This window comes from Luteibacter sp. OK325, from assembly GCF_003050935.1.
Classification (GTDB): domain Bacteria; phylum Pseudomonadota; class Gammaproteobacteria; order Xanthomonadales; family Rhodanobacteraceae; genus Luteibacter.
Genome location: NZ_QAOX01000002.1, coordinates 1 through 57,671 on the forward strand (window position 1 = coordinate 1; position 57,671 = coordinate 57,671).

Sequence of the window (57,671 nt, forward strand, 5' to 3'; positions counted from 1 at the left end):
TGGGCCTGCATCCGCAACGACGAGAGCTTCGATACCTCGAAGCTCTTTAGCCCCGAACATCTCAAGAACGCTTGACCGCCAAGAGAGCATCTACAAGGGGCAGTCTTGGTTACATCCAGCCGCGGCGGTGGTAGATCCACAGGGCCAGGTACTCGCGCAGACAGCGGGCGGTGAGGGTCAGGGCGTCGCGGCGGGGGAGCCACGCGGGTGCGTCGACCAGCCGCGCATGCCCGTCATCCGCGGGGACCGGCGTCACGACGATGCCTTCGTGCCGGAAGCATCCGGCTGCCCGGCGCATGTGGATGGCCGAGGTGACAAGCAGCACGTCGGACAGGCCGTCCGCCTTGAGGATGGCGGCCGAATTGCGCGCGTTTTCGTGCGTGTTCATGCTGCGGCTTTCCACACGCAGGTGGTCGTCGGGGACTCCCGACAGGACAAAGCCGCGCGCGAGGTCGTCGGCCTGGTCGCTACCGGACACCAGCAGCAGGGGAGCGAAGCCGTCACGCCATAAGGTCAGCCCGCGGCCGGCGCGTGTCGTCGTGCGCGACCAGTCGGACACCGGCAACTTGCCGCCACCCAACACGACGATCGCGTCGGCATGTGGGGTGGATAAGCCGGCGACGGTCGCCAGTCCGTTGCGCAGGCGCAGTGCCAGCGCGGGGGTCGAAGCGACCCAGATCCAGGCCAGGGCGAGCGCGGCCACGAGCACCGCCGTGCGAGGGCGCCGCCAGAGCACCAGTGCCGTCGAGAGCAGGGCCAGAAGCAGTCCCTGGACGGCGGGATGGGTCAGTCGTCCAACCATGTCCGCTGCTTCCGGCAAGCCGTCCTCCTCGTTTCGCTGGCGCTGAAGCATGGCGCACTTCGCAACTTTAGGCGCGTCGGTCAAATGGCATAGGCGGGCTGTTGGAATGGACGTGGACCCCTATCGACACGACGATACCGACCGAGCGAAGTCACAGGGGTAGGTGTCACCATGAAGCGTTGGAATCGCGTCGCCACACTGTTCGCCACCGTCTTGTTGACGGCATGCGCGACAGGCGGAATTACCTCGGCGCCACCGAAGATGGATGCCGCCAACCCGGCGGTCGAGTCGTATCTGATCGGTGTCGACGACCAGTTGCAGGTCACGGTCTGGCATAACCCGGACCTCAGTGTCAGCGTACCGGTAAGACCGGACGGCAAGGTCACCGTACCGCTGGTGGGCGATGTCGCCGCCGGTGGACGCACCACCGACCAGGTGGGTGCCGAGATCCAGCAGAAGCTGGCCCAGTACATACGCGATCCCCAGGTTGCCGTGATCCTCACGGCGCTACGCAGTCACGAGTACCTCTCGCGCGTCCGTGTCACCGGCGCCGTGCGCAGTCCCATTTCCATTCCTTACCGGCAGGGCATGACGGTGCTCGACGCCGTACTCGCCGCAGGCGGCACGACCGAATTCGCCGCGCCCGACCGCACCGAGCTCTATCGGCGCAGCGAGGGTGGCGCCACCCAGGCCTACGCCGTGCAACTGCAGAAAATCCTGCAGCAGGGCGACCTGAGCAACAACTACCCGGTACAGCCCGGCGATGTGATTACGGTGCCGCAGCGCTCTTTCTGACAGGGGTATGTGATGAGCGGGGAACTTGTTCCTTTCACGGGCTTCCTGCCCGCACTGATCGGTGAAGCGCGCAGGCGGCGCATCGCGATGGGGGTGATCTTCGCGGTGATCGCGCTGCTCGCCCTCGGTGTCGGCCTGGTGTGGCCGAAGAAGTACGAGGCGTCGACCACGATCCTCGCCGAGGAAAGCAGCATCATCACGCCGCTGATGGAAGGCGCGGCTTCGGCCACGGGCAACAAGAACCGTGCCGGGATTGCCCGCGACGTGATCTTCAGCCGTCGCGTGCTCGACGAGGTACTGCGCAGCGGTGGCTGGCTCGCCAACAGCCCGTCGGCGCTGGAACGCGACAAGATCATCGACGGCATCAAGGGCCGTACCAAGATCATCAACAATCGCGAAAATCTCATCACCATCACGTACTTCGACTCGGATCCGAAACGGGCCTTCGAAGTCACCCGTGCGTTCGGCCAGCTGTTCATCAGTGAGAGCCTGGCATCCAAGCAGCGCGAAAGCCGTGAAGCGTACGAGTTCATCAACAGCCAGGTCGAGGCCTATCGCGGCAAGCTGACCGATGCCGAAGGCAAGCTCAAGTCGTATCGCGACGCGAATGCCGATGCGCGCCCGGGCAACGACGTGGACACCAACTCGCGGATCAGCCAGTTGCGCACGCAGATCGAAAACAATCGCATGGACTACATGCAGAAGCAGTCGCAGGCCGCCTCGATCGCCTCGCAGATCAACGGCGAATCCGAGGTCAACGCGGTGCAGACGGTCGGCGGCATCTACACGACCCAGCTGGGCGACCTGCAGGGCCAGCTCGACAAGCTGTTGCTCAACTACACCGAGGATTATCCGGACGTGATCCGTCTGCGCCATCAGATCGAGGATGTACGCCGGCAGGCCCAGACCGCCGACGCGCAGCGCGCAGCGGGCGGTCCGATGCCGATCGATCATTCGACAACGATGAACCCGGTCTACCAGCAGATGCGCGTGCAGCTCTCCGCCGTGCGTGGCGACGCCGCCGCCAGTGCGGCCCGGGTCAGCGCGAGCGAAGGCATGCTGCAGTCCGAACTCGAGCGGAGCAAGCGCATCGCCAGTTCCGAGAACGTCATCGCCGAGCTCACCCGCGACTACAACGTGAACCGCGACGTTTACCAGGACCTCCTGAAACGCCGCGAGAACGCGCGCGTGTCGATGAACCTCGATGCCGAGCAGCGCGGCCTGACTTTCCTCGTGCAGAACCCGGCCGTGATGCCGCTGGTGCCCTCGGGCCTGCGTTTCATGCACTTCGGCCTGGCCGGTCTCGCGTTGTCCCTGGCAATTCCCTTCAGCCTCCTGTTCGCGGTGGCACGCTTCGATCCACGCGTTCGCTCCGTCGGCCAGCTGGAACGCGCCACGGGCTTCCCGGTGCTCGCTTCCATTCCGTTCTACCCCACGCCGCGTGACCGCCGGCGCGATCACCTGCACAACATGATGCTCGGCCTGATCGTCGCTGGCGTAGGCGCGGTGTATCTGCTGCTGTTCTGGATGAGGATGAAGGGTTGACCATGAGCAAACTGGCCGCGGATAACATTGATTTCGACGACGCCCATCACGGCGACAGCCACGCGACGCCGAGCCACTCGATCGCGCGGATGCGCGAAGAAGCCGGCGCGCTGGCGCCCATCGATTGCGAGCGCAAGCGCCTTATCCATCGCGAAGAGTCGGTGCGCCAGCAATCGGACGCTTTTCGCGGCATCCGGACGCGGCTGCTCGAGATGGCCGGCGAAAGCAATTTCATCACCCTGGTCGTGGCCGTCAGCCCACGTTCGGGCGGCAGCTTCGTTACCCGCAACCTGGCGGCGGCCTTCGCCTTCGACGAGGCCAAGACCAGCCTGCTGGTCGACTGCAACCTGCGCTACCCGAACCAGCACAAAGCGCTCGGCATCGAACCGCAGACCGGCGGCCTGATCGATTTCCTCGAACATCCCTCGCGCGGTATCGCCTCGATCATGTACCACACGGGGGTGCCGCGCCTGCGCCTCATCCCGGCGGGCAAGTCGCGCGAAAACAGCGGCGAATACTTCTCCTCGTTTCGCATGCGCGCGGTGCTCGACTCGCTGCGCTGCCGCTATCCGGATCGCTATCTCTTTCTCGACGGACCGCCGGTAAAGGGCTCGCCGGACGCGCGCATCCTCGCGGACCTGGCCGACTTCGTCGTCATCGTGGCCGGCTACGGGCGTGACACGCCGGCGTCGATCAACCAGGCCGTCGCCAATTTCGATCCCGCCAAGCTCGCGGGCGTGGTTTTCAATCAGTCGCCGTAAGGACGACTCCCGCGTGGAACAACCGGCAGGCGTTCCGCGCATACAGGGGTTTAGGGAGGGAACATGCCGGCATCGACAAGGCTCGCCCGTGCCATCGTGATCGGGCTCGCGTCGGCACCCACCATGGCGTTTGCGGGTACCTTCGACTACACGCTTTATGCAGGGCTCGAACACAGCAACAACATCGCGTTGTCGTCCGACCAGCCGATCAGCGAGAACATCTTTACGCCCGGCGCCACCTTCCAGTTCACCCAGCTCGGTTCCACCTTTCAGGCCAATGTCGCCGGCACCTTCGAATACCGCAGGTACCTGGAAAACCATTTCGACCCGCAGACGCAGACCCAGCTTGCCGCACAGGCCAACTGGACCGCGATACCGGAGCGCCTGGATTTTTCCCTGGAAGACTATGCCGGTGTGCAGCCGGTCGACCAGCTCTCGGCCGATTCGCCTGACAACCAGCAGCAGACCAATGTGATCGTGGTCGGGCCGACGTTGCGCATGCGTTTCGGCGATGCGGCGCGCGGTCAGGTCGAGCTGCGCTACATCGACAGCTACGCGTCCAAGGTCGACGAGTTCGACTCGTCCCGCGGCCTTGCCGCGTTCCGTGTGTTCCGTGATCTCAACCCCACCGATACACTTTCGGGCAACGTCGAGTTCCAGCGGGTCAATTTCGACAAGCAGCCGTCGAGTGCGAACTACGACCGCAAGGAAGCGTACCTGCGCTACACGAGCAACCTGGCGCATTTCGACGCGGACATCCTGCTCGGTGGCACGCGGCTCAATTTCGACGAAGGCCGCAATGCGACCTCGCCGCTGGCGCGTATCCAGATCGGGTGGCAGCCGACGACGCAGAACTCGCTGAGCGTTGCCGGCACGTACCAGTACGCGGATGCGGCGCAGGACATCATCACCACGCCGGGACTGCTCGCGGCGAACGGCGCCACTGCCGACCGCGCCGAAGCGCTCGATCCCTTCGCCAATACGGGCGGCCTCGGTCGCGGTACCTCGACCGGCATCGGTGTCGGCAGCGCCGTGATCGGATCGGATGTCTACAAGGAAAAGCGCTTCGAAGCCAGTTGGGTGTGGCAACAGCCACGCCTGAGCGTCACGGTGTCACCGTCGTACAGCCAGCTTCGCTACCTCACCGACGACACGTTCGACCAGACCGCCAAGGGCGTGAGCGCCGGGGTGGGTTACCGCCTCAAGCCTACGCTGACGTTAACCGGCTTTGGTACCTACGAGCGCACCAAGTACGACTCCTTCGACCGCAAGGACAGCACCGTACGGCTGGGCCTCGACCTGGGCCAGCAGTGGAACCGCCACTGGAGCTGGCACGCCTCGGTGGCGCGCGAGCGCCGGACCAGCGACGCGGTCGGCCAGAGCTACCGCGAAACCGAGTTTTTCGTCGGCGTGGTCTACCGGAGATGACGATGCGCCTGGATGCTGAAATGCCGTTCTTCTTTGGCCCCGATGCCGGCTTGTTTGGCATGTATCACGCGCCATCCGTGCCGGCGCGCCGCGCCATGCTGATGTGCCCTCCCCTCGGACAGGACCTCATCCGCTGCCATCGGGTCTACCGCCAGCTGGCGCAATCGCTGGCCGAAGAAGGTATGGCCGTCCTGCGCTTCGATTACTACGGTACGGGCGATTCCGCAGGCGACAGCGCGGAAGTGGACTGGGACCGCTGCGTGAGCGATGCCGTCACGGCGGCAACCGAACTTCGCCAGCGTGCGGGTATCGATCGGGTCATCGCCTTTGGCGCACGGCTGGGCGGCAGTGTCGCGTTGACCGCCGCGGAGCGTGCACGCTTCATGGAAGTGATTGCCTGGGACCCGGTACTCGAGGGCGACCGCTACGTGGCCGGACTCGATGCCATGCAGGCAGCGCTGCGCGAGGACGCCGGCCGGTTCAACCGGCCACGCAGCCACAGCGACGTGGCCGACCAGTGGCTGGGCTTCGATATCGGCCAGAACCTGCGTCACCAGCTTTCCGCCTTGCTCGTCGCACCGGCCAACGTGCCGACGCTGGTGCTCGACTCCATGCCGGCATCGCCCACCGCTCGCTGGGAGCGGATCGTTTCGCATCGCGGCAAGGTGGCCGCGATCACGCCACCGACCCCGTGGGACGACCTCGAGCGGCTGGAGACGGCGATCCTCTCGCACCCGCTCATCCAGGCGGTGGCGGGTCGTTTGAAGGAGGTCGCGTAATGCGCGAGGAAGCTCATCGCTTCGGCCGGGCCCGGCATCTGGTCGGCATCAGCGGCCTGCCCGAAGGCCCGCGAGGTGAAACCGGGGTCATCGTGCTCAATGCCGGTCTCGTTCACCGAATCGGGCCGTTTCGTCTGCACGTGGAGCTGACCCGTCAGCTCAATGCCGCAGGTTACCCGACCCTGCGTTTCGATCTGTCGACCGTGGGTGACAGCGCCGCGAGCGGTGGCCAGCAGACGCGCGCACAGCAGGTCTGTGCCGATCTCGACGACGCCATGAAATTGCTCGGCGAACGCGCCGGCTGCGAGCGCTTCGTGCTTTTTGGCCTGTGCTCCGGTGCGCAGAACGCGCATGTGGTTGCGGCGACCGATCCACGCGTCTCCGGCGCCATCTTCCTCGACGGCTACGCGTTCCGCACCCTCGGCTACAAGCTTCGATACTACCTGCCACGACTGGCCGATCCCGCTCGCTGGGCACGTCGCCTGATGCGTCGCGCGGGTGGTGCACCGGCCACGCCCAAGACGACACCCCAGCCGGTCTTCGCCGTGGCGCCGGCACCGCGCGAGGAGGTCATCGCCGACTTCACCGGCATGGTCGGGCGTGGCATGAAACTGTACCTGGTCTATTCCGGGGGGATCAGCAATTACTTCAACCACGCGCGACAGTTTCGCGAGTGCTTCGGCAAGGTGATGAGCCACCCCGCCGTCACCACGCGTTACGCCGCCGAGACTGACCACACGTACATCCTCACCGGCGACCGTGCCCGACTGCTTGATGGCGTCGGTGGCTGGCTCTCGCGCAACTTCCCGCCGGCAAGCGCCGGGAGGCACCCATGAATACCGTCCTGGTCACCGGCGGCGCCGGTTATATCGGCAGCCACACGGTGCAGCAACTGATCGCACGCGGCGATCGCGTGGTGGTGATCGACAACCTCTCGACCGGTTTTCGCGAAGCCGTGGGTGGCGCGGCCTTCGTCGAAGGTAATGTCGGCGACTGTGAACTCGTGTCCAGGACCCTGGAGACGTACCAGGTGGACGCCGTACTGCATTTCGCCGCCCATACGGTGGTTCCGGAATCGATGAGCGATCCGCTCAAGTACTACGGCAACAACACCTGCAACACGCGCAACCTGCTTGCCTGCTGCGCGCAAGCGGGCGTGGACAAGTTCATCTTCTCCTCCACGGCGGCCGTCTACGGTACGACCGACGACGGCGTAGCCGACGAGAACACCCAGACACGCCCGATCAATCCGTATGGCACGTCCAAGCTCATGTCCGAGACGATGTTGCGCGACTGGTCGGCAACCGGTGCGGTGCGCCATGTCATCCTGCGTTACTTCAACGTGGCCGGTTGCGATCCGCTCGGCCGCATCGGACATTCGACGCCCGAGGCCACGCTGCTGATCAAGGTGGCTTGCGAGCACGCGGTCGGCAAGCGCCGCAGCGTGTCGATTTATGGCACGGATTACGACACGCCCGACGGCACCGGCGTGCGTGACTATATCCACGTCGAAGACCTTGCCGCTGCGCACTTGCGGGCGCTGGATCACCTGCGCGAGGGCGGTGCGTCGTTGACGCTCAACTGCGGCTACGGTCACGGCTACAGCGTGCGCGAAGTCGTCGACGCCGTCGCGCGCGTCGGTGGCCATGCCCTCAACGTGATCGAGCTGCCACGCCGGCCCGGCGATATTCCCAAGCTCATCGCCTGCAGCGACCGGCTGCGGCAGGAACTGGGCTGGACGCCCCGTTACGACGATCTCGACTTCATCGTGCGCACCGCGCTGACCTGGGAGTACCACCTGGCCGGCGCGAACCTGCCCACCGCGTCGGTGGCATGAGCGTCCGTTCGCACGTGTCTCTTCGTCAACGCAGGCGTGCCCTGCGTAAAGACGATGCCGCGCCTGTCGCCACCCCTGCCTTTCTGCGTCACGTCCTCTTCGTGATCGGCTGCGTGCTCGCCCTGGCCGCTTCGCTGGCCTCGGAGAAAGCGCGCTCCGCCGAACCTGGCGTCGTCGCCGCGCAGCGTATCGATGTTCGCCGTGTCGCGGGGCACGGCGACAACCTGCCGTTGTCGGTCGGCATTCCTTTGCCTCCGGGCGTCCTTAGCGATACCGAACACCTTCGCATTCTCGACGCACACGGCAAGGAAGTGCCTGCGGCAGTGACGCGCATGCTGACCTGGCATTACCGTGATGGCAGCCTACGCGCCGTGCGTGCCGAGTTCATGGCGGCGCAGGGGACGTATTACTTCGCGCTGGGCCAGCCCCGCACGACGGATCTGCCGGCCTGGCCGTATACACGCGGTCTGGTCAAGGACCGTCCCGCGGCGTTGGGCACATTGACCCCGGAGTGGCTGACCGCGTCGCTGATCGCCGGGCCGCAGTCCGTCGCCACGCGCGACGAGCCCTATGCCCGCTATGTCGATGCCCAGTTCAAGTGGGCGGCGGCGTTGCCGGCGAAGGACACGACCGCCTGGTTGTTCGACCGGCCGTCCACCCTGTTCAAGGCTTATATACGCACCGGCCGCGCCGATTACCTGGAGGCGGCCGAAGAGAGCTACCGCTGGTACATGGCGGGGATCAAGCGCGACGGTCCCGCCGTGAGCCCGGCGTGCGGCGGTGGCTGGATGCCGGATGACAAGCCATGCGACGTCAAGTACGTCTACATCGAACCGATCCTGCTCGCCGTGGCCCTGACCGGCGACGACTCCATGCACGATTCCGCCACGGTGGCGAAGATGGCCGACCTGTGGAACAGCGGCGGCTGGAACGGGCCGCCCGGACCGTACAAGCATCCGGATGACTATTTCACCGAACGCCTTTCCGGACTCGGGTTGATCGAGACGGTGGCAGCGTTCGAGCTCACCGGCGATGCTCGCTACCGCGAACGGATTGCCGCACGTGTCGGCTGGCTCAGCGACCAGCAGCACGCCAATCCCGATGGCCTGGGCGACGACGGCTCCTGGCGCAATAGCTGGAACGTCCACGAGAACGACCCGGGCGGCGACAACGACGTGCGCGGCGCCTCGCCTTGGATGAGCGAGAACATCGTCGATGGCCTGTGGCACGCGTGGCTGGTGACTGGTGATGCCCGTATCCCGCCGATGATCACGGCGTTCGGCGCTTACCTGGAGCGCTACGGCTGGATCGATCCCTCGTTGCTGGTGCACCCCCACGACTGGCGCAACGAATGCTCCGGTTCGGGCGGCCAGATTGCCTGGTACTGGTCTTCGTCGCGCGCAAAGACCGACGCCCTGATGAAGATCCAGGAGTCGGAAGGCTGGTACAGCGACGGTCATACCGTCGAGCTGGGGCTGCCGGTGGCTGCTGCCTATTACTTCGAGAAGGATCCGGTGAAGTCTGCGGCGTTGAAGAAACGCTTCGCGGCGCTGTCGTCGTCCTATAGCGAGTCCTGCGCGTCCATCTCCGATACGTTGCGCCGATTCAACTGGAACAATCGTGGCGCTGGCGTCGCGCAGTGGATGATCAAGCAGCCGGCGGGCTCCGGTCTCACCCATCCGTCGAACCTTCTCGGTAGCGCGCCATGAACCGTCGCGTCGCCGTCCTGCGCAGTATCGGTATCGTCACGGTGTCGACGTATATCGAGTACGCGCTCGGGCTGCTGATGAGTGTGTGGATTGCTCGTTCTCTGGGTCCGGCCGACTTTGGCCGTTATGCCTTCACGGTCTGGTTGTGCGGCTGGCTGATTGTCTGCTCGAATCACGCACTCACCACCTCGTCGACGAAGTTCATCGCCGAGGCCGACGGCATGGGCGATCCCGGACTCGCCTCCAGTCTCGCCGCGCGCTTTTCGCGCATCCAGACCTTCAGCTCGCTGGTCGTTATCGGTCTGTTCGCTTTGATCGCCGCCCTGACCAGTCCGGCCGAGTGGGGCACGTCCCTGCTGCCGATCATGGTCCTGGTCGTCATTGCCGTGGTTGCCAAATCGAACTACGCGGTGCTCGTGGCCATCGGCAAGGGCCAGGAGCGCTTCGAACCCGAGGCTATTGCCACGGTGGTCGGCGGCATCGTCGGCATGCTCTTCGTCCTCGGCGCCATGGTGATGCACGCCGACCTCATTACCTTCGTCGCGTTGTTCGCCGTCGCCTGCCTGCTGCTGAACCTCCTGAATCGTCTGTGCTATCGGCATTACTGCCGGTCGTTCGCCCCCGGGCCGATCCCACCGGCGACGAATGCACGGGTGAACCGGCACCTCAAGCTGACCGCGGTACTCGTGCTGATGGGTTCGTTCCGCGTGGGCACCATCGAGGTCTTCCTGCTCAATACGTTCTCGGGATCGGTGGCCGTGGGCTATTTCGCGATCGCCGGTACGTTGACGCGCGGTGCCGTCCAGTTGTTCTCGGTCGGCCTTACGTCGACCCTGTTGCCCTACATGGCGAAGACCTTCGGTGAGAGTGGGACGGCGCGCGCCGCGCGTTTTCTCTCCGAAGCCACGCGCTTCTATTGGGCGGTGGGTATCGCCATCGCGGGCCTCGGCCTGGTGACGACGCCGGAGATCGTCAGGCTGATGTATGGCAACCGCTATGTCGATGCGATCCCGGCCATCGAGGCCACCCTCGTACTGGGCGGGCTGTTGCTTATCGGCAACGGCATCGCAGCCTTCCAGACGGTCGTCGATCGTCAGGACGACCGTATCCGCATCGCCACGGTCGCCGTCGTCGCGAACGCTGTTTTCGGCATCGCGCTGATCCCGACGTTCGGCCTTGCCGGCGCGGTGATCACGTACGCAGCCACGCGCATCGTCGAGATGGCGCTGGCCATTCATTACCTGCGCAAGGCCACCAGCGGCGCGCTGCCGGTCGCGGCGATGTCCCGGCTGTTCATGGTCGGCCTCGTGGCGACCGCCGCGGCGTGGGGGGTCACGGTCGCCACGCCGTCCCGCCTGGGTTTCCTGGTGGGGGCCGCGGTGTTCATGGCTGTGTATGCGCCGCTAAGCGTCGTCGTCCGTTACTGGACCAACGACGACCTGCTGCTGATGGCCGGCATCAGTCGTCGCCTTGGGCCTCCCGGTCGTGTGTTCCTGCGCGCCCTCAACTTCGTCCAGCCGTCCGCGGCGAAGGCCAGCCCATGACTTACCTGAGCACCATCCTGCGTACCGTCGACGAAGTGCGCGCCATGAGCGAAGAGCTCGCCGCTGTCGCGGAGCTATCCGGGGCGGCAAGCGGCATCGTGCAGCATCCGGACTGGATCGCCTTCGAAGTGGAGAGCCGGCACGACGGCACCGTGCCGCATGTGATCGTGGTACGCGACAGTACCGGGCAGGTGGTCGGCTACGCGCCCTTGCTGGCGATCGTGCATACCGCGCGGCTCGATGTCGCCGGCCGTCGCGTTCGTCTGTATCGCGGCGCGGCCCTGCGGCTGCTCGGTGCGGGCATCGTGGCCGATGAAGCCAACCGCGATATCGTCGGCCTGGTGGTGGCTCGCCAGCTGATGGGTGACGACGACGTACGTGTCGTGCGCATCCAGGAGGCCGATCTGCCCAATCGCTTCGCCGAGGCGCTTTCGCGCGGTGGCGGCTTTCGCACCGTGGCGGCGCATCTGCTCGACCAGGTGCAATGGTCGATCGACCCGCAGACCTCATCGGATGCGTGGCTGGCCGGCTTCGACAAGAAGAAGCGCGGCGACCTCACCCAGCGGGTGGGTCGCGCCTATCGCAAGCTGGGCGGCGATGCCGCCTTGCATACCTTCGACCGCGCCGAGGACATGCCGACGTATTGCCGGCTGATGAACGAACTCTACGCACGTACCTGGCATCACGCCGATCTGCCCACCGACTGGGAAGCGCCGGAGCGCGTCGCGCTGTTCACCCGGCTCGCCGCGGCAGGGCAGTTGATCGGGCACGTGGTGGTCAGGGAAGGCCGGCCGCTGGCTTATGTGCATGGTTACCTGCTCGGCGGCACCTACCTGGTCGATGACCTGGGTTACGACGAGGACGTCGCCAAAGTAGGTATCGGCTCCGTCGCGACGTTCGAGGCCATTCGTGCCCTTATCGATCGTTTTCCGGGAGTGAGGATCAGTTTCGGCTACGGCGACAACCAGTACAAACGCGTGCTCGCCAGCCGTAGCGAGGCGTGTGGCTCGCTCTACGTGGTCCGTGCGACGCGCGCGACCGCAGGATTTCACGCTTACGCGCCGGTTCGCTGGCTGTATCAGGGTCTGCATCGTGTTCGTAACGATATGATCCGCAGAAAATCCGTAGGTCGGACGACCTAACGCGCGAGGCGTATATTCGGCAAGAACAGCGGGGCGCATGCTGCAGCTGCCGAAGCTGCACGAGTTGCCCATGAACGCCCATGTCGACTCCACCCGTACGGAGGCGATGGCACGGCTGCCGTTGTTACGCCAGTTCCAGGAAGCACGTTATACGAGGCGATTTTTCGCCCATCATGCGCTCACGCATCACCTGTACCGGGGTGTTTTTCCGTCCTTCGACGAGGCACGGGCAAGTATTCCGCCGTCGAGCGTGAGTGGTTACGACAACACCGAATCCGCCGACCTGTACCGCGAGCGGACCCGCCGGGTCTTTATCAACGACTACCCGATGATCTACTGGCTGGGACGCTGGTTCGCCAACGGCGCGCACCGTGTCTTCGACATAGGTGGCCATATCGGTATCGCCTATTACGCGTATCAGAAGTACCTCGATTATCCTTCGCACCTGAGCTGGACGGTGATGGATGTGCCGGCCGTGAATGCGGCGGGCGCCCGCTGGGCGAGCCAGAATGATATGGCCAGGCAGCTTCATTTTGCCGATGACGTCAGTGCGGCAGCGGGATCCGACGTGCTGTTCGCTGCCGGTTCGCTGCAGTACCTGAGCTATTCGCTCGAGGACGCGTTGCGTGCGATGGCGATCAAGCCGAGGTTCCTGCTGCTCAACTCCGTACCCATCCACATGCGCGAGTCGTATTTCACGGTACAGAACATCGGGACCGCCTGCTGTCCGTACCGGATCACCGCCGAGAGAGAGTTCCTCGGCGGACTGGCGAAGCTGGGATACGAGATGCAGGACCGTTGGGAGAATCCGCAACGGTCCTGCATCATTCCGTTTCATCCCGAGCGCTCGCTCGATCGCTATTTCGGATTTGCGTTTCGGTTAAACATGCCCACGACTGCGTAACCACCAGGGCAGGACCCACCACATCAGCGCAATCAGTGCTCCCAGTGCCGCCGCCGCGATGTTGCCTACGGTGTCGCCCATCACGGCGGACAGCACCAGCTGAGTGACGAGCACCAGGGCGATGGCCAGGGTCACCGCACCGGCCAGCATCTGTCGTCCTGCGACCACTTTGAACCGCTCGCGGTCACGCAGCGGGCGGATCAGCCGATGCTGGATCGCCGGTCCGCTGAGCATCACCAGGCTGATCAGCGAAAAGATGAAGGTCGCGAGGAAGATGTGCTGCTCGGAACCGACAAGTCGTGAGAATCCAGGTGCAAACGGTACCGCGATAAGGAAGCCAGAGAGCAGCTGCGAGGCGGGTAAGAGAACACGCAGCTCGCCCAGCAAATCCGTGAGGTCGCCGTCACCGGTCGCCTCGTTATCATCGAACGCTGAAGACATGTGCGTGCTCCTGTCAGGGGAGGGAATAGTCAGCTGGCTGGCGTGATGTTGCCGTCCTTGGCCTCGCCCTTCCTCGCCCGGCGCTGCTCCATCCAGTCATACAGCACGGGCAGCAAGACGAGGGTAAGCAAGGTGGAGGTAATGAGCCCTCCCACCACCACCGTAGCCAACGGTCGCTGAGTCTCTGCCCCGACGCCGGATGAGAGCAGCATAGGCAACAGTCCCAGGATTGCCACGCTGGCGGTCATCAAGACGGGGCGCAGCCGTAGTGCCGTGCCCCGGACCACGGCGTCACGCGCGCTGAGCCCGGCCTTCTGCTGCTCGTTAAGGAAGCTCACCAGGACAATGCCGTTCAACATCGCCACACCGAACACCGCAATAAAGCCGATGGCAGATGGCACGGAGAGGTACTGCCCGGTGATGAACAGACCCACGATGCCGCCGATCACCGCGAAAGGCACATTGGCGAGGATCAGGAAGGCGTAACGCACCGAATTGAACGCGGTATAGAGCAGGACGAAGATGAAGAAGATCGTTGCCGGGACGATGATCGACAGCCGCTTCAACGCACGCTGCTGGTTTTCAAAGGCTCCGCCCCACTCGGTGTAATAGCCAGTCGGTAGTTTGACTGCCTGGGCCAGCTTCGCGTTCGCTTCCTGGACGAAGCCATCGATATCACGGCCGCGCACGTCCATCTGGATCACGGCGTACCGTTGCAGCTGTTCGCGGCGGATGAACGAGTACCCTTCCGCCGTGCTGACCTTCGCTACCTGTGATAGCTGGATCAACGCGCCGGAAGGCGTGCTTACCGGGAGCCGCTCGATCGCCGGCAATGAGGACTTGCTCGCTTCGTTCAAACGCACGGCGATGTCGAAGCGTTTGACGCCATCGAGCAGGGTACCCACGGGTTCGCCGCCGATGCCGTTACGCACGACGGTAAGGATGTCGTCAGCGTTGAGGCCGTAACGAGCCAGGGCATCGCGGTCGATCTCGATGCGAATCTGCGGCTTACCGATATTCGCTTCCAGGCCAAGGTCGGCCACGCCAGGCACGGTGGCGAGAGTGTTCTTGATCCTGGCGCTCAGCCGGTCCAGTTCGGCAAGGTCATTGCCGTAGAGCTTCAATGCAAGCGTCGCGCGCACGCCGGAGATGAGCTCCTCGATGCGCATCTGAATGGGTTGCGTATAGCTGACCACGGCGGTCGGAAGGAGCGCCGTGAGTTCGGTCTGCATCGCTTCCTCGATGCTTTCCAACGTCTCTCCGTCGCGCCACTGCTCCTTCGGCTTGAGCGGGGTGTAGACCTCCATGTAGTTCACGTCGGCCGTCTCGCCCTTCTCTGCGCGGCCAATCATGGACAAGGTCGTCTCGACTTCGGGGAACTTCGCCTTGATCCGTTGCGCGACCTGGTTCGAGATATCGATCGATTCCTCGAGCGAGGCGGATGGAATCGAGGTGATTCGCCACATGATCGCGCCTTCCCGAAGGTTGGGCATGAACTCCTTACCGAGAAAAGGGAAGAGCGCCAGACTCCCGACCAGCGCGGCCGTGGCCATGCCAAGCACCGCCTTGCGGTGGGCCAGTGACCAGTCAAGCACGCGGGCGTAGCCGCGTTTCAGAGTCGCGACCAACCGGGTGTCCTTCTCTGTTTTCGGCTTGAGCACGAGTGCCGCCAGCACGGGAATCAGGGTCAGGGCGAGAATCAACGAGCCGGCCATGGCGAAGGTGATATTGAGGGCCATCGGTTTGAACATCTTGCCTTCCAGTCCCTGCAGGCTGAACAGCGGCAGGAAGACGACGATGATGATGCCGATCGCGAAGGCGATGGGGCTTGCCACTTCGCGGGCCGCCTCGAGCACGGCCGCGGTCTTGTCGACGTGCCCGCCATGCGCCTTGCGCTCGGCCATGATGCGGAAGGCATTCTCGACCATCACCACCGAGCCATCGACCATCATGCCGATGCCGATCGCCAGGCCCGCCAGCGACATGAGGTTGGCTGAGAGCCCGGCCTTCTCCATGCCTATGAATGCGATCAGCATGGCCAGTGGCAAGGTCACCACGACGATCAGCGCACTGCGCAGTTCGCCCAGGAAAAGGAACAGAACGATGGCGACGAGGATCGAGCCCTCGATCAGCGCCCGCACCGCCGTACCGACCGCCGCATTGACCAGGTCGGTGCGCTCGTACACGGGTTTGATCGTGGTGCCGGGAGGCAGCGCCTGCCTGACCGTGTCGAGCTTCGCTTTCACGGCATCGACCACGCTCTTGGCATTCTCGCCGATGCGGGCTAACGCCTGGCCCATCACCACTTCCTTGCCATCGCGAGTGACCGCGCCGGTACGCGGCGCGCCGGCCTCGATAACGGTGGCGACATCGCGAACGTAGATCGGCGTGCCGTCTTCGCTCTTCAGGACGATGTTGCCGATATCGTTGGCGTTCTTGACCAGGCCCAGGCCACGAACCAGGTACTGCTCACGGCCTACGTCGATGAAGTTGCCGCCGACCTGGGCGTTATTTGCCTCCAGCGCCTGCATCACTTCCTTGAAGCCGAGGTGGTGTGCGATCAACCGCATCGGGTCGACCCGCACCTGGTACTGCTTCTCCTGACCACCCCAGGAGGTGACATCGTCCACGCCCGGTGCCGTGCGCAGGATCAGCCGCACCGTCCAGTCCTGCAGCGTACGCAGGTCCATGTCCGACGGGGCGTTCTTCAGCTTTTCATCGGCGCGCTCGACCGTGTACCAGAACACCTGGCCGAGACCCGAGGTATTGGGGCCCATTTCTGGTTTGCCGTAACCTGCTGGCAAGCGATCGCCGACCTGCTGCAGGCGCTCGTTCACCAGCTGACGCGCGAAGTAGATGTCCATGTCATCGGCGAAGTACACCGAGACGTAGGACAGGCCGAAAAGGCTGACCGAGCGGATCTCCTCGACCTTCGGCAACCCGGCAAGTGCCGACTCCACGGGATTGGTAAGCAACTGCTCGACATCCTCGGCGGCAAGGCCGGAGGCTTCGGTGTAAACGTTCACCTGCACCGGTGTTACGTCCGGGAAGGCGTCGATCGGCAAGGTGCGAACGGCCTGGAAACCCAGGAAGCCGACCACAGCGAAGACGATCAGCACCAGCACTTTGTATTTGAGGGAGAGTTCGACCAGACGCTCCAGCATCAGTCTTCTCCCAACTGCGAGCGCAGGATGCGAGCTTTCAAGGCGAACGCTCCCTTGCGCACGTACGGTGCACCCGCGGCGAGTCCCTGCTTGATCTCGGTCCAACCGTCGCGGGTGTCGCCGACCTCGACCGGAACCGGTTCAAACTGGCCGGGCCGGGTAGTTCGCACGAAGACCGTGGCCTGGTTCTGCAGGAGCACGATGGCCTCTGCGGGCACCGCCAGTTGCCGCGTAGCCGAGGTGATGGCGATATGGCTTTCCACAAGTTCGCCCGGGTGCAGCAAGTCTTTCTCATTGGCCACCTGGATGCGGACATCGACGGTGCGGGTTTTTTCATCGGTCTGGTGCGATCGCTGCACGACCTTGCCGGGCAACTCGGTGCCATGCGCGACGATGGTCACCGTATCGCCTTCCTTGACCTGTTCAGCGGCGGCAGGGGAAAGACGCGCCTCGACCCACACGGACGACTCGGTAACCAGGGTGAACAGAGGCCGCCCTGGTTCGATCCGTTCCCCGACCAGGAACGCATCGGTCGTCACGCGCCCGGCACGTGGAGCGAGCAGCTCGAAGCTACCGTCCGCTGCGGATGAGCCTCGCTTGATCAGACGGGTGATCTGCGCGTCGGACAAACCGTAGGCCCTGAGCTTCGCCTTGGCCTGATCGCGCTGCACCAGGGCTTCGTTATAGCGACGTGCCGACACCGCCTGCGCGCCGAGTGCAGCCACGCGCTGCCAATCCTGGCTGGCTACGATGAGCTGGCCTTGTGTCTCCGCCACCTCGACGCTGGAAAGCACGACGAGGGGTGAGCCAGCCGCGACGATGTCGCCCAGCCTGGCTTTGCGGGCGATGACCTGGGATGCGACCCGCGGTGAGACCAGCACCGTGTTGTACGCATCGACTTTGACCTCGCCGGGTGCCTTGATCTGGTCGGACACCGTACGGACGGCAAGGGTCTCGACCACGATGCCGGCCGTTCTGATCGCAGCGGCATCGAGCACGAGAGGATGGCTCGTGGCCTCTTCCGCGCCGACGGCGGGCGAGGGGCTACCCAGCAGCACGGCCAGTGACAGGGACAGGACGGTGGGATGGAGAAGGCGCGCGGTCATCGGGAAGTGTCCTTGGAGGGGCCATCGATCCATTCGGTCAGGCGACCGGAGGCGGCGAGGTAATCGAACCAGGCCTGCCAGGTCTGGCTTTCCAGCGCGCGGCTGGAGAGTGCTGAATCGAGGCTCTGTTTGAGTTGCACGAGGTAGTCCGAGGTGCCGATCTCGCTGGCTTGCCACAGCTTCTCGAGGGTCTGGACGCGTTCGTCGAAAGCGTTGGCGCGGCTTTGCCGGAATGACGCCGCCGCGCCGCGCAGGGCGGCATAGGTGGCCCGGGTCTGTTCGAGTGCGGCATCGGAACGCAAGGTGGTCGCCCGTCGTGAGGCGAATGCCGCGTCGGCATCGGCCTGGGCAGCGGCGATCTCGGCGCGACCGGTGTTCAGGATCGGAATCGGAATGGACACGCTGATGCCGACGACACGATCCGTGCGCGTGCCACTTCGCACGCGCCCGCCAGTCAGGCTCACCGTGGGATCGGGCCGCTGCGCACGCTGGGCGACCACGACGCCGGCCTCGGCGCGGTCCTGATTCGCCTGCGCCCGAATCAGATCCGGCCGGTCGGTCGCCGGCATGGGAGCGATCGCATCCGCCTCTGGAGGCAGGGCCGGGGGCAGTCCGGGCAAAGCCGCGTTGGTATCACTACCCACCGCGGCTAAGGCGGCCAGCGAGATAGCCTCCTGGCCAACCAGTGACGCCTGCTGGATCTGCGCCTCGCCCAGGGCCAGGCCGGCCAGGTCGCGTTCCGAGGTGCTGATGTCGCCTACTCTGAGGCGCTGGGCTGCCAGCTCGTCGAAACGCCCCATCAGGGCCAGGCGTCGACGACCCAGCTCGGTTTGTTCCCGCGCGAGAATCGCGCTCGCCCAGGCTTTCAGCCAATCCGCGGTGACATCGCGACGTGCGAGCGTGTAGGCCGCTTGGCTGGCCCGCACCTCTGCGTCGCTCTCGACAGTCCGGGCCCGACGCTTGCCGAACAGATCCAGCGCAAGGCTGGCACCGGCGGTGCGCCGATCGACATCCGCGTTCTCGCCCTCCACTTGCACCGAGGGGTTGTAGAGCGGTTGTGCGGCGGCGCGAGCGCGTGCCTGCGCGGCGCGCAGCTCGGCATCGGCTACCTGCACCTGCGGACTGTTGGCCCACAGGTCACGAAGCGCGGCTTGCAGCGCAGGAGGTGGGATCGGGGCCGGCGCTGACTCGTCCGGGTGCGGGGAAGCGGAAACGGTGGCGGCTAGGAACACGCACACGGCGCCCCAGGGCGCGGCACGTAACAAAAACATGGGGAAAGTCTCCTGAAAACCAGCAACGACCGACGCGCCCGGCATGCCGGGCGAGCGTCGGAGACGGAGGGTTTCAGGCGATAGGAGGCCGTAGCGGCGCGCGATTGAACAGCGGCATCGGTGCCGCCGGAAGGTGGCTCACGACAGTGGGCAAGCCGACGACAGCGATGAGAGCGGGCATGGTCGCGGGTAATGCTGTTGCGTGTGCGCAAGCGCAGTGGCAGCCGCCGGGCTCACCGAGCAGACAAGCATCGCCGTCGTCTACGGAAGAGGTCGATGCTTGCAACACGCTCACTATCTCGGCGTGATCGCCGGACGGCGCACTGGATGCCAGGCTGGGGCCGTCCATGACGCACACGGTTCCCGCTGCGATCTTGATCATCAGCGCCGCGATCAACAGCAGCCAGCCACCTTTGTGGCGGCGCAGGCGCTGAATCATCGTGGGAAGTGGGCGGGACATGGTGTGGATGCTAGGGGATGGCCTGCCTGTTAGACAATTCCATCGGAACAATCCGGCGTATTTTTCAGAATGATCCGATATCCGTCGCCGTGAGGGACCCCTAGTCTTCCGGCCCATGATCTGGAAGAAATCGATGATCGCGGCCGTCTCGGCTGCCATGGTGAGGCGCTACCCGGCGCCCTGGACCGCACTGACGTTCGCCGCGGTTCCCGTGCTTCTGCGTTGTGTGTCCTCGCACGTCGGCGGCGCGTTGTTGCTTTGCGTTGGGCACGATGGCTTTCGATCAACGTTGGTCGTCGGTGCAGCGGTCTTCGCATTGAGCTTCGTCGGATTCCTCAAGTACAGCTCGCGCGCCGAGTTGCTAGCGTATGCACTGTGGGTGGTGACGTTCCTTTCCGTTGCCGTCCTCGGAATCGTGATGTTCGAGGCCTTTGGCCCACCCGAGCAGTGGAGTGGCTCGCTGTCGCTGCCGGCGATGGTGGTAATGAGTTGCTGTGCCGGCGTCATTTCCGGTGCGGTCCTGAGATTCACGCTTTTCTGTAGGAGCCGCTTCAGCGGCGATGGGTGCTAGCGACAAGGTCAGGAAGCCGCCCGAGAACCGCCCGGAGGTAGTCGGGCGACTCCCCGAGAGCGTGACATTGTGGCGATCAGCGCCTCATCAGTTCAGTAAGATTATTAACGTGATGCTGGTTTGCGGTAAGAAAATTGTCGACAGACAGGATCCTGCCTTCCGGATTCAGGATGGAGATGTCAACTCCAGCGATCAGGTTGTCGAGGTCCGTAAGGTGTCCGTAAAAATGGGACTCCATTGCCGACAGCTCGTACTCCTTGATCGTGGCGTTGTCGGGACCGAAAAAGCGTGCTTTGAACGACGTTTCAAGGCCATTTGATGACCAGGCGGCGAACATCAGGTTAGAGCGGGGATGAAATGGTTTGAATGTAACGATGCCAGGCCCGTCGATCGCGACGTGGATGAGGCCACCAAGGTAGTCCTCGGGCGGCAGGTCGCCTTCATTGGTGAACCGATGCTTCCCAGGCGTATCCGTGCTGATCGTGAGCCACTTTCCCTCTTGTCCATCGACGGTGAGTGGTCCTGGTTTAAACGCATTGAAGGTCTCATTGATATCGTCCAATGAGACTTTCCAATCAGACGGAATTTTCATGGCATGCTCCTTATGCTTGGCTGGACGGCACGCTTTGGCGCGCCGGAGGCCGCCGTCAATGGGGCCTCTTTCGAGGATGCTTCGTTTCTCGCGTCTGTTCAATCCCGTCTGCGCTACCATCGTTGCGCGTATGCGGCAGTGACGTAGCAGGTGATTGACAGGCTTGGAATTGGCTGGTGCGAGAAGAGCATCGCCGATGAATCGGCTCCCACAGGTGGCGTGGCGATTGGGGCGGTCGTTGTTACGTTCACGCATTCTGTACGGACACGGTGAAAGATTCTCCGCCAGGAAGCGTTCCATGCAGCCTGACCCGGCTGCGGCGGTCACGGGGTGTGGCGATGAACGGGAAGGGAAGCAGGTTACTGCTCAGGATGGCGTGCGTTCTCCTGGCCGTCTGGTCGGCCACCAGCGTGGCGCATGACGCCCGGGACAAGATTTCCGGTTGCCTCAAGAAGGTCGACTGGGAAGCGACTGCGTTCGGTGCCCAGGACGACCCGGAAGAGATTTTTGTATCGGCGGAAGCGTTCGACCGGTTGGCCGGATGCGTCGCGCCGGCGGCGGCTTCATCCGGAGCATCGACGGGCAGGATCTTCCATCGGGGGTTTACCTATGTGAGATCGCCTCAGTATCCGGGCGCTTGCGATGAGCTCAAGGCGGATGTGGTTCGGTATGCGTGGTGTACGGGCGCGCGGGGGCCTTCGACGCATGATCCGAAGCTGGTCGGTTGTGTGAATGAGTATTGCGATTTCAGTGTTGCGGATACGCGGCGGAGGTTTGGTGGGCCTTAGGTGCTGGCCCGCTGGCGCGGGATCGCCGATGAATCGGCTCCCACAGGAGCATTCGCCGCTGAAGCGGCTCCCACAGGAGCATTCGCCGATGAATCGGCTCCCACAGGGGCATTCGCCGCTGAAGCGGCTCCCACAGGGTTGGCCTGGCCGGGTTTGGGGAGTTCGAAGTCGCGGTAGCGGCCGGGGTCGCCGGTCATGCCGGATTCGGCGGCTTTGGCGATGTTGTACATCTCGCGCGCGGTGACGTAGTGGAGGACGTAGTCGCGGCCGTCGTTGTACGTCGACTCCAGGTAATCGTGCATGGCATCCACGGGCGGGCCGAGGAGGGTGTCCATGTCGCCCTCCTGCGTGCCGTGCGTGTGGATCTTGATGAAAGTCCACTCCGGTCGGCCTTCGACGTGGATCCCCGTGCGTACCCATTGGTCCACGCGTGATGGCGTGGGCGGGCAGCCGCGGCGGATGTCCGAATTCTCGATGCGGGGAATGATGCCGAAGCGGCGGTTCTTCCAGTTGAGGCCGAGCACGCCCTGGACGATCAGCAGATCGCCCGACGGCTCGCCGCCCACGCGCATGCGCACGCCGGTATCGTGTGACTTGCACTTATGCGGATCGTCGGCGGCGTAGTAGATGGCGTTGGACATCCGCGTCTGCGTGTCGCTGGGTGCCGAGGGTAGAGTGAAGTCGGCGTAGCAGCCGAGTTCGCGCAACAGGATCAGTTCGTTATTGATGCCGCACCAGCGGCCATCGGCGCGCGAGTTGTCCAGGCACCAGTTGCCGTGAATGAAGGCGAAGCGCAGCTGCCCCGTTGCCGGATCGCGTGGCAACGCGTTGTGCCTCTCGTGCAGCAGCCGGTTGAAACGATCGATCGTGGCGACGAAATTCTCCGGCGTGTCGTTGTCGTGGTGAAGATGGATTTCGATTTCGCCATAGCCGTCGGCACAGAGCGACTCGATCTTGTCGAGGTGCTCCTCCACGTATTCCTCTTCGGGGTAGAAAAAGCTGTGCTGCGGCACGCGGCCGTCGGCATCGCGGTGGCGCGAGGCCAGGGCGCGATAGTCCGTGCACCAGCGGTCGACGCGACGGCGCTGCGTGTCCATGTCCACACGGCCCCAGTTTGGCTCGAAGTGGTCGACGAAGCAGAACATGATGTGGACCGGGCCAGTCACTTTCGGGATCTTGGGCCGGGTGAGGTATCCCCACAGCCAGTACTGCATGTTGCGCGCGCGGATCGCTACGGTCACCGCGGCGGCGACTACGAGCAGGACCAGGACGAACAGGGCGATGACGATCACACGGCGGCTCCGGCTGGCACCAGGGTGAGCAGTTGCTCGGCGTTGTTGCGCCACTGCCGCTCGCTGGCGATGTAATCACGCGCGGCATGACCCACGCGCCTGCGCTCATCGGTCAGCCGGGCCAGTTCGAGCACGCGCTCGACGCAGGCGGCGGCATCGCCGTGCGGGAACAACCATCCCGTGCGGCCATCGGCGATCACCTCGGCGACCGGTGCGTAATCCGGTGCGACCATGGGAACGCCCATGCCCATGAACTCGAACAGTTTCATGGGAGAACCGTAGTGATTGGAATTCGGCAACACGGCATAGTCCATGCAGGCGATCCAGCTGGCTACGTCCTCGTGCGGCACCCGGCCCGGAAGCAGGACGCGTTCGCTGAGGCCGCGTTCCGCGACCAGTGCACGCACCGCCGGCAGGGTCTTGCCGTCGCCGACGAAGACCAGGGCAAGTTCGGGTACGTCATGCAGCCGGTTCGCGATGGCTTCGACGAAGTCGTCCACGCCATGCCAGTGGGCAAAGGCACCGATGTGTCCGCAGACTGTGCGCCCGCTGAGCCCGCGCTCCTGGCGCAGGGTCTCGCGATCGAAGCGGCCCGGATCGAAGCGGGCGAGGTCGACGGCGTTCGGTGAGATCACCGAGGGTGCGATGTCGCCATAGGCGGCGATGGCCTGGTCACGGAAATAGGTGGAGATGAATACCAGGCCGGTGGCATGGCGCAGGCACCAGCCTTCGATGCGTCGCGCAAGGCCCTTCATGGTCAGCGGCCGTACCCGGTCGACCAGGGCCGAATCGTTGATTTCCAGCACCAGCGGGATGCCGCGACGGCGGGCAAGCCACACCGTGGCGAACAGGAACAGCGAGTAACGTTCGTAGATCAGCTTCGGCGGATGCGTGCGCCACGCGCGCTGCATCCGTAGGAGGGTGACAAGGTTGTAGAGCAGCTCGAACATTTCGAACACCACGCCGGGCAGCTTCGTCACGAAGCCTGCGAGGCGACCGCGCTCGCCGCCAGCCGCCTCGGGTTGCTCACGTTCCGGATCCGCACCGGGAAACGACATGACCGACACCTCATGCCCAAGCCCACGCAGCGCGTGCACGATCCCACGGATATGCACGCCTTCCACGTGGCGCCCGCGCGTCCGGTGGTGGTAGAGGATGTTCAAGGGGCGTTGCCGGGAAGCGCGCCAAAACGAATGCCCTGGTCGATCCACTCCGGCAGGAGCACGTCGAGTGCTTCGGCCGCCTTGTCGCTGTCGTCGTGCATGAGCACGATATCGCCAGCGGCCGGCGGATCGTTGCGCAGGCGCGAGATGAGCGCTTCGATCGGGCGGTCCTGGTAATCGAGGCTGTCATACGACCAGTAGATGAAGCTGCGCTTGCGTCGGGCGAAATGCAGCAGCAGCTTCGCGCCGATATAGCCGTGCGGCGGACGCATGCGGTGGTATGGCCGGTTGTCGAACAGGCGCAGCAGGGCGTCGGTCCTGTACACCTCGTCGAGCTGCTTGCGCAGGTCCATGTTGCTGAAGGACCAGTGGCTGTACGAATGGTTGCCGATCATATGACCGTCGGCGACGATCCGCTGGACGATTTCGGGATATTGCTCGATCTTCTCGCCGACCAGGAAAAAACTCGCCTTCACGCCATGCCGCGCCAGCGTGTCGAGCAGCTTCGGCGTGTGCTCCGGGTCCGGGCCGTCGTCGAAACTCAGGTAACGCAGGTCGTGGTCGCGCGTGCGCGTGAGCACGAGTGCTTCAGGCAGCAGGCCGAGCAGGTCGTGCTTTTTCAGTTTCCAGTTCATGCATTTGCGCCAAGATGTGCCGGTTCTCCGGCGGCCACGCGATGGAGTGTGTGCTCCAGACGGTCGATGTTTTCGTCCCAGCGAAACGTGGCCGCATGCGCGGCGATGACGACGGGATCGAAATGGCGCTCGAAGGCTTCGACCAGCGCCGTGCCCAGTTCATGCGGTTGGTGCGGCGGTACCAGCAGGCCTGCCGTCTCAGGCAGTACTTCCGGAATGCCGCCGACGGCCGTCGCGACCACCGGTGTGCCGCAGGCCATGGCCTCGAGCACGACGTTCGGCACGCCCTCGTTGTGGCTGGGCAGGCAAAGCACGTCGGCCGCGCGGAACCAGTCGGCGAGCGCAGAGTGATCCACCGCGCCTTCGAAGCGCACGGCCGGCGCGCAGCACAAGGAGGCGGCGCGATCTTCCAGGTTCGCGCGTGAGGGGCCTTCACCGACGTAGATGAGGCGTGCGTCGTGATGGCGTTTTACCAGCATGGGGAACGCTTCGATGAGGTCGTGGCAGCCTTTGGTGGCCTTGAGGTTACCTGCGTAAAGCACGATGGGCACTTCGGCCGGAAGGCCTAGCCGTTGCCGCGCGGCGGTACGATCGCCGCGGTTGAAGACCCGCGTGTCGACGCCGTTGTAGAGCGCTTCCACGCGGTCGGCCGGCGCACCCAGGGCCACCGCCTTGCGTGCCAGGGCCTTGCTGACCGCGATCACCGCTCCCGCACCACGCAGGGCGGCACGAATCTGCGGCCGGCGCAGGCGTGCTTCGGCCTGCACGTTGAGGTCGCTGCCATGCACCTTGACTACATAGGGGATGCCCAGCATCCGCGCCACCCAGGCACCGGCCACCGCATCGGGAAACGCCCAGCTGGCCAGCAGCACGTCATAGTGTGCGGCGCGTAGTTCACTGCCGCGCTGCCACATCACGCTGGCGAAAAAACAGAAGGCGTTGAGGAAGCGGCCGAAACGCGGCGGGTGGTAGAAGGTGAAATGGTCGCGGTGGACACCCGGCACGTGCACACTGCCCTTGGCGCCGGCCAGGCGGTCGCGGAAGTCGACCGCGGTGAGCACATCCACTTCGTGGCGCTCGGCCAGGCGCTGGAACTGCTGGCGGTTGAAGGTGCCGCGGCGAGGATCCCAGGGCGTCGGGAACAGGTTGGTCAGGATCAGGATCTTCATGATGCCGCCTCCATGTCGCCAAAGTAGAGCTTCCCGTAACGTGCCGCCATGGCTTCGAGCGATCCGTGCGTCTCCACCCACTGGCGAGCGGCCCGGCCGAACGACGAGGCGCGCTGGGACTCGTGGAGCATGCCGATCAGGGCGCGGGCAAGTGCCGGCGCGTCGGCCGGAGGCACCAGGCGTCCGGTGGCGTCGTCGCTGACGATCTCGGCATTGCCGCCGACGTCGGTCGCGACAATCGGCAAGCCGGTAGCGCAGGCTTCGAGCAGGGCCATGGAGTAGCCCTCGGTGATGGACGAAAGCACGAACAGGTCGAAGCCCTGGAGCAATTGGCGCACGTCGTTGCGGTCGCCAAGGAAATGGACGCTTCCGGCCACGCCTTCGTCGAAGGCACAGGCGCGCAGCGTCTCGCGCAACTCGCCGTCGCCAACCAGGACAAGTGCAGTGTCCGGTCGGCTCGCGTGGACCTGGCGGAAGGCGCGAATCAGGCTGGCCTGGTCCTTGGCCCAGTTGAGCCGCCCGACCGTGCCGATGATCTGCGTGCCCGCGGGCACATTCAGCATGCGGGTGAGCCGCTCGTGCATGGTGTCCGAGGCCAGTTCGAAGCCGCCGAGCACGATGCCGTTCGGCACCACGCAGGCTTTCGCAGCCGGCACGATACCGCGATGCACCGCGTCGCGACGCGACGCCTCGCATACGGCGACCACGGCATCGGTGGCGTTCATGGCGCGGCGGAACAGCCATTCGCGCCGGCCCGGTTTCTGCTGGCCCCCCATGCCATGACGGGTGTTCACCACCTGGCGGATACCCATGCCGGCCGAGGCGAGCACGGCCTGGTAGTGAGCGACCGCGTTATGCGTGTGCAGTACCTCGGTGCGGTGAGCAGACATGAACCGACGCGCATGGCCGATGGCCCGCAGGTCGAAGCCAGTCCGCTTATGGCAGGCGTGCACGGGGATGCCAAGGGCATCGAGTTCGCCGGCGAGCGATCCGCGCTCGAACAGACAGACCACCTGCGCCTTGTGGCCGAGGCGGTGCTGTTCGGTGACCAGGTCGAGCACCATCCGCTCCAGGCCACCGCGATTGAGGTTCTCGACGAAGTGGGTGATGTTCACGAGGCCAGCTCCGAGACGGTGACGCGCAACTTGCCGCTGCGGGTCAGCGGAATATCGTCGACGAAGTGGCAATGCAGCTCGGCGCTTTCGCCCAGTACCTTGGCCACTTCATGGCGGATATAGTCGAGCGACTGATCGTTGAACGCTTCGCCGCGCACGATCGACAGGTCCAGCCGATCCAGGCGGCGCTGTACGAGCTGGAAGCGGGTCAGGCCCGGGACATCCTTGAGCATGTGCGGGAAGAACTCACCCGGCAGGACATGACCGGCCGGCGTGCGAATGGCATCGAGCTTGCGTCCATCCACCGAGGCCAGCATCGGCAGGCCGCGGCCGCAGGAACAGGGCTTGCCGCTGCCATGGGTGGCCATGTCGCCATTGACGTAGCGGACGAATGGCATGCCATAGTTGAACAGGTCGGTGATCGCAATCTCACCGCTACCCTTGTGAATCGGCTGGCCGTTGGCGTCGAGCGTTTCCACCACGAGGTGATCGGCATTCACGTGCAGGCCCTCGCGCTGCTCGCACTCGGACGCGATGAGCATGAACTCACGGCAGCCATAGGTGTTGAACGCCGGTGCGCCGAAGGCACGTTCGATGATCTCGCGCTGGAACGGGTGCAGGGCCTCGGCGGCGCCGATGATCGAGGCGGGCGACGCCACGCGACGGTTGTTCGCCAGCAGCCATTCGGCCAGGCGCACCAGCGGTCCCACGTACCCCACGATGACTTCCGGCCGGTAAGCGTCGATGGCGTCGGCGTAGTCGGCCAGGTTGGTTTCGCTCATGCGGAAGCTGTCGAGCAGCTTGCGTGCGAACACGGCGTTGTAGATGCGGTCCTTCAGCTGGTGGCTTGCACTGGGGTTGCCGACCGGGCCGCCCCAGAGAAAGAGCGTACGCCGGCCCATGCGCGAGCCAGCCCAGCCGTAACCGCGCCACATCACCGCGACGCGGCGGTCGTTGCTTTCGCGGGTAAAGCCGAAGCGTAGCGGTTCGCCGGTGGAACCACCGGTCGCCTTGTAACCGAGGCCGCCTTTCAATGACGTGGCTTTGAGGTCATCGGCATGGTTGCGGATATCGGCCTTGGTCAGCACCGGAAGCTGCGCGAAATCGGCCAGGCTGCGGATGTCCCGCGGCGCGATGCCGAGCGCGCTCCAGCGCTCGCGATAGTAGGGCACTTCGCGGTAGCACCATTCGAGCAGGGCTTGCAGCCGCTCGAACTGAAGCGCCTGGATTCGCTCCGGGCTGAGCCACTGATCGCTCTCGTAGCGCCGCATGTGCGTCGGCGTGGCGCGTCGACGCAGGCCGCCTTCGTAGACGGGCCAGATGACCTTGCGCAGGGCGGATTCATAGAGGCTCATACGGTTCTCAGCAGCACGGCGACGAGAACGAAGAGGGCGGCGACACTGCCCGCGGCGGCCGGCACCCAGCGCCATCCGCCATCGGAAATGCGGAAGAAGGGCAGTTCCGGCCAGCGTTTGCGTGCGCCGATGTAATGACCCGCGACCATCGCGGCGATCAGGTAGAGCACCACCATGTAGCTGCGGCTGAGGAAGAAAGCGGCGGCGAAAAGACCGCACAGCGAAAGCAGAAGGGTGAGCGCCAGCTGCTTTTCCATGACCCATTCGGCTTCCACCTTGGGGTCCGTGCCGGGCACGCGCACGTGACGGATGATGGTCAGCATCATCCAGAAGCCGTAGCCGACGAAGGCCAGCCACGTCACGAAACCGACGAAGCCGGTTTCAGCCAGTACCAGGACGAAGGAGTTGTGTGCGGTGAGTTCGTTGTACTCGGTGAAGTTGCCCGCACCCACGCCGAAAGCGGGGTTGTCGCGGAACATCTCCAGGCCTGCGTACCAGGCGTCGACACGTCCGGCGGCGGATTCTTCCCCGGCATCCAGTTCGTCCATGCGCGAGGAGACCAGCTTCATCGCGGTCAGGCCCACCACGCCGAGGATGCCCGCCACCACGACGCCCTTGCGATACCACACGTAGCAGCCAGCGATGATGAGCACGGCGAGCAGCGCACCACGCGAATTGGTCAGCACGATGCCGTAGAGGAGCAGCATGGCGCAGCCGAGCCACACCGGACGCATCGCCCCCGTGCCGCGACGGCCAAGAAACACCGCCATCGGCAGGCATGCGGCAAACAGCAAGCCCAGATCGTTCGGGTCATTGAAGATGCCGACGTACTGGATGCGCCCGCCTTCGCTCAGTGGAATTCCGGTCCAGCCAGTGCCAAGCCGGGACTGCTCCACGCCGTGCAAGGCGAGCACCGCCGCACAGACGACGAAGACGCCCATGGCGACACGTACGCGCTTCTGCGTGCTGCATGCGGCGCCGAAGACGAAGAAGGCAATCACCACCGGGCCGAAGCGAGCGAGCTCGTCGATCGCGCCACCGGTCCAGCCGTTGGTGACCTCGGAGATCATCAGGATCAGCAGGAAGGCCGGCAGGATAAGGAACTGCGGCGCGGCGAACGTCTTCGCACTCGAGAACAGCCACGAGGCGAACGCGAGCAGCAACACGACAGGCAGGATGGGCACGTTCTCCAGCCCCGGCAGGTAGTCCTGCGGCCGGATGATCGTGAGCACCACGTAGAGGAGGATCAGGGGGAACATGCGTGTTCCTTCGGGCCGTTCGCTTCGTGCGCGGCCGTGGGATAGCTCATCAGTTGAGGCAGGGCGAGCATGGCGGCGAACCAGCCCGGGCCCATGTTGCTTTCCACCGGCAGACGGTAGAGCGAGTAGCGGTTCTCGGAAGGCTCGGCGTTGGTTCCGCAGATGTAGCTGCAACCCAGCTTGAATCCGGCATTGCGTGTCGCTGCGATCACGGCATCGTTATAGGCACGGTCGCCGCCCACGGGATACGACATGAGGATGGCCGGGTTCTTCAGTTCGCGATCGAGCGTGGTCTTGGATTGGCGGATCTCCCGCTCCATCTCGTCCTGGGGCAGGCGCGCGAGCATGCGGTGATGGACACCGTGCGAACCGAATTCGAGGCCGGCGGCCTCCATCTCCCGCGCCTGGTCCCAGGTCATCGGACGACACTCGACCGGCCGTGCTTTCGCCGAGGGCATGTTCCACTCCGATTCCAGGCGCTCGGTCATGGCGGTCTGGCCGAGCGCATCAAGCCACTTCATCTTGAGCAGGATGCTTCCGGCGATGCGCCGACGCGAGGCGCGGTCGGGCGGCAGCGGAATGTCGATCGAGAGCTCCGGCAGCACAAGGCGCGGCGCAATGGTCGTCAGGATCATGTGCACCAGCCAGTCGTAGGCATACGGCTTGCCGCTGTCGATGTGACCGGTGGAAACGAAGAAGGTCGCCGGCACGCCGAGTTCGTCGAGGATCGGCGCGGCGATGCGGTAGTTGTCGTCGTAGCCGTCGTCGAAGGTCACCGCGACGGTATCCGGTGGCAGCGCCTCGCCGGCGTCCAGCGCGGCGACGACGTCGGTCAGCCGCATCGGCCGGAAATACTTGCGGATGCGCAGCATCTGCTCGCGGAACTGATCCGGCGGGGTGCTGATCAGTTCGAGATCGAATTCGTACGTGTCCGGATCCGGCAGCGGCATGATGCGGTGATAGGCGAGGATACGCAGGTCACGCTGCCACCACGCACGCACCCGCTGCAGCGAATGCAGCAGGCCGCTGGAATAGCACAGTTCGCCGAGTCGGCCACGGATACCTGGAGCGCCACCGTTCATATCGATCACCATAGGTGCAGCCTTCGATTGCGTGCGAAGGCCAGCAGGGCCTGTGCCGCGAAGAGGTTGAGGTAAAAGAACGCGACTGCGATGCGCAGGGGAAGCAGGCGGCCGAGCGCCGGGCGCAGGCGTGCGAGACCGACCATGAGGGCGCCGGCGACGAGACTGCTGAAGGCGAACGCATACATCGGGTGGCGGGTGATCAACACGCCGGTGCTCAGCGTCAGGGTGAGAATGAGCCAGGGTGCGAGCAGGCGCAGCAGTTTGTGGCTGACGAAACGCAGCCAGAGTGGATTGCGCCAGGGCACGAGCAGCCAGGGGGCGAGCTGGATCAGCTGGTAGTTGCCGGCCAGCGTGCGGATCTTGCGGCGACGCTCGTCTTCGGGCACCTGCGACGGTTGGTCCCAGGCCATTGCGCGTGGCTCGAAGACCACGCGCTTGCCCTGGGCGGCGACACGCATGGGCACGAGCACGTCGTCGAGTACCGTCCCCGGCGGAATAGGCTGGAACAGGTTGCGGCGGATGGCATAGAGCGCGCCGCTCACGCCGATGGTGGAGCCGGAGCGGCTTTCCGCGTGGCGAATGCCTTTTTCGTAACGCCAGTAGAAGTCGACGCCCTGTGCGAATCCGGTGCGCACGTTCTCCATGTGCAGTTCGCCACCGACCGCGCCCACCGTGGGGTCGGCCAGGTTGGCGACCAGCTCGGTCAACGCGGTGGGCGAGAGCTTCTGACGCACATCGGTGAACAGCAGCACCTCGCCGCGGGTAAGGGCCACCGCGTCGTTGAGGCACGCGGCCTTGCCGCGGCGATTCGGAAAATCCAGCACGGTCAGGCGCGGATCGGTGGAACGGCGGGCTGTGGTCACCGTGTTGTCGTGGCAGCCGTCGCAGGCGATCACGATATCGATGAGTTCGGCCGGGTAATCCAGGGCCTGCAGGCTGGCCAGCTTGGCGCGGATCAAGCCTGCGCCGTCGTGCACCGCGATCACGATGCTCACCGTCGGCAGGATGGCGCGGCGCGCCACCGGCTGCGGACGCAGCCGTGCCTGCAGCCACACCAGCACGGGGTAGCCGACGAAGACGTGGACCAGCAGCAGGGCCGACGTCCAGCAGGCGAGCCAGGCAAGATGCGTGATCATGGCGTTCCCCCCGGTGCCATGTGTCAGCCGCGCCCGAGCAGGCGACTGAGCAGGCCACGCCTGGAGGCGGTCGGCGCCGCTGGCGGGGCCAGGGCGAGATCCGCGGCCAGCGTGCCGAGCGTGCCGTTTGCGATATCGAGCAGGTTCAGTTGCACGCCCGTCAGTTTCTGTACGCGCATGGCCATGTCGACGGCGAGCAACGAATGGCCGCCTACGTCGAAGAAGTTGTCGCTGGTGCGAATGCGGCACATGCCCAGCAATTCCTGCCACACCGACGCGAGCAGGCGTTCGCTTTCCGTATCTGGTTCGTTGCTATTCGGGGTTCCGCTGGCTGAGCGCTGTTCCGCGGGCGAGGGAAGTGCAGTGATATCCGGCTCACCCGTCGCCAGCATCGGCATGGCGTCGAGCAGCGTCAGGTTCGCAGGCATGGACCAGGCAGGCAGGTGGCCGGCGAGGGCGGCACGGAGGCCGTCGACATCCGGCAGGCATCCCGGGGTGGCGACCGCGTAGGCATCGATGCGCTGGTCGCCGGCGTGGCCCGTACGCGGCACCGCCAGCGCACGGACGATACCGGGCTGGGCGAGCAGGAGGGTTTCGATCGCGCTCGGCTCGATGTCCAGGCCGTGGCGGCGAATGCGACGGTCGTCACGATCAAGCACCTGGACCAGTCCGTCGGCCAGCCAGCGCCCTCGATAACCCGTGCGCACGAGACGATCGTCGCCCGGTTGGCGATCCGCCAGGGCCCGCGTCCCGAAGGGCATGGCAAGGCCGCGGCCGGCGATGGCCACTTCACCCGTCGCACCGATCGGGCAGGGTTCGCCGTCGTCGTCGAGCATCCAGACTTCGCTGTTGGCGATCGGACGACCTTCGTGCAGTGCATCCACGGCACGGTCGACACGTCCACACGTAGCGACAGGCGCCGACAGCGCATCACCGAACAATGTCCACAATCCGGCTGAGCGCTCACCGATATGGGCAGCGACTTCCGGCGTGGGCGTGCCACCGACGATGGCCGCATGCATGTTCGTATCGCCCGCCCAGCCGTGGTCGAGCAGGTCGTGCCAGGTTTCCGGCGTGGCGATGAAGCGATCCAGCGATACGAGTTCGCCGCGTGCGAGGTCCTGCGGCTCCTGGACGACCCAGGCGGCGCCGCTGGCGAGGGCGAGCAGCGGCTCGATCATCGACATGGGATCGGCCGGCAAGGCATCGCCACCGATGCGCTGGCCGTCGCCGAGGTCGAGCGCGTTGATCAGGCCTTCGACGGTGTTGGTCATGGAACGATGCGAAAGCGCCGCGCCGCGTGCCTTGCCATCGGCACCGGGTACGTGGAAAGCAATCGCAGGAGCATCGGGTTCGGGATAGGCGCCGACCGGCACGTCGTCCAGCCGCACGCTGTCGATTTCGGCGTGGTCCGCGTCGAGCCAGAGCGCGCAGGCGCGCGGCCAGTCCAGCGTGGTTTCGAGCGCGATGTCGCCGATCATCACGGTCATCCGTGCGTCGGCAACGATGTCGCGCAGGCGCGCGGCGGGATCGGCGCGGTCCAGAAGCAAGGCGGTACTACCCGTGTGTGCGATGGCGAGAAGACCGGTGATGCGGTCGGCGCCGGGATCGACACATAGCCCGACCACGCTGCCCGGCAGGGCGCCGCGGTCGCGCAGCAGGACCGCCATGCGCAGGGCGCGGCGCAGCAGGGTGACGTAGCTGGTGGTGCGCGGTCCATGGACGATGGCGGTCGCGTCCGGCGAGAGCCTGGCGCGCGCTTCCACCATGGCGTAGAGATCGAGCGGCAGGCGTGCATCGCTGCCCGTGGCGTTCCAGCCGCGCATCTTCTCGCGCTCGGCAGGCGTAGCGGCGGTGAGCGAACTCACCGCGATGGCGGGATCGGCCGCCACCCGGTGCATCATGTCCAGGTAGCGTTCGCGCATGAGGCGTGCGGTGCTGGCCTGGAGCAGGTCGGCATTGTAGGTGACGCCACCGACCATGCCGGCGTTGCTTTCGAGGAACCACAGGCCGAGGTCTTCGGTGGCGGCGCTCTGGAACAACAGGATCTGTTCGTGGGCGAGACCGCCCCAATCGACCGAGCGCTGGCGAGCGTCCTGGAATGAGAACAGCGCCTGATAGAGCGTCGCGCCCGCACCATGGCCGACCTTCAGCTCACGCTGCAGGTATTCCAGCGGCACGTCCGGATGGCCGAACGCTTCGATGGCGGTCCGCTTCACATGACGCACGAACTCCAGGAACGACAGTGCCGGATCCACACTCACGTGTAACGGCAACAGGTTATTGAAGTAACCCATGACCGATTCGACTTCGGTCTGGTTGCGGCCGCGCACCGGCGTGCCGACGACCAGTTCGTGCTGGCCCGCCGAGCTCGACAGCATTGCGTAGTACAGCGCGAGAAGTGTCATGTTGAGCGTGGCGTCGGCTTGTTTCGCCACTTCGTGCATGGCATCGGTGTCTTCACGCGACACGCGGATCCACTCGGTGCGACCGAGGCCGGACATGCCCGGGCGGCGCGGATGATCGGTCGGAAGCGCATGCACGTCGCCCATCTGGGCAAGGCGCTCGCGCCAGAAGCCGAGCTGCGACTGGAAAGCCGGCGAATCCAGCCAGTGCGAGTGCCACTCGGCGAAGTCACCGTAAGTCACCGGCAGCGCCGCCAGCGGTGAAGGCAGGCCCGCGACGAAGGAACGGTACAGCGCCGACAGTTCGTTATAGAGGATGTCGAATGACCAGCCGTCCCAGATGATGTGGTGCGGCATGAAGAAGAACGCGTGTTCGTCGGCCGACAGGCGGAACATGCGCGCACTGAACAGCGGGGCACTACCCAGGTCGAACGGCGTGTCGGTGAGCTCCTGCAGGCGCTGCATGAGGCGCGCTTCGCGCTCCACGGCGGGCAGGTCGGAGAGATCCTCCGCGGGAAACAGCGGGTACTCCAGCTGCGGCGAAACCACCTGCATGATGTCCTGGCCCGCATCACGGAAGGCGGTGCGCATGCTCGGCTGCCGCTGGATCAGGGCCTGGAAGGCCATGTCGAACGCATGTTCGTCAATGCGGCCGCGCAGGCGATGCGCAGACGGCGCGTTGTAGGTCACGCGGCCCGGATGCATGCGCTCGAGCGCCCAGAGGCGGCGCTGCATGAGTGACAACGGCGCGTGGTCCTGGTCCTGGTCGGGACGATGGTCGATCGGCGTGGTGGCGGGCGCCGTACCACTGGCCACTTGCGAACCGATCGCCGCGGCAAGCTGTTCGATGGTTGGCGCGTCGAACAGCGTCCGGAAAGAGAGCGTGACAGCGAATTCGCGGTTGAGCCTGGCCGTGAGCTGCGCGGCCAGCAACGAATGACCACCCAGGGCGAAGAAGTCGTCGCGCACGTCGAGGTCGGGCAGGCTGAGCACGGCCTCCATGGCGGCGGCCACGCGACGCTCGTCCTCGTTACGTGGCGCCATGCGTTCACCGGGCGTCGCCACGGAATGGGCGATCGGCGGCGGCAGGGCCTTGCGATCGGTCTTGCCATTGGGCAGGAGCGGTATCGCATCCAGCATGAGGATGTGTTGCGGAATCATGTAGTCGGGAAGGCGCGAGCGCAGGCGCGAACGCAGGCTCTCTTCGCTCACGGCGATACCATCGCGACCAACGACGTAAGCCACCAGGCGCACGTCGCCCGGGCGGTCTTCGCGCGCGATGACGACGGCGCGACCGACTTCGGGCGTGTCGGCGAGCACGCTTTCGATCTCGCCGGGCTCGATGCGATAACCACGCACCTTCACCTGGAAGTCCAGGCGGCCGAGATGTTCGATCATGCCGTTGGCCAGCCAGCGACCGCGGTCGCCCGTACGGTACATGCGCGAGTCCGGGGTTTCCGACCAGGGATCGGGGACGAAGCGTTCTGCCGTGAGCTGCGGACGATCCAGGTAGCCGAGGGTCACGCCGGCTCCGCCGATATGGATTTCACCGGGCACGCCCAGCGGGCAATGGTTGCCGCGCTCATCCAGGATATGCACCGTGGTGTTCGCGATGGGGCGGCCGATGTAGATACCTTCGCGCGGATCGGACACGCGCCAGTAGGTCGAGTACACGGTGGTTTCGGTCGGGCCGTAGCCGTTCCACACTTCGCCACAGCGATCGAGCAGGGCTTCGGCGAGATCGACCGGTAACGGCTCACCGCCGGAAACGGCACGGAATGCCGGGCGGCCGTGCCATCCGGCGTCGACGAGCAGGCGCCAGCCGGCGGGGGTGGCCTGCATCATCGTGGCGTCCACCTCCTCGATGAGGCGCCGCAACTGACCGCCATCGCGCACATCGTCACGACCGGCAACGACGATCTCGGCGCCGCTGGTCAGCGGCAGCATCAGTTCCATGAAGGCGATATCGAACGAGAGCGTGGTGACCGCGACCAGGCGGTCGTCCGGCGCGATGCCCGGTACGCGCTGCATGCTGGTCAGGAAGTTGGATGCCGCGCGGTGAGGCACGCGCACACCCTTGGGCCGTCCGGTGGAACCGGAAGTAAAGATGACGTAGGCGACCGAATCGGGCGTGGCGGCCCTGCGGTTGCGCTCGGGCCGCTCGAAGGAAGCGTGCACCACTTCTTCGCTGGTGAGGGAGAGCACGCGCGTCGGGTCGAACGGGAAGGCCAGTGGGGCATTGTCGTCGACGACGAGCGCGGCCAGCGCGGCGTCTTCCGCCATGAAGGCGAGACGATCGGCCGGAAAGGTCGGATCCAGCGGCACGTAGCCTGCGCCGGACTTCAGCACGCCGAGAACGGCGGCGACCATGTCCAGGCCACGAATGAGCGACAGGCCAACCAGGTCGCCGTGGCCGATGCCACGCTCGCGCAGGGCATTGGCGACACGATTGGAGCGCGACTCCAGCGCTGCATAGCTCAACGCGCGGTCGGCGTGGCGCACAGCCGAACGTTCCGGTGCGCGGTCTACCTGCTGTTCGAAGAACTCATGCGCAAGGCGCAGCTCCGGAAACGGCGTTGGCGCGGGTTGCAAAGCGGCCAGTTCGCGGTAGACGGCATCGGAGACGACCGGAAGCGCCACCGCTTCCAGGGTCGGATCGATAGCGGCCTGGCGCAGCAGCATGGCGTAGGCGTCGAGCCAGCCCTGGATTGTCGCCGCTTCGAACAGATCGGCGTTGTACTGGCACTCCAGGCGCAAGCCACCGTCGACCTGGACGGCGTTGACGAAGAGTTCGAAGTTCTCGTAGGCGCGTGGCACGGCTTCGACCTCGAAGCGCAGGCCCGGGAAGGTCACCGTGCTTTCGTCAAGCTGTGCATCGAGGTTGAACAGCACGGCGACCAGCGGCAGGCGCGAGGGGTCGCGCGCGATCGACAGGCGGCGGAGCAGGCTGCCCAGCGTGTAGCGTTGGTGTTCGAAAGCGTCGAGCAGATCATTGCGCACCGTACCCAGCAGCTGGGCGAAGCTAGCTGTCTCATCGACCTGCGCGCGCAGCGGCAGCACGTTGACGCAGTGGCCGACGAGGGTATCGTGGCCTTCCGCCGCCTGGCCCGCCGACGGCATGCCGATGACGACGTCGTCCTGCCCCGCAATGCGGCGAAGCAGGACGGCGAAGCCGGTGAGCAGGGTCGCGTACAAGCTCGCGCCATGGGCGGCGCCCAGGCGTTTGATCGCGGTGACTTCTGCCGGGTCCAGCGTGCGGTCTTCGCGCCGTGAGGTGAACGACCGACGGCGTGGACGGGAATGGTCGGTGGGGAGGTCCAGCACGGGTACCGAACCGGCGAACCGGCCCAACCAGTACTGTTCGTCCTCACGGGCCGCCCCGCTGCCGGCGTGCGCTGCCTCGGCCAACGCGAAGTTCGAGAACGCGCCCGCGGCGGCCGGGCCCGTGCCCTGGCCCGTGCGCTGCGCGTAGAGGGCGGCGAGATCGTTCACGATCACGCCAAAAGACCAGCCGTCGCAGACGATGTGATGCGCGGCGATGGTAAGCAGGTGCCTGTCACCGGCGAGGCGGAACAGTTCCGCGCGCACCAGAGGGCCGTGTTCGAGATCGAACGGTGTGGTGACGATGCGGTTGAACGCGTTCATGATCCTCGCGTCGCTCTCGAACGGTGCGAGCAGCGAGAGATCGTGAAAGGCGATAGGGAGCGTAGTGTGTTCGGCGACGAAGAGGCCTTCGCCGTCGCTGCTGAAGGTGGACCGCAGGGCTTCGTGTCGGTCCACGATTCCCTGCAGCGCCCATTCGAGAGCCGGCACGTCGAGCAGGCCCTTGAGGGTGATTGACACCGCTTCGTTGTATGCTAGCGAGGCTTCCGGCTCCAGCCGGGATGCCAGCCACACCTCGCGTTGCGGCTCCGTGGTCGGCACGAGCCGCGACAACGGCGCACCGGCGAAGGGGTCATAGTCGACCGCTGTGGCGGCGGCCAGCTCGTTCTGCGTCATGCGGTGACCCTCAGGTACTTGCCCGGCGCATCCGGGTTGGGAACGAACCACGCGGGACGGCCCTCGGGATCCTTGCCCAGGCGTGCACCCGGCATGGGCGGACGCTCGGCATCGAAGGAGGTCGTTTCGCGGCGGCGCGGCAGGAATTCCGCTTCCTGCAATTCGAGAACCGATTCACGGTACGCAGTGGCGATGGCGGCGAAATCCGCTTCGCTGTGCGAGGTGGTGAAGAAGCAGGGGAAGTTGTCGAGGATGTGGATGCCGCGGCTGCGCATCATGGCGAAGAGCAGGTCCTGCAGCGGGTGGTCCTCGGTGAAGGTGGTCTTCCACACGGAAGCGAAGTGAACGATGTGAATCGGAGCACCGACGCTCACGCAGAACGCGTTCAGTTCCTCGGCCATGGCCGTGACCTTTGCGTTGAGCGTGGTCTGCAGCTGGCCGCCTTCATTCGTGAGATGGGTGAGCACGGCATGCGCGGCGGCCAGGGCGAGCGGATGCCTCACAAAGGTGCCGGCGAAGTAGGTCACGCCCACGGTCGGTGTGGAATCGTCGCCGAAGCGCCAGTGACCGCCGTCCAGCGCGTCCATGAAGCGGCGCTTGCCGGCGATGACGCCGATCGGGAAGCCGCCGCCGACGACCTTGCCATAGGAGGCCATGTCCGCGTCGATCCCGAGGACGGCCTGGGCACCGCGTGGATGTGCGCGGAATCCGGTGACCACTTCGTCGAAGATGAGCAGCGAACCGGATTCTTCAGTGATCGCGCGCAATTCCTGCAGGAACTCCACCGGCTGGAAGTCGGGGCGACGGCTTTGCACCGGCTCGACCAGGACGGCGGCGATGTCGGACGCGCGCTCGCGGATGATCTGCAGCGACTCCGGGGTGCCGTAGTCGAGCACGAGCACATGTTCGGAGGTGTTGCGCAGGATGCCAGGCGCGGCGGGTACGGATTTCAGTTTCTTGGTGCCACGGACGATCACCTCGTCGAAGATGCCGTGGTACGAGCCGGTGAAGATCACCAGCGTATCGCGGCCGGTGACGGTGCGCGCTACTCGCACGCAACCCATGACCGCTTCCGAACCGGTGTTGCACAGGGCGGCGCGGTCGAAGCCGGTGAGATCGCAGACCTGCTTGGCGACGATGCCTGCCAGCGGATGCTGCGGGCCAATTTCGTAGCCGGCGTCCAGCTGCTTGCGCACCGCGTCGAGCACGAAGTCGGGCTGCCAGCCGAACAGATTCATGCCGAAGCCGTTGAGCGCGTCGACATAGCTGTTGCCGTCGAGGTCCCACACCTTCGAGCCTTTGGAACGCTCGATCACGATCTGGTAGACGATTTCCTTCAACAGCGGACGGAAGCCGTTGACCACGCGTGGATCGGCGAGGTGACCGCGGTGTTCTTCGGTATAGGCCTTGGAGGTTTTCGTGCGCTCGATGTAGCGGCGCATGAAGGCATCCAGCCGAGCACGCTGGCGGCCGCTGAGTTCGGTCGCGCCGTGGTGGATGCGTGCGATGGCACCGAAGGCCTTCTTGACGTCGTAGGTGGTGTGGGCGAGCGCGACCTCTTCGTCGGTCGCCGGGCTCTGTGTGGGGCCTGTGCTCTGTGTGGGGCCTGTGCCCTGTGTGGGAGCCGCTTCAGCGGCGATGGGTGCTTGCGGCGACCTGGTTATCGCCGCTGAAGCGGCTCCTACATTCGCCGCTGAAGCGGCTCCTACCGAGCGCGGTGGCGCAATCTGAGCAGTTGCGGGAGCGGCGGCTCCCGCCAGCAATGCCAACTGTTCCCGCATGATCTGCATTTGCTGCGCGATCACGTCCTGGACCAGTCCGCCGCCCATGGCTATCGCCACGGGCGCCGCCGCCGCGACCGGAGCGGGCATGGCCGCCGGCGCGGGCGCCGCCGACTGGGCTTCAGCCGGCAACAGGCGATCGATGTGCGCCGCGAGCCGTTCGAACGACGAGCAGCCGTCCATCAGTTCGCGGAAGGTGATTTTCAACGCGTAAGTCTTCTGCAGTTGCAACGCCACCTGGGTGAGCGAAAGCGAGTCCAGTCCCAGTTCCACGAAGTTGGCACCCGGGTCGACATCCTCGAACTCGGTTCCCGAGACATCCTCGAAGAGCGCGAGGAGTTCGCTGACGAGGCGCTGCGGACGGGCGCTGCTGGTGGGTGCGGAAGGCATCGGCATGAGGGACTCCGGAACGACGGGAGAAACGGAAGCGAGCGGCGTGGCCGCGGCGATCGGGGTGACGGAGGCCGGAAGGCGTGCGTCGATCCAGTGCCGCTTGCGTTCGAAGGGGTAGGTGGGCAGGCGCACGTGACGCCGGTTTTCGCGATGGTCGAAGGCGCCCGTGTCGATGGCTACGCCTGCGGACCACAGCGCACCGGCGGCACCGAGGCACGCGGCGCGCTCGTCGGCGGGGCCGTCGCCCAGCGAAGCGACGATCGTACGGCCGCGGCTTTGCGAGTGTTGTCGCGCAAGCAGGGCAAGGCTCGGACGCGGACCGACTTCAAGGAAGGCGTGCGTACCGTCTTCGAGCGCGTGCAACAGTGCCGGGGAGAAACGCACGGTGTTGCGCATGTGCCGGGTCCAGTAATCCGGCGACGTCGCTTCTTCGTCGGTCAGCGGCAGGCCCGTCAGGGTGGAGACGATGCGGATGCGTGGCGGGCTGAGCGGCACCGCGGCCACTTCGGCGCGGAACGGGTCCAGCACGGGATCCATCATCGCGGAGTGGAAGGCGTGCGAGGTGTGCAGCAGGCGGCAGGCGACGCCTTCGGCCTCAAGCGCGATACGGAAGGCTTCGACCGCTTCCGTGTTGCCGGAGACCACGCTGGCGTTCGGCGCGTTCTCGGCGGCGAGGGAAAGAGCGTCTGAGAGGCGCGCCCGCAGTTCGGCGGCTCCCAGACGAACGGAAAGCATGGACCCGGCAGGTAGCGCCTGCATGAGGCGGCCACGGCGCGCGACCAGCCGTGCGGCATCGGCCAGCGGCATCACGCCGGCCAGCGCGGCGGCGGCGAATTCGCCAACGCTGTGGCCGATCATCGCCACCGGTTCAACGCCGAGGCTCATCCACAGGCGGGCCAGTGCATATTCAAGCGCAAACGTTGCGGGCTGCGTCAGCTCTGTCGCCTTCAAGGCGTCTGCGTCGGCCGAGAACATCCGATCGCGCAGGTCGAAGCCCAGTTCGTCGCGCAGCGCACCGGCTACGTCGTCGAGCGCGGCGCGGAACACCGGCTCGGTGGCGTGCAGTTCGCGACCCATGGCGGCGTACTGCGAGCCCTGGCCCGGGAATAGGAAGACCATGCCCGGGGACGGCGTGGTGCAGGTACGACACATGGCGGCAGCGGCGATGTCGCGCAGCTTGCCTACTGCGTCGTTGGTCGACGTGGCGACGACATGGGTGCGCTGGACGAAGGCCTTGCGACCACGGGCCAGGGTCCACGCGGTGTCGGCGAGATTGCCGTCCGGATGTGCGGCGAGGTGATCGGCGAGTCGTGCAGCGGCATGGCCGAGTGCCGTCGGTGTCCGCGCGGATACCAGCAGTAGCTGCGCACCACTGGCGACATCGGAGGGCACGCGCTCCGGCGCTTCCTCGAGGATCACATGGGCATTGGTGCCACCGACGCCGAACGAGCTGACACCCGCGCGCAGGGGGCCACCGGACGTCTGCCAGGGGCGCAGTGAGTCGTTTACCACGAAGGGCGAGTCGGCAAGATTCAGGCGCGGATTGGCGGCGGTGAAATGCAGCGACGGCGGCAGGCGACGTTCGCACAGGGCCAGCGAGGTCTTGATCACGCTCGCGGCCCCGGCGGCCATCACGAGGTGGCCGACATTGCTCTTCAGCGAGCCCAGCGCACAGAAGCCCTTATCAGCCGTGCTTTGACGGAAAGCCTGTGTCAGCCCTTCGAGCTCGATCGGATCGCCCAGTGGCGTGGCCGTGCCATGCGCTTCGATATAGGAGATATCGCGCGGTGACACACCGGCGTCATCGAGGGCCATGGTGATCACAGCCGCCTGGCCCGCAGCATTCGGTGCGGTAAAGCTGGCCTTGACGCCACCGTCGTTGTTCACCGCGACGCCTCGGATCACCGAGTAGATCGGATCGCCGTCACGTAGCGCATCGGAAAGACGCTTCAGCAGGACCACGGCCGCGCCGTCACTGAACACCGTACCCTGTGCTTCGATATCGAAGGTCCGCGTATGGCCGTCGGGTGACAGCATCGAGCCTTCCTGCGCGATATAACCGCTGTTTGGCGGGCAGGAGATTGACGAGCCGCCGGCCAGCGCCATGCCGCAACGGCCGGCACGCAAGGCATCGAAGGCCTGCGCGATGGCGACCAGCGAGGTGGAACAGGCGGTGTTGAGGCTGATCGCCGGACCGGTAAGGTTGAGCTTGTGGGCGACGCGCGTGGCCAGGTAGTCCTTCTCGTTGCCGAGCATCACCTGGAAGGCACCGAGCTTGTCGATGAGGTCCGGCCGGCCGCTGATGTGTTTCTGGTAGTAGGTGGCGTTATGCATGCCGCCAAACACGCCGACTGGCGCCTCCTGCGCGTCGGGCACATACCCACCGCGCTCCAGGCACTCCCAGCAGAGTTCCAGGAAGAGGCGCTGCTGTGGATCGGTCAGCTCGGCTTCGCGCGGCGACATGCCGAAGAAGCCAGCGTCAAACTGTTCCACGTCGTCGACCACGCCGCGTGCGGCCACATAGTCCGGATCGTCGCGATCGGCCTGGCTCACCGCCGGGTCGAGTTCGTCCGGGGTGAAGAAGCGGATCGATTCACGACCGTTACAGAGGTTGTCCCAGAACGTCTCGACATCCGGCGCGCCTGGAAAGCGACCGGCCATCGCGATGATCGCCACCGCTTCGCCGACTGCCGACGCGCCACCTGACAAGCGTCCCGCCAACGCCTGGCGGGTGGAGCGCCCTTCGATCGTGGCCGCCACGGCGGCGGGGGTTGGCTCGGCGAAGAAGCCGACCAGGGATGGGGTCGGCGACAGTTCTTCATGCACGCGAGTCATGGCACGCGTCGCAAGAAGGGAGCTGCCGCCGAGGTCAAAGAAATTGTCGTCGCGACCGACCGCGTCCAGGCCGAGAGTCTCGGCGAAGATGGCGCAGAGACGCGTTTCCACATCGCCGCGCGGTGCCACGAAGGGCGCCGCCAGTTCGGGCCTTGCACTGTTGGGCGCGGGCAGGGCGCGGCGGTCGAGTTTGCCGTTGTCGTTGACCGGCAGCGCGTCCAGGCGCATCCAGGCCACCGGCAACATGTATTCGGGAAGGGTCAGCGCGAGGGCATCGCGCAGGGTTCGGGCGGTAACGCCAACGTCATGGCTGACGTAATAAGCGACGAGGCGTTTCTCGCCGGGTGCGTCTTCCCGGGCGATCACGGCCGCAGCGGCAACGCCGGGCAGGGCGCGAAGCACGATATCGATTTCGCCGGTCTCGATGCGGTAACCGCGGATTTTCACCTGCCCGTCGACACGGCCGACGAAGGCAAGATTGCCGTCGGGCAGCCAGTGGACAAGATCGCCCGTGCGGTAACGCGTGCCACCGGCGACGAAGCGCTCGGCGGTGAGCTCGGGGCGGTTGAGGTAGCCACGTGCGACGCCGTTGCCACCGATGTACAGCTCGCCGGTCTGGCCGGGTTCGACGTCATTGCCCGCCTCATCGAGCACATGCAGCGAGGTTTCACCGATCGGCGTACCGATGGGAATGGTGCCAAGTTCGTCGGGCAGATCACGTGGAATGCGATACGTCGTCGCGAACGTCGTACACTCGGTCGGACCATAGCCATTGATCAGCTGCGTCGCCGGTAGTGCCGCATAGGCCTTGCGTACGTGAGGCACCGAAAGCGCTTCGCCACCTGTGAGCACGACACGCAGGCCGGAAAGATTGCTTGCATCGTCGTCGACGATGGCATTGAACAGGGCCGCGGTTATCCAGGCGATCTCGGCGCCATGGCGCTCGACGGTGCGTGCGATGCCGCAGCCCGTGGGAACGCGCTCGCGGTAGACGATGCACGTACCGCCATTGAGCAGCGGACCGAAGATCTCGAAGGTGGAAGCATCGAAGCCGAGCGGCGCGGCATGCAACACTTTTGGTGCATTAAAGTCGATGTAATCCGACCGCAACACCAACCGAAGAATGGCGACATGACGAATCTCCACCCCCTTAGGCGTACCCGTCGACCCCGACGTATACATCGCATAAGCAAGATCGCCACCGCCGCTACCCTGTAGGAGCCGCTTCAGCGGCGAAGGGTCCTCGCGACTACCCATCTCCAGTGCCGGAACCGTAAAGAGAGGAATTTCATCACTAAGAACTTCCAGCCCTTCATCAGCGACAACGGCCGCCACATCCGCATCACGCAACGCAAACGCCACACGCTCCACAGGCCACCGCGTATCGATCGGCAGATAAGCCGCACCCGCTTTCAGCACGCCGAACAGGGCAACGATCGCCTCGACCGAACGCTCCATCAACAGTGCGACGTAACTACCTGGTTCGACACCCGCCGCGACCAGGCTGGCTGCGACGCGGTCGCTCCGTGCATCCAACTCGGCGTACGTCAGGCTCAGTGCGTCCGACGCAACGGCAATCCGTTCCGGCCACGCCCTGGCAATCGAGACGAAGCGACCATGGACGGTGTCGGCACCGTGGCAGGAGGTGGATAGTGCATCGTTCATCTTTCGGCCTCGTACCCGTTGGGAGAGCGAGACGGCATAGGCCAAATGGACGAGACGGCAACGGCGGGGCCCTGCGAGGCGTATTGCGCTTCGCAGAACGTCGTCGTGCTACCCCTGGTATCCCTCATCCACCACGCCGTGCCTTCGGCTTTCATGCGATCCCCCGTTACGTGTCAGGGACGGTGTGTCCCTTTCACGTCTGTGGAATCTTTATAGCCCCCGGGTCAGGGACGGCATATACAACTGGCGTGCTAGCCGGGGTGGGCAAATGGCCGAGGGCCGTGCCATGGGGTCAGGCATAGGGGTCACGTGAAGCCTTCGCCGATGGCGTGTGCAGTGCCGGCCAATTCATGAGTTGACCCTGTGTTTGGAACGAAGGCCCAATAATAACCGGGACTCGAGGAATCAGCCGTCCAGCAAACGTGGTTGTTCTGGCTTCCTGGAAGGTAGCAGCTACGGAAAGCCTGCCATTCGGCGAGGCTCAGCATACGCAGGGACGCGGCTGCGAATGCCCCAACGCACCATGCGTGCGTGGTGGCTGACGTCGACATCGACCAGAAGTGAACATTTGCCGTGGAAACGGTGTAAGCGACTTCATGGTTGTCCGAGTCGGTAGCTATGACACGCGTGCTACCTGGCCCATAAGAGATAACCCGGCCAGAATCGCATTTCCTCCCATGCAGGTGTTGAAGGATGACCTGGACGAGGCACAACCGATTCCGCTCGTAATGCCAGTTCGGAGATGTATGTGATTCGATACAGAAAGGAATGTCCTGGATATTGCCCGTTCGGGTCGGGTACGACGTTATCCACTTTTAGTCCTGCGATGGCGGGAGCGCAGGCTATGAGTGTTACTGCCAGAATGAGTAGTTTCAGAATTTTCATGGTGATTCTCTCGCTCCCGTCTGATTTGCACGCGACTGCATCGCTCGTGGCGAAGCCCTGGGCTGGTTGTCGTGACGGCCCCGCATGATGCAGAGCCGTCAATGTGAATCCAAAGCTGTTATTGCGCTGGCATGTGCACACTTGCTATGACGTGAATGTAAAGTTGTCCACCGCACCGAACCCTCGCATCGTGAGTCGCGTGATTCGTTTGCCCGGGGGAGCGGTCAGAGTGACGAACTGCATTTTTCCAAGCGCCTCAGCCTGGCCGACCGGGGCTCCGGATGCGTCGAACGCCCCAAAATCTATGCGGGTAGGATGAGCCCAAGCGCTGACTACGCCGAGTGTGACTGTCGAGCAGGGTGTCTTGAATATAAACTCGGCGTCGATAGATGGAGCCACGGCGCTCGTCTGCCGCAACGAAGCGTCGACTACGACGGCCGTATCAATGGTGTCGTCTCGCGGGCCGTGCGGCGAGTCCGTCGCCATACGCCCGGAGCCTGTTGAACCCGCTGACATCCAGGTATTCGTCAGGTAGGGCGGAAAGACACCGGTACCCTTTCCGATCGCGATGGCCGCCGCGTCGGCGGGGCACTTGATTGTCATGGTCGAAAGGGTAAGGGATTGCCCCGGCTGGATGAGGGTGCCGTGGGTAACTGTCTCGAAAGTTTCGCCGGCTAGAATTCGATAGAACTGCACATTCTTGGGTGGTGAGGTTTCGTCGATGCCTGTTGCCTTCACTACATAGTGGAATCTCGCACTCGCCAGGCCTAGCTCGTCGACGAGAGTTTCGAGGTAGGGCTTTGAAACGAAGAACTCGTAGTCGCGAATGGCGTCGACGGTTTGTCTCCCTTGGGGTTGCTCGCCCAGGTCGGTGACGCAATTGAGCTCAATAGCCTGGCCGGCCTTCATGCCTTCGTATCGCCTCACAGTTACCTTCAATCCTCGTGGGTCGACAATTCGGCCGATGTCGATTTTTTGATCCGGCCCGACAAGTTCTGGCTCCGGCGCGAGCAGAACGAGAGAGAGGGCGGCGCGCGCGGTGTATGGCGACGAGTCAAAGGGTTTAGCTGTCGTGGTACCGCCGCCATCGAACGAGACGAGAAGGCGGATTCTGAGAGTGGCTCCATCGGGGAGGGTGTCGAGAAGATCGCGATTGAGCGTGAGCGTGAAGTCGCCCACCGTCGTCACGGGGTCCGTGGGAATATCCCATGCGCCAACCTTGACCCAATAGCGTTGGCCAATCGCCATGAGCGGCCAAGCAGTGACCTGGATCGTGGCATCACCGGTGAACGTGTTGAGGTCGAGGACGAAGGTGCCGTTGGCTTGGACAAATGATGGCGGGACGACTTGCGCATCATTGTCCTCGATAGCGAGTACTTGCAGCGTCATCACATCGGAGTTGGTCGCAACGCCACCACGCCAGCGGGTGTAGAAGACACTGATGCTCTTGCCCAGGTGCCTGGCGATTTCACCGGGCGGAACGAGGATGGTCATGCCGGGTTGGGCGGCCTGCGGTGGTGAGGAGGTGTAGTTACCAAAGGTGACGGTGACACTATCGCCGGAGACGAGGTCGGCGCGGGCGGGCACGACGACGGTGACGCCGGTGACCGGGACCGTGATGGGATCGAGGATGCCTGCAGGCGCTTCGGCGACGGTCGGTGCCGGCAGATCGCCTTCGCTCGAATCCTCCAATACCGTGATATGGCGCTTGTCGGAGTCCTCGTCGTCGACGCCCGGCCGGATCAGGATGTAGTAGACGGTGACCCGCTGCCCGGCATTGGGACCCAGCACCGACTTGTCCACCTCGAAGCGCACACCCGCGGTGTTGGCGGCTTCCGGTAAGGTGGTGAACGAGCCGCCGACACCGACGCCCTGCCAGACGACTTGGATCTTATCGCCGGGCAGAAAGCCGGCATTCGCGGGCACATGCACGACGATGCTGTCGCCCACATCGGCCGGGTCGAGGGTGTTGTCAGGCGATGCGCCTTCGACGATGGCCGGAGGCAGGCCGACGCTGCCGCTACCGGTCTTGACGGCAAGGGAAAGCGCTTCGGACGACACGATGATATTGCCCGGGGTTTGCACCTCGTAGCTGACCGTCACCTTGCCGCCGGCGACCTGCACGACCTTGGCCCGGGCGACGGAGAAGCGAAACTCGCCATTGACCGCGTCGCTACCGAGCTGGAACTGCTGGTCGCTGACGATGGTCTGGCCATCGAGGCTTTCGCCGCGCCAGTGCAGCGTGATGCGATCGGTGGGTTGGAAGAAGGGATAATCGGCGCGCACCAGGACGGCCACATAGAGCCCGGGTGCGGCTGGATCGAGTTCGCCACCGACGGCTTCAGCCACGACCGGTGCGGACAGCTTGACCGGCGTGCCGGTGACCAAGGTCACGGCGATCGCCGATGGGGCCGGCTTGGGGGCGGTGGTCGTTTGCACGGTATACGAGGCACGGATCTCGCCGCCGACCAGGGCCAGGGCCTTGTCGTAGGGCACCTCGAAGGTGTGGCGGATCGGGGCGGGATCGGGCCAGTTGAAGGTGTACGTGGCATCGGGCAGCGCGATACCGTCGCGGTTGATGCCACCGAAGGTCAGGACGACGATATCGCCGCTGGCGTAGGCGGGGTATTGCACCTGCACGCGCACCGGGCCGAAGTTCAACACCTCGATGGGCAGCTTGCCGAAGTCGTCGGTGTCGAGCACGGTCGGCATGGGATGTCGTCCACCGGTACTGGCATCGACCTCGACCGACTTTGCCCACAGCGAGTGATTGGTGACGCTGTCCTCGACATGGTAGGTGACAAAAGCCAGGCCACCGTTGACGCTCGCGATGATCGCCCAGGGCACGGTGATCGATACATCGGGGCCGGTATCGCCCAAGGAATCCTCGATGACCTCGAATGGCAGGTCGACCGGGCCCCAGGAGACGATGAGCTTGTCGCCAAAGCTGCAATATCGCCAGCGCGGCACGCGGATGGTCAGCGGCATCCCGACGGGAATACCGGCATCGAGGCCTTTGATAGGCGCGAGGTTCTCGTTGATGTAAGGCGTGGACTGGTCCGGATCCGGGTCGCCGGGGACATCGAAGTCAACCAGGACGGGCAATCGTTCGGAGATGAAGGTTTCCTGAGAGGTTGGCCGGTAGATCGTGTGCCAGACCTCGATGTTGCCCGGATAGGGCTGCAGCCTGTCGGCAGGAACGGGGATATCCAGCGGGCTGTTCTGGTTAGGCGGGACATTGGCACTGGCCGCCGGCGCGGCGGTGCTGGCCCAGTACACACTGACCTGGTCCCCTTCGAACAGGCTGAAGGCATCGATCTGCACGAGGACACCGCGCCCCGGCGGTGGAAAGATGTGCGCACGGTTGATGCCACCGAAGCGGCGGATATCCGGCACATCCGGTGCGGCGAGGTCGGCCTTGACGGCCTCCAGGCCACCCGGGATACCCCGGCTGGCCTTGCGGTAAAACGGCGGATAACGCTTTTTCATGTCATGTCCTTATGACAGCCGCGAAAGCGGCGCTCCGATGATTACGGCTTTGGCGGCCTGGCGTCGATCACCAATACCTCGGCCTTCTTTGGATCGGGCTTGGATGCGTTCGCACCGCCCGCCAGAGCCTTCACGGTGTAGAACGCCCGCGCTGATCCGTAGGCCACCGCTACAGAGCCTGCCGATGGCCTGATCTTCTTCATCTCCTCATACGGGATATCGAAGTCGACGAAGATCCTCATGACCGGATCGTCCGGAGGGTTCAGATCGTCGTCCAGGCGGTCGTCCTTCTCGAGAAGATCCTCCGCAACCACCGTATGTGTAAGCGATAGTTTTGCGTCGGCAATATCGGCGCCATCGCCACGTAGTTTGTCGTTGCCCTGCCAAACCAGATCGATCTTGTCGTCGACCTTCATGTTGAGGTAGTTGTAGACGCGCACGATAGTACCGTTCGATGCACGCGTGTAGCCGATCGAGGGGAGCGTCTGCCCCTGCTGGACCACCCCTTCGCGGAATACTGCCTCTGGCAACACGTCGGGTCCGCCCGGTTGCCCGCCCGGGTCCTGGATGACGACAGTCTGAGCGGGTGATAACGCCTCGTTTACCTGCCCGGTCGCCAGGGTGCGGCCTACCTTGTAGAACACTTGCCAGCTGCCGGGAACGATCTGAGCCGGTTTGAAGTTGATATTCAGGTCGGCGCCGACCACGGCTTTTGTTTTGTCGCCGATGGGGACCTCGGTCGCACCGTCGACTTCGAGCCGATAGAGTTGAACTTCGTCGCCAGCCTCGAATACCTCGACCTGCGTTGGAGTCTTCGTCAGGTGCGGAATCACCGCGAAAACCGGGAGCGTATAGCCGATGGGAATCTCGTTATCGATTGCGCCAACGGCGGAATGCCGGACCGTGGGCCCTTGCAGCCGGCCATGCACGGGTGTTTCCGGATCAGGATCTTCGCCACCGGCCAGGGTGAGGTCCACCTTGACGGCGAGTGGCGGCGACGGAATGCTGAAAATGCCCCGCCTGACCTCGTAGCGCACGTCGAAGCCGAAGACAGGGTTCACCACACCCGCCGCGACAGGCTGCAATGCCGCGATGAACTGATAGGGAACGCTGATCGTGCGGATGGACTTTGTCGGATCGGGCACTGCGGGATCTGTCGGCAGGTCCGCTTCAATAAGTGGGCCGTCGACTTGGATGGGCAGTGCATCACCGAGAAGCAACCATATGACATCGCCGACGTCCCCGTGACCGAACTGCGGGATCTCGACCTCGATCGGTGTGCGCGCATCGCCTTCGTGAATAAGATTATCGTCCGAAAACAGCAGAACTCGTGGGGCTGACAGCAGATCGGGTGAACCTGAGACCAGCATGCGCAGCGGGGCGCGATCGGCCGTCTTTTTATTGAGCGCTTTATCGTAGACGTCGTACCAGAATTCGACGTTTCCCGTTGCGGCGGCTGCCTGTAGCTGGGCAAGTGTGAAGGCGCCTGAGTGCTCCTCCGTGGTATTGCCTACGGGAATCTCCGGACCCGCCGTCTCGGTTGCGGGCAGTGCCGGCAGCGCCGGGATGGTCTGGATGAAGGTCTTGATGAGATCGCCATCCTGCTGATCATCGTACGAGGCGATCGTAAATTTCAGTACATTCCCGTCGGCTACCACCTGCGCAAGGGTGACTCCATTTTGCTCATACGCGTCGTCGAAATCGATCTTCGGTAGCGTGATGCCACCCGGAGGCGTCATGTCGATGATGATCGTGGCAGGCTTGGTGACGTAAGAGTCGCCAAAGCCGCTGCCCATCCGGGCAATGATCTCGTGACTCGCCTCAGAGAGTGCGCCCATATCCGCGACCGGAATGGTCAGCTGCATCGGATCCGGCTGGTCCTTGATGGGTACGCCGGACGGATCGCCAACGGCGTTTCCGTCGATGAAAAGGAAGACCAGATCTTCTTCTTCGGTTTGATCCCACTTGGCAACGGTGACTTTGAGCGGTGCGGCCAGGACCGGTCGGGTGATCGTGCCGTCGGCAAGCGCTTCGGTCACGCCGGGCGCGTAGGGAAGTGGCACCTCGGCCAGCAGTGCGTTGTCCGAAACGGACTTCAATACATCCGTCGAGCCGCGAACCAGGGGATTGCCCCATTGCGCAACGATAACAGTCGAGTGCCGGCCCTGTGGGCCGACGACGGGCTTCTTACCCATGACTTGCTCCTTGTCGTGGTACGTCCTGATTGGGCTGCCACCGTATTCCCGAGTGTGGCGCATCGTACATATGCCGTAAGTTGTAGGCGCGATTAGCGATATTCGGCCACTGACGATCGAAAGGCCCAGCCCGTCGCACATTCACGAATCAATCACCCGTTATCGATTAGCTAAGCCAGTGTCGATGCTCGAGGCGCCGGAACCGCCATAAGGCACACGACTTCACAAGCACATCGGTTCGTTCAGCGCTAACGGAAATGGCGAGGAGGACGCATGCAACGATTCGTGCCTGGTTTTTAGGACAACACCCCATGGTCGGGTAGTTGTCCGTGTGCTGGAATACGCAGCCGATATCCGGCCACCGCGCGTATCCCACGCCAGCTCCCCCTTTCCCATGGCGTATCAGGGCTGCCGTTCACGCATTCCTGCGTGACGCACTTGAACATTGAAGGAATACCATCATGCATGCATTTTCATGCGGCTTGCCCGTGCGTAAGCACCTGTGCGCGGTTATCGCCATCGCTTGTGCGCTCCCGGCCTTTTCGGCACGCGGCGGCACCGTTACCGGTGCAGGCAATAGTGCCATCGTCAATACGAATTCACCTGTCGAGACGTGGACCGCTCTCGACCACGCGGCGCTCGTCGTCGACGGAGGGCAGCTACTGCGCACGGTCGTCGACACCGGTGCGACGCTCACCATGACGAACGGCACGGCCAGTGCCACGACCAATCTGTTCGGAGCCGCCGTTGAGCTTCACGATGGCGCAACGGCGACGATTACTGGCTCGCGCTTGGTCAACGATTCGACGGGCCGGGGTCTTAGCTTGCAGGGCGCAGCGCCGTCGAGCGCAACGCTGCTCGGTTCGACCGTCACCGGCGGTACCGATGGAATACTTCTCTCCGGTGGTGGCACGTTGACGCTGGACCAGGCTACGCGCTCGGAAGGCACGTTGACGACGGCATCCGGTGTGCGCATCTCCAACGGTACGGCGAACATCCTTGGCGGGTCGACCGCCTACGGACAGCAGAACGGCATCATCATTGCGGATGACACCCGGGGCATCAGCGACCTCGGTCGCCTCGTCGTCGTCGACGCATCCGCCTCGGTCGGCGTTACGGGAAGCGCGATCCGCGTGCAGGATATTTCGGGTCCGACTCGTCCCAATGTTGCCTCGATCGAGTTGCGCAACGGTGCGAAGCTTGTCGGCGGCAATGGTGTCGCCATCGAGGCACTAACTCAGACTGAAGTGACCGTTGGTATCGAGGGAAGCCACATCTCCGGCGACATGCTCGCCGTCGACGATGGTGTCCTGGACATCAACCTCAACGATTCGGGCGCCGCTATCACGGGCCGGATGATCGCTGTCAACGCAATGACGCAGGCGGCGGGCTCTACCTGGAATGTCACCGGCGATTCCGATCTGCGCGCCTATACGTTGAATGGCGGCACCCTTGCATTCCAGCCCGGGACGGATGGTAGTCATCGCGCCACCACCGTCCACGGCGATCTCGCCGGCAGCGGCGGCACGATTGCGTTCAACACGGTGATGAACGAGGGCGGCGCATTGGCGTCGCAGGCCACCGACCGGCTACTTATCGAGGGCAATGTCACGACGACGGGGCCGGTCGCGATCGTGGTGACTCCTTCGGGCGTCGGCGCATCGTCGGACCGCAACACGAACGGTCTGGTCGGTGCCGACGAGGGCATTTCGCTGATCCAGGTGGCCGGTACGTCGCGTGCCGATGCCTTCGTCCTGCGCGGCGGCTACGTGGCTGTCGGCCCGTACTCGTATACCTTGCACGCATTCGGCCCCGGCACGACGGACCAGGCGCAGAACGCCCTGGCGACAGGGTCGCTCAATTGGGACTACCGCCTGGGCGCCGTGTACGTTTGCCAGACGGATTGCGATCCGGTCGATCCGACGACACCGCCGGTCGATCCTGGTGAGCCGCCGGTCGATCCGATCGACCCGCCGCCGGGTGGTCGCGTCGCCGTCGTGCCGCAGCTGCCTTCGTATCTATCTGCCCCGGCCGCCCTGCTGACGTACGGCGACATGATGAATGACGGATTGCACCAGCGTCTGGGCGATCTGCGCACGGGAACATCCCACGATCCGATCGGCGGCGAGGTCTTCGCACGTTACCTCGGCGGCCAGCTCCGCTACTCGTCCAACCTCTCGTTCCAGCGTTACGGCTACGATTTCGACCAGCAGGTGAACGCACTGCAGGTGGGTGGCAGCCTCATCGCGCTCGACGGCGACAACGGTACGTTGCGTGCGGGTTGGGCTGCTGACCACGGCACAACGCGTGTCACGCCCAAGGCGGCGGATGGCAACAGCTCGGCGAAGTACCGCGCCAATGGCATGTCCGCCTGGATCACTTGGCAGCAGGGCAACGGTCTTTGGGTGGATGGGGTGCTCGGTTCCACGAGCTACAGCGGCGACGTGGGGACCGACCTGCGCGGTGCGGACGTCGGGCGCGTGCGTGCGAATGGCTGGACCATGTCGGTGGAGACGGGCATGCCGTTCGCACTTGGCAACGATTGGACCGTCGAGCCGCGATTTCAGCTGAAGCACCAGTCGCTGAACTTTCGCGACTTCACCGACGGCGATGGACTGGACGTGCGTCTGGGCACGGCGAAGCAGACGAGTGCGACGCTGGGTGGACGCATCATGCGCACCGCCAATCGGGTGTTCATGCCGTATGCCAACCTCGACCTGACGCATACGAGCAACGGCGACCCGAATGCGGATGTGTCGAGCGCCGATTGGGATCTCTCGCAACGCTTCGGTTCGGGTCGCGTCGGGAATGCTTATAAAGTGGCAGCGGGCGCGGTCAGCCAGCTAAGCGAGCATGTGCAGGTTTACGGCGAGGGCACGTATCAGCACTTCGTCGGCAGTTACGGCATGCAGGGTTGGGCAGGGAACGTAGGTATTCGCGTTACGTTCTGACATCGCTTCCCGTCATTAAAGCGGTCATGCCGTCCCGGGCTCGGGGCGGCATGGTCGTTTCCGAAGTCGACACCGTGGGGCCGCGTGCGAGGTGCGCTCTATGCATCCAGCGTCCTTATACGCACACTTGCTCAGTCCGGGGCGTCCTTGCCCTTTGGCATCCTTGCGCGGACTGAACCCGCCTTGCTCCCAGCAAGCTCCGTCGCGATTCCGTCGACTCGCCGCGGCCCTAGGTGTCGAAGCCAAAGCTAATCCCATGTAATTGCAAAGAAAATAGGTCGATGGTTGTAGGCGCCAACGTACGATTTCGGACACATGACGCGACAGGCTTTGCGATTATGTTGTCCGTCATTCAAAGAAAAGCGCGGTACGACGGGCTTGCAAAGGATACGTCAGGACTCACGAACGTCCGGAATCGGACAGTGTTCAGCGGATCGCGATGATCCAAAGAGCGGCGCCTTGCACGGGCGCGACAGTCCAGTGCACGCGATACGTGCCCGCGGCTTCTACTTGACGCCATGCGACTGCGCCTTGAACGCCGCTTTCGTCGGGCAACTGGACGAAAGCATCGATCAGCTGAAAGCCGTCGCCCGGCGTCGCCGTCATGCTCTTGACCCCACCGTCGCCCCACCAGAAGGCCAGCAAGGTGGCCGGGCCGTCGACAGTAATCTCGTCGCTCGCCACGACCAGTGCCTTGTCTGCATAGTTCTGAGCGAAGGCCTGGATGCGAGACGCGTTGCGCACTTCGACGAAGGGCAGGGACAGTTCGCCCTTGGGCTCGCCGCGCTTGGTGATGGAGACGGTGTGTGCGGGCCCACCCTTTCCCGCGCTTGCCACATAGGCCTGTACGTTGAAGCGGTCGCCATAATCGGCATAAGTAAGGGGACGACCGAGCGACTTCCACCGGTTTCCGTAGGTATCGGCGGGCGAACCGTCATTACTGCTGTAACCAGCGTTGAAGATGACAAACACGCTACCGGTCGCCTGGGTATCCATGGCCGGTGTGACAGCCGGGCTTACACCGAGACCCTCGCCCTGACCAAGGAACACGTGTGCGCCGAGCGAGGGAGGCGCGGCATCGGCGGCGAAGGACATGGCGGGCGCTCCGAAGAGGAGCCCGGCGAGCGCGAACCGGCGTGCCTGGCGCATCGAGGTTCTCCAAAAGTTGTACTTGCAAGGGGCCCGGGCGTGGGCCACGCTTGCGGGGCAATTCAGCGGAGCCGCACGGTGGCTGACGAAACCGACTTTCTCGACCTTTACGGCAAGCTCCGCCTGGAGCCGAACTGTACGTTGGCCGATTTCAAGCAGGCCTACCGTCGACACGTGGCCGCCTGGCATCCGGATCGCCGCCGCGGCAGCCGCGCCGACGCCCTTGCCGCCGCGCGCCTGCAACGCCTCACCGCTCAGTACAGCGCTGCCATGGAATTCCATCGGCGTCATGGTCGGTTGCCCGGAGCGGTGTCGTCGCCGCGCGTATCGGTGGTGGCAGCGAGTGCGGAATCGGTCGCATACCTCGAGAGCGACGCGCCTGCGGCGCCGTCTTCGGTCTCGTTCGAGGGTGCCGAGCGGTTCGAAGACACGCCCCTGCGCGGATGGCGAACCCGCTGGCTCTGGCTTGCGGCACTGGTCATCGTCGCCGTGGTCGCATGGTCGCTGATTCCGGCCGCTGGCTCGGAAGAAGACGATGCCTCGACCGATACGTCCGTCACGATGGCATCCACGCCTTAGCGAGCGCCGCGCCCGAACAACACCACCTCGACGGTCTCGATCAGGATCACCATGTCGAGGAAGAGGTTGTGGTTCTTCACATAAAAGAGGTCGTACTTGAGCTTCTCGGCGGCGTCTTCCTCGGAGGCACCGTACGGGTAGCTGAGCTGCGCCCAGCCGGCGAGGCCCGGCTTGATGCTATGGCGCAGGTTGTAATAGCGGATCTTCGTTTCGAGGTCCGAGACGAACTGCGGACGCTCCGGGCGCGGCCCGACGATGCTCATGTCACCCCGAATGACATTCCATAGCTGCGGCAGTTCATCGAAGCGCAGCTTGCGGCAGATCCGGCCGACGCGGGTAACGCGGTCGTCGTTGCTCTTGGCCCAGCGTGCCACGCCATCCATTTCAGCGTCGGTGCGCATGCTGCGAAACTTGTAGAGCCAGAACGGACGGCCATGCTCGCCGACGCGCTCCTGCCGGTAAAAAATGGGCTGGCCGCGTCCTGATTCGACGCGAATGCATAGCACCACACCGAGCATGATCGGCCAGCAGAGCAGGGCGATCGCAAGCGCTGCCGTGATGTCGAAGGCGCGCTTCAGGAACACGGCAAGCGGCGAGGCGTTGAAGCCGCCGGAGAAAACCAGCCAAGACGGATCGAGCATGGTCAGCTGGACGCGGCCGGCTTCCCGTTCGACAAACGTGGTGAGGTCGGTGATCTGCACGCCGAGCTGGCGGCACGCGAGTAGGTCGTCCATCGGCAGGCTGCCACGGCGATCGTCCACGCCCACCACGATTTCGTTGAGGTGTTCGCGGCGCGCGAGCTGGGCCAGCGATTCGTTGCGAGCCAGCAACAGGTTCTCGGGCACCATCACCGTTTCGTTCGGGCCGCGCAGGTAGCCGACCAGGCAGAATCCGCGGCGGTCCGAGCGACGGCGCATACGGTTGTGGATTTGCGCTGCGCGTTGTCCCGCACCGAGCACGACGACGCGGCGCTTCAGTGATTCCATTTCCACCAGGCGCATGAACAGGCCGCGGAAGGCTGCCGTGGCGACGAAGGCGATGAGCAGCGCCATGCCGAGCACGCCGCGGCCGACATAGGCCTGGGGAATCACGTAGTAGCCGACGACCAGGGCTAGACCACCCAGAATGAAAGCGATGGCGTGCCGGGCGAGCTGGCCACGCCAGCTCATGCGCAGGGTGGAGCGATATTCGCCCAGTGCCGCCATGCCCAGGAAGATCACCGCCGCGAACATCACCGCGCGAGCGGTGAGCGTCTGGTTCGATGCAGCCAGGTCGTCGGGGGAGGGTGCGAAGCGGATATACGCCGCGATGTTGAGCGAGGCGGCAAGCAACAGCAGTTCGCAGGCACCCATCAGGATGAGCCAGCGTACGATTGGCTGTCTGAAAAGACGGATCATCGTGTTCCCCTCCGCACGTTGTCCGAACGTGTCGATACATGGAGGCTAGGAACCCGGGCCCAATCTGTCGATTGCACTTCCGGTTTGCACACGGCTAGGC

General features: G+C 64.6%; 36 protein-coding genes. 14 read left to right on the forward strand and 22 right to left on the reverse strand.

The genetic code is table 11. The annotated features are described in order from the left end of the window. Positions 1-109: 109 nt before the first annotated feature. Complete coding sequence (locus C8J98_RS04010; protein ID WP_158272593.1) at positions 110-802, reverse strand: YdcF family protein; 693 nt, start codon at positions 800-802, stop codon at positions 110-112. 171 nt (positions 803-973) lie between these two features. Here C8J98_RS04010 and C8J98_RS04015 point away from each other — a divergent pair, with 171 nt between their 5' ends. The 11 genes from C8J98_RS04015 to C8J98_RS04065 all read left to right on the forward strand — a co-directional run bounded on the left by C8J98_RS04015 (position 974) and on the right by C8J98_RS04065 (position 13,246). Beyond that, positions 974-1,597 carry an XrtA/PEP-CTERM system exopolysaccharide export protein gene (locus C8J98_RS04015; protein ID WP_107911191.1) on the forward strand — a complete coding sequence of 208 codons (624 nt, stop codon included), beginning with the start codon at positions 974-976 and terminating at the stop codon, positions 1,595-1,597. A gap of 12 nt (positions 1,598-1,609) precedes the next feature. Further along, positions 1,610-3,142 carry an XrtA system polysaccharide chain length determinant gene (locus tag C8J98_RS04020; RefSeq protein WP_107911193.1) on the forward strand — a complete coding sequence of 511 codons (1,533 nt, stop codon included), beginning with the start codon at positions 1,610-1,612 and terminating at the stop codon, positions 3,140-3,142. A 2-nt stretch (positions 3,143-3,144) separates the two neighbouring features. Continuing rightward, positions 3,145-3,903, forward strand: a complete 759-nt coding sequence (locus C8J98_RS04025; protein WP_233260107.1) for a polysaccharide biosynthesis protein — start codon at positions 3,145-3,147, stop codon at positions 3,901-3,903. Positions 3,904-3,966: 63 nt separating this feature from the next. Then, entirely contained in the window at positions 3,967-5,331 is a 1,365-nt protein-coding gene (locus C8J98_RS04030; protein ID WP_107911195.1) for an outer membrane beta-barrel protein, read from the forward strand. A 2-nt stretch (positions 5,332-5,333) separates the two neighbouring features. Next, complete coding sequence (locus C8J98_RS04035) at positions 5,334-6,110, forward strand: alpha/beta fold hydrolase (protein ID WP_158272594.1); 777 nt, start codon at positions 5,334-5,336, stop codon at positions 6,108-6,110. After that, entirely contained in the window at positions 6,110-6,946 is an 837-nt protein-coding gene (locus C8J98_RS04040; RefSeq protein ID WP_107911199.1) for an alpha/beta hydrolase, read from the forward strand. Before C8J98_RS04035 ends, C8J98_RS04040 begins: the two co-directional genes overlap by 1 nt. Further along, positions 6,943-7,947, forward strand: coding sequence for a UDP-glucose 4-epimerase GalE (gene galE, locus C8J98_RS04045; RefSeq protein WP_107911200.1), 1,005 nt, complete (start codon positions 6,943-6,945; stop codon positions 7,945-7,947). The genes C8J98_RS04040 and galE overlap by 4 nt, the downstream gene beginning before the upstream one ends. Then, positions 7,944-9,656 carry a hypothetical protein gene (locus C8J98_RS04050; protein ID WP_107911202.1) on the forward strand — a complete coding sequence of 571 codons (1,713 nt, stop codon included), beginning with the start codon at positions 7,944-7,946 and terminating at the stop codon, positions 9,654-9,656. The genes galE and C8J98_RS04050 overlap by 4 nt, the downstream gene beginning before the upstream one ends. Next, positions 9,653-11,200: an oligosaccharide flippase family protein gene (locus C8J98_RS04055; RefSeq protein ID WP_107911204.1), complete on the forward strand. Its 1,548-nt coding sequence runs from the start codon at positions 9,653-9,655 to the stop codon at positions 11,198-11,200. Before C8J98_RS04050 ends, C8J98_RS04055 begins: the two co-directional genes overlap by 4 nt. Next, on the forward strand, positions 11,197-12,342 hold the full coding sequence (locus C8J98_RS04060; RefSeq protein ID WP_107911206.1) for a GNAT family N-acetyltransferase: 1,146 nt from the start codon (positions 11,197-11,199) through the stop codon (positions 12,340-12,342). The genes C8J98_RS04055 and C8J98_RS04060 overlap by 4 nt, the downstream gene beginning before the upstream one ends. A 37-nt stretch (positions 12,343-12,379) precedes the next feature. Continuing rightward, positions 12,380-13,246 carry a TIGR04325 family methyltransferase gene (locus tag C8J98_RS04065; protein ID WP_107911207.1) on the forward strand — a complete coding sequence of 289 codons (867 nt, stop codon included), beginning with the start codon at positions 12,380-12,382 and terminating at the stop codon, positions 13,244-13,246. On the opposite strand, the gene C8J98_RS04070 is transcribed toward C8J98_RS04065, so the two are convergent. From C8J98_RS04070 to C8J98_RS04090, 5 genes are all read right to left on the reverse strand, one after another. Continuing rightward, complete coding sequence (locus C8J98_RS04070; RefSeq protein WP_107911209.1) at positions 13,223-13,687, reverse strand: DUF6328 family protein; 465 nt, start codon at positions 13,685-13,687, stop codon at positions 13,223-13,225. The two genes, C8J98_RS04065 and C8J98_RS04070, sit on opposite strands and share 24 nt — an antisense overlap. A gap of 29 nt (positions 13,688-13,716) precedes the next feature. Then, entirely contained in the window at positions 13,717-16,851 is a 3,135-nt protein-coding gene (locus C8J98_RS04075) for a CusA/CzcA family heavy metal efflux RND transporter (RefSeq protein WP_107911211.1), read from the reverse strand. After that, entirely contained in the window at positions 16,851-17,957 is a 1,107-nt protein-coding gene (locus C8J98_RS04080; RefSeq protein WP_107911213.1) for an efflux RND transporter periplasmic adaptor subunit, read from the reverse strand. The genes C8J98_RS04075 and C8J98_RS04080 overlap by 1 nt, the downstream gene beginning before the upstream one ends. Continuing rightward, positions 17,954-19,228, reverse strand: coding sequence for a TolC family protein (locus tag C8J98_RS04085; RefSeq protein ID WP_107911215.1), 1,275 nt, complete (start codon positions 19,226-19,228; stop codon positions 17,954-17,956). The genes C8J98_RS04080 and C8J98_RS04085 overlap by 4 nt, the downstream gene beginning before the upstream one ends. A gap of 73 nt (positions 19,229-19,301) precedes the next feature. Continuing rightward, positions 19,302-19,688 carry a hypothetical protein gene (locus tag C8J98_RS04090; RefSeq protein WP_107911216.1) on the reverse strand — a complete coding sequence of 129 codons (387 nt, stop codon included), beginning with the start codon at positions 19,686-19,688 and terminating at the stop codon, positions 19,302-19,304. Positions 19,689-19,821: 133 nt separating this feature from the next. On the opposite strand from C8J98_RS04090, the gene C8J98_RS04095 reads away from it, so the two are divergent. Then, a complete protein-coding gene (locus C8J98_RS04095; protein WP_107911218.1) occupies positions 19,822-20,259 on the forward strand; it encodes a hypothetical protein in 438 nt (145 codons plus the stop codon). Positions 20,260-20,335: 76 nt separating this feature from the next. Here the strand turns inward: C8J98_RS04095 and C8J98_RS21905 are convergent, their stop codons facing one another. The 14 genes from C8J98_RS21905 to C8J98_RS04170 all read right to left on the reverse strand — a co-directional run bounded on the left by C8J98_RS21905 (position 20,336) and on the right by C8J98_RS04170 (position 51,495). After that, positions 20,336-21,151 carry a hypothetical protein gene (locus tag C8J98_RS21905; RefSeq protein ID WP_146171513.1) on the reverse strand — a complete coding sequence of 272 codons (816 nt, stop codon included), beginning with the start codon at positions 21,149-21,151 and terminating at the stop codon, positions 20,336-20,338. 484 nt (positions 21,152-21,635) lie between these two features. Beyond that, positions 21,636-22,931: a hypothetical protein gene (locus tag C8J98_RS04110; protein ID WP_233260108.1), complete on the reverse strand. Its 1,296-nt coding sequence runs from the start codon at positions 22,929-22,931 to the stop codon at positions 21,636-21,638. After that, positions 22,928-24,094, reverse strand: a complete 1,167-nt coding sequence (locus C8J98_RS04115; protein WP_107911224.1) for a glycosyltransferase family 4 protein — start codon at positions 24,092-24,094, stop codon at positions 22,928-22,930. The genes C8J98_RS04110 and C8J98_RS04115 overlap by 4 nt, the downstream gene beginning before the upstream one ends. Beyond that, positions 24,091-24,729 (reverse strand): polysaccharide deacetylase family protein, encoded by a 639-nt coding sequence (locus tag C8J98_RS04120; RefSeq protein ID WP_107911226.1) that lies wholly within the window; start codon positions 24,727-24,729, stop codon positions 24,091-24,093. The genes C8J98_RS04115 and C8J98_RS04120 overlap by 4 nt, the downstream gene beginning before the upstream one ends. Then, positions 24,726-25,898, reverse strand: a complete 1,173-nt coding sequence (locus tag C8J98_RS04125; RefSeq protein WP_107911228.1) for a glycosyltransferase family 4 protein — start codon at positions 25,896-25,898, stop codon at positions 24,726-24,728. Before C8J98_RS04125 ends, C8J98_RS04120 begins: the two co-directional genes overlap by 4 nt. Continuing rightward, positions 25,895-27,013, reverse strand: coding sequence for a glycosyltransferase (locus C8J98_RS04130; protein ID WP_107911230.1), 1,119 nt, complete (start codon positions 27,011-27,013; stop codon positions 25,895-25,897). The genes C8J98_RS04125 and C8J98_RS04130 overlap by 4 nt, the downstream gene beginning before the upstream one ends. After that, complete coding sequence (locus C8J98_RS04135; RefSeq protein ID WP_107911232.1) at positions 27,010-28,368, reverse strand: phenylacetate--CoA ligase family protein; 1,359 nt, start codon at positions 28,366-28,368, stop codon at positions 27,010-27,012. Before C8J98_RS04135 ends, C8J98_RS04130 begins: the two co-directional genes overlap by 4 nt. Beyond that, positions 28,365-29,627, reverse strand: coding sequence for an O-antigen ligase family protein (locus tag C8J98_RS04140; protein WP_107911234.1), 1,263 nt, complete (start codon positions 29,625-29,627; stop codon positions 28,365-28,367). Before C8J98_RS04140 ends, C8J98_RS04135 begins: the two co-directional genes overlap by 4 nt. Next, positions 29,615-30,721, reverse strand: coding sequence for a polysaccharide deacetylase family protein (locus tag C8J98_RS04145; protein WP_107911236.1), 1,107 nt, complete (start codon positions 30,719-30,721; stop codon positions 29,615-29,617). Before C8J98_RS04145 ends, C8J98_RS04140 begins: the two co-directional genes overlap by 13 nt. Next, positions 30,715-31,848, reverse strand: coding sequence for a glycosyltransferase family 2 protein (locus tag C8J98_RS04150; RefSeq protein WP_107911238.1), 1,134 nt, complete (start codon positions 31,846-31,848; stop codon positions 30,715-30,717). Before C8J98_RS04150 ends, C8J98_RS04145 begins: the two co-directional genes overlap by 7 nt. A gap of 23 nt (positions 31,849-31,871) precedes the next feature. Continuing rightward, on the reverse strand, positions 31,872-38,252 hold the full coding sequence (locus C8J98_RS04155) for a non-ribosomal peptide synthetase (protein ID WP_107911240.1): 6,381 nt from the start codon (positions 38,250-38,252) through the stop codon (positions 31,872-31,874). Further along, positions 38,249-44,926, reverse strand: coding sequence for a type I polyketide synthase (locus C8J98_RS04160; RefSeq protein WP_107911242.1), 6,678 nt, complete (start codon positions 44,924-44,926; stop codon positions 38,249-38,251). Before C8J98_RS04160 ends, C8J98_RS04155 begins: the two co-directional genes overlap by 4 nt. Positions 44,927-45,955: 1,029 nt before the next feature. Next, the gene (locus tag C8J98_RS04165; RefSeq protein ID WP_107911244.1) at positions 45,956-49,300 is read right to left on the reverse strand and encodes a hypothetical protein; all 3,345 of its coding nucleotides are present in this window, start codon (positions 49,298-49,300) and stop codon (positions 45,956-45,958) included. A gap of 41 nt (positions 49,301-49,341) precedes the next feature. Beyond that, entirely contained in the window at positions 49,342-51,495 is a 2,154-nt protein-coding gene (locus tag C8J98_RS04170; RefSeq protein ID WP_107911245.1) for a hypothetical protein, read from the reverse strand. A 461-nt stretch (positions 51,496-51,956) separates the two neighbouring features. On the opposite strand from C8J98_RS04170, the gene C8J98_RS04175 reads away from it, so the two are divergent. Beyond that, a complete protein-coding gene (locus tag C8J98_RS04175) occupies positions 51,957-54,446 on the forward strand; it encodes an autotransporter outer membrane beta-barrel domain-containing protein (RefSeq protein ID WP_107911247.1) in 2,490 nt (829 codons plus the stop codon). A gap of 426 nt (positions 54,447-54,872) precedes the next feature. Here C8J98_RS04175 and C8J98_RS04180 read toward each other — a convergent pair whose 3' ends face one another. After that, positions 54,873-55,541 carry a hypothetical protein gene (locus C8J98_RS04180; protein ID WP_146171515.1) on the reverse strand — a complete coding sequence of 223 codons (669 nt, stop codon included), beginning with the start codon at positions 55,539-55,541 and terminating at the stop codon, positions 54,873-54,875. Positions 55,542-55,673: 132 nt separating this feature from the next. Here C8J98_RS04180 and C8J98_RS04185 point away from each other — a divergent pair, with 132 nt between their 5' ends. After that, positions 55,674-56,174: a J domain-containing protein gene (locus tag C8J98_RS04185; protein ID WP_107911251.1), complete on the forward strand. Its 501-nt coding sequence runs from the start codon at positions 55,674-55,676 to the stop codon at positions 56,172-56,174. Here C8J98_RS04185 and C8J98_RS04190 read toward each other — a convergent pair. Beyond that, the gene (locus tag C8J98_RS04190) at positions 56,171-57,571 is read right to left on the reverse strand and encodes a TIGR03013 family XrtA/PEP-CTERM system glycosyltransferase (protein ID WP_107911253.1); all 1,401 of its coding nucleotides are present in this window, start codon (positions 57,569-57,571) and stop codon (positions 56,171-56,173) included. The genes C8J98_RS04185 and C8J98_RS04190 overlap by 4 nt on opposite strands. Between the last annotated feature and the right edge of the window lie 100 nt (positions 57,572-57,671).

Bases quoted from the DNA above. Each gene is read 5' to 3' on its own strand.
- C8J98_RS04180 (WP_146171515.1), bottom strand. From the start codon at position 55,541: ATGTCCTTCGCCGCCGATGCCGCGCCTCCCTCGCTCGGCGCACACGTG.
- C8J98_RS04165 (WP_107911244.1), bottom strand. From the start codon at position 49,300: ATGAAAAAGCGTTATCCGCCGTTTTACCGCAAGGCCAGCCGGGGTATC.
- C8J98_RS04170 (WP_107911245.1), bottom strand. From the start codon at position 51,495: ATGGGTAAGAAGCCCGTCGTCGGCCCACAGGGCCGGCACTCGACTGTT.
- C8J98_RS04050 (WP_107911202.1), top strand. From the start codon at position 7,944: ATGAGCGTCCGTTCGCACGTGTCTCTTCGTCAACGCAGGCGTGCCCTG.
- C8J98_RS04160 (WP_107911242.1), bottom strand. From the start codon at position 44,926: ATGAACGATGCACTATCCACCTCCTGCCACGGTGCCGACACCGTCCAT.
- C8J98_RS04030 (WP_107911195.1), top strand. From the start codon at position 3,967: ATGCCGGCATCGACAAGGCTCGCCCGTGCCATCGTGATCGGGCTCGCG.
- C8J98_RS04075 (WP_107911211.1), bottom strand. From the start codon at position 16,851: ATGCTGGAGCGTCTGGTCGAACTCTCCCTCAAATACAAAGTGCTGGTG.
- C8J98_RS04190 (WP_107911253.1), bottom strand. From the start codon at position 57,571: ATGATCCGTCTTTTCAGACAGCCAATCGTACGCTGGCTCATCCTGATG.
- C8J98_RS04145 (WP_107911236.1), bottom strand. From the start codon at position 30,721: ATGGTGATCGATATGAACGGTGGCGCTCCAGGTATCCGTGGCCGACTC.
- C8J98_RS04085 (WP_107911215.1), bottom strand. From the start codon at position 19,228: ATGTTTTTGTTACGTGCCGCGCCCTGGGGCGCCGTGTGCGTGTTCCTA.
- C8J98_RS04175 (WP_107911247.1), top strand. From the start codon at position 51,957: ATGCATGCATTTTCATGCGGCTTGCCCGTGCGTAAGCACCTGTGCGCG.
- C8J98_RS04035 (WP_158272594.1), top strand. From the start codon at position 5,334: ATGCGCCTGGATGCTGAAATGCCGTTCTTCTTTGGCCCCGATGCCGGC.
- C8J98_RS04015 (WP_107911191.1), top strand. From the start codon at position 974: ATGAAGCGTTGGAATCGCGTCGCCACACTGTTCGCCACCGTCTTGTTG.
- C8J98_RS04065 (WP_107911207.1), top strand. From the start codon at position 12,380: ATGCTGCAGCTGCCGAAGCTGCACGAGTTGCCCATGAACGCCCATGTC.
- C8J98_RS04060 (WP_107911206.1), top strand. From the start codon at position 11,197: ATGACTTACCTGAGCACCATCCTGCGTACCGTCGACGAAGTGCGCGCC.
- C8J98_RS04150 (WP_107911238.1), bottom strand. From the start codon at position 31,848: ATGATCACGCATCTTGCCTGGCTCGCCTGCTGGACGTCGGCCCTGCTG.
- C8J98_RS04120 (WP_107911226.1), bottom strand. From the start codon at position 24,729: ATGAACTGGAAACTGAAAAAGCACGACCTGCTCGGCCTGCTGCCTGAA.
- C8J98_RS04025 (WP_233260107.1), top strand. From the start codon at position 3,145: ATGAGCAAACTGGCCGCGGATAACATTGATTTCGACGACGCCCATCAC.
- C8J98_RS04040 (WP_107911199.1), top strand. From the start codon at position 6,110: ATGCGCGAGGAAGCTCATCGCTTCGGCCGGGCCCGGCATCTGGTCGGC.
- C8J98_RS04010 (WP_158272593.1), bottom strand. From the start codon at position 802: ATGGTTGGACGACTGACCCATCCCGCCGTCCAGGGACTGCTTCTGGCC.
- C8J98_RS04090 (WP_107911216.1), bottom strand. From the start codon at position 19,688: ATGTCCCGCCCACTTCCCACGATGATTCAGCGCCTGCGCCGCCACAAA.
- C8J98_RS04055 (WP_107911204.1), top strand. From the start codon at position 9,653: ATGAACCGTCGCGTCGCCGTCCTGCGCAGTATCGGTATCGTCACGGTG.
- C8J98_RS04095 (WP_107911218.1), top strand. From the start codon at position 19,822: ATGATCGCGGCCGTCTCGGCTGCCATGGTGAGGCGCTACCCGGCGCCC.
- C8J98_RS04080 (WP_107911213.1), bottom strand. From the start codon at position 17,957: ATGACCGCGCGCCTTCTCCATCCCACCGTCCTGTCCCTGTCACTGGCC.
- C8J98_RS04135 (WP_107911232.1), bottom strand. From the start codon at position 28,368: ATGAGCCTCTATGAATCCGCCCTGCGCAAGGTCATCTGGCCCGTCTAC.
- C8J98_RS04125 (WP_107911228.1), bottom strand. From the start codon at position 25,898: ATGAAGATCCTGATCCTGACCAACCTGTTCCCGACGCCCTGGGATCCT.
- C8J98_RS04070 (WP_107911209.1), bottom strand. From the start codon at position 13,687: ATGTCTTCAGCGTTCGATGATAACGAGGCGACCGGTGACGGCGACCTC.
- C8J98_RS04140 (WP_107911234.1), bottom strand. From the start codon at position 29,627: ATGTTCCCCCTGATCCTCCTCTACGTGGTGCTCACGATCATCCGGCCG.
- C8J98_RS04155 (WP_107911240.1), bottom strand. From the start codon at position 38,252: ATGACGCAGAACGAGCTGGCCGCCGCCACAGCGGTCGACTATGACCCC.
- C8J98_RS04020 (WP_107911193.1), top strand. From the start codon at position 1,610: ATGAGCGGGGAACTTGTTCCTTTCACGGGCTTCCTGCCCGCACTGATC.
- C8J98_RS21905 (WP_146171513.1), bottom strand. From the start codon at position 21,151: ATGGAACGCTTCCTGGCGGAGAATCTTTCACCGTGTCCGTACAGAATG.
- galE (WP_107911200.1), top strand. From the start codon at position 6,943: ATGAATACCGTCCTGGTCACCGGCGGCGCCGGTTATATCGGCAGCCAC.